The organism is Bradyrhizobium sp. AZCC 1693 (assembly GCF_036924745.1).
GTDB lineage: Bacteria > Pseudomonadota > Alphaproteobacteria > Rhizobiales > Xanthobacteraceae > Bradyrhizobium.
Map to the genome: position 1 here is coordinate 5873197 of NZ_JAZHSD010000001.1, position 57671 is coordinate 5930867.

Below are 57671 nucleotides of genomic sequence, written 5' to 3' on the forward strand. Positions count from 1 at the left end.
TGCTCTTCAAGCCCGGTCGCGATCGCAAAGATGTTCGGATCGAAGATGATGTCCTCAGGGGGAAATCCGACCTCGTTGACCAGGATGTCGTAGGCGCGCTTGCAGATCTCGGTCTTGCGCGCGAACGTATCGGCCTGGCCGACCTCGTCGAACGCCATCACCACGACCGCCGCCCCATGACGGCGCGCAATGCGGGCCTCGTGGATGAATTTCTCCACGCCTTCCTTCATCGAGATCGAGTTCACGACAGGCTTGCCCTGAACGCATTTCAGGCCGGCCTCGATCACGTGGAATTTCGAGGAGTCGACCATCACGGGGACGCGGGCGATATCGGGCTCGGCGGCGACGAGGTTGAGGAACGTCACCATCGCCGCTTCGGAATCGAGCAAGCCCTCGTCCATGTTGACGTCGATGATCTGGGCGCCGTTCTCGACCTGGTCGCGCGCCACCTGAAGCGCCGCGGTGTAATCGCCCGCGGTGATCAGCTTGCGGAATCTTGCCGAACCGGTGACGTTGGTACGCTCGCCGACGTTGACGAACGGGATCGCCGGCGTCAGCTCGAACGGCTCGAGGCCCGAGAGCCGCAGGCGCGGCTCGATCGTGGGAACCGCGCGCGGCTTGTGCGGGGCAACCGCGGCGGCAATCGCCGCGATATGGTCCGGCGTGGTGCCGCAGCAGCCGCCGACGATATTGACGAGGCCGGCCTCGGCAAATTCGCCGATCAGCCGCGCCATGTATTCCGGCGTCTCGTCATACTGGCCGAACTCGTTGGGCAAGCCGGCGTTCGGATACGCACAGACCAGCGTATCGGCGACGCGGCCGATATCGGCGATATGGGCGCGCAGGTCTTCGGCGCCGAGCGCGCAGTTGAATCCGATGGTGATCGGCCTGGCGTGGCGCACCGAATTCCAGAACGCTTCCGGCAATTGCCCCGACAGCAACCGGCCCGATTTGTCGGTGATGGTGCCCGAGATCATCACGGGCACGTCGATGCCGCGTTCTTCGGTGATTTCCGAAATCGCGTAGAGCGCGGCCTTGGCGTTCAGCGTGTCAAAGATAGTTTCGACAAGCAGCATGTCGGCGCCGCCGTCGAGCAGGCCGTTGATCTGTTCGCCATAGGCCTTGCGCAGATCGTCGAAGGTGACGGCGCGATAGCCGGGGTTGGAAACGTCGGGCGAGATCGAAGCGGTGCGATTGGTCGGCCCCAATGCGCCGGCGACGAAGCGCGGCTTGCCGTCCTCGGCGCTGACGCGCATCGCGGCGGCACGGGCGAGTTTTGCGCCGTCGCGGTTCAGTTCATAGGCGAGGTCCGACATGTCGTAGTCGGCCTGCGCGATCGAGGTCGAGGAGAACGTATTTGTCGCGACGATGTCGGCGCCCGCACGCAAGTAAGCCACGTGGATATCCTCGATCGCCTGCGGCTGCGTCAGGATCAAAAGATCGTTGTTGCCTCTGACATCGCGATGGAAGTCCGCAAATCGCTGCCCCCGAAACGCGGCCTCGTCATACTGCAGGCCCTGGATCATGGTGCCCATGGCGCCGTCGAGCACCAGGATGCGCTCGCGGGCGGCGGCGAGCAGGGCGGTACGCTTTGGCGAAATCTTGGGCGAAATCGAAACACTCATCGGATCAGGCGGCTTTCTGTGCGCCATTGGGGCGAATGCCCAGCAAATGGCTGATCGCAAACACGAGGTCCGCGCGGTTCATGGTGTAGAAGTGAAAGGTATCGACGCCGTGTTTTGCCAGTTTTTGCACCTGGCCGGCGGCGACGGTGGCGGCAACGAGCTTGCGCGTCTCGGCGTCGTCGTCGAGCCCTTCGAACTTGTCGGCGAGCCAGCCCGGCACCGTGGTGCCCGCCCGCGTCACGAAGCTGCGCGCCTGCTTGAAATTGTGCATCGGCATGATGCCGGGCACGACCGGAATGTCGATGCCGCGGGCGCGGACACGATCGAGGTAGCGGAAGTAGAGGTCGTTATCGAAGAACACCTGCGTGATGGCGCGCGCCGCGCCGGCATCGACCTTGGCTTTCAGCGTGTCGATGTCGGCATCGATGGTCGGGCTCTCCGGATGCTTTTCGGGATAGGCCGAAACCGAGATTTCGATATCGGGATAGCGCTTCTTGATGCCTTCGATCAGGTCGGGCGAGCTCTGGTAGCCCTCTGGATGCGCGCGATAGGCGGTGCCGATGCCGGTGGTCGGATCGCCGCGCAGCGCCACGATATGGCGCACGCCGATCTCGTGATAGCGCGCCACCACGTCGTCGATCTCGCCCTTCGGCGCGCCGACGCAGGTCAGATGCGCGGCCGGCGTCAGGCGGGTTTCTTTCAGGATACGGGCAATGGTCGAATGGGTACGCTCACGCGTGGATCCCCCGGCGCCATAGGTCACCGACACGAAATTCGGCGTCAGCGGCGCCAGCCGGTTGATGGTCTCCCACAGGCTCCGCTCCATCTCTTCCGTCTTGGGCGGAAAGAACTCGAAGGAAATCTTCGGCGAATGCAGCGCGCGATGGCCGGCAACGGCGGGGGGCGTAACTTCGGTCATGGCGCTTCACAAAGCTCCGAAAGAATGGACGGACATCAGGCCTGGCGGCAGTCAGCTAAAATAGGCCAAACGAGCCCAGCCAAACAGCCCATCGTGCATGGGAAGTGGCCCAATAATTGTAAAAATATGCGAAATATGGACTTTACGAGAATAGCGGTGGGCTGTAACGATTTGGATAATTGTAAAGTAAATCATATAGTTGGATATATTTCAGCCCCCAAGGAAGTGCTCTGAATTGTGGGCAGATAGTCATTTTTGCGCGCTTGTCACGTGCCGTCCCACTCCCTTGGTCCGCGTCCTCCCGCTGCTTTTCCCTACAAGCGCGGGCCTGATCTGCGCCGGCCGGGCCTTTGTAGCCCTCGCGTGCCGCACTAGTTTAGCGCCATGATCCCGCTTTCAGTCCTCGACCTCTCCGTCGTCACCACAGGCACCCGTCCGGCCCACGCGCTGCAGAACAGCATCGATCTGGCGCGCCATGTCGATGGGCTCGGCTATGTCCGCTACTGGCTTGCCGAGCACCACAATCTGGCTTCGGTGGCGAGCCCGGCGCCCGACTTGATGATCGGGCAGATCGCGGCGGTGACGAAGAATATCCGCGTCGGCTCCGGCGGCGTGATGCTGCCCAACCACGCGCCGCTGGTGGTGGCCGAACGCTTCAAGATGCTGGAGGCGCTGTTTCCCGGCCGCATCGATCTCGGCCTCGGCCGCGCGCCCGGCACCGATGGCGCCACCGCGCACGCGCTGCGCAGCCGGCTCGATCGCCGCGAGGGCGACGATTTTCTCGAACGCTTGAGTGAACTGGTGTTGTGGGAGACCCGCGGTTTTCCACCCGGCCATCCCTACAACAATGTGGTGGCGATGCCCGATGACACGCCGCTGCCGCCGATCTGGCTGCTCGGCTCTTCCGACTATAGTTCGGAGTTGGCGGCGCAGGTCGGCATGGGCTTCGCGTTCGCCCATCATTTTGCGTCCTATGACGCGATCGCGGCGATGACCAACTACCGCAGCCACTTCAAGCCGTCCGGCTGGCGGGAAGGCCCGCACGGCATTCTCGCCGTCGCTGCGGTAGCTGCCGAAACCGATGCGGAAGCCGAACAGCTCGCTTCCTCGATGGACCTCAACCGCCTGCGCCGCGACCGCGGGCAATACCTGCCGCTGCCGAGCGTCGAGGAAGCGCTGGCCTATGATTATACGGATGCCGAGCGCGCCTCGGTCATGCGCAACCGCTCGCGGCTGTTCGTCGGCAGTCCCGCGACGATCCTGTCGAAGCTTGAGCCGATGATCACCGCGAGTCAGCCGGCTGAACTGATGATCATCACCGCCGTCTACGACCACGACGCGCGCAAGAGGTCGTATAGTCTGCTGGCCAATGCATTCGGATTGGGGAAGAAGGCGGCCGCGTAACAAATGTCGTCCCTGCCTAGTGCGCAATTGCGCACGGGCGCAGGGACCCATACCGCGTGATCTATCGATAGCGCGGTTTGGCTGACGCCTTCCAAAGCAATTGCGTTCGGTGGCTATGGGTCCCTGCGTTCGCAGGGACGACAGATGGATTTACTCCGCCTTCTCGCTGAACGTCGCCCGAAACGGATGCCCGGGGTAGACGCCGACGATACGAAACTCCCGCGAGAAGAACTTCAACTCCTCCAGCGCAAAGGCCAGCCCGCGATCGTCAGGATGGCCGTCGACGTCGGCATAGAATTGCGTGGCGGAGAATTCGCCGTCGACCATGTAGCTTTCCAATTTCGTCATGTTGACGCCATTGGTGGCGAAACCGCCGAGCGCCTTGTAGAGCGCGGCCGGCAGGTTGCGTACCCGGAAAACAAAAGTGGTGACCAGCGGTCCCGAGCTCTGTTCGGCCCACTTCGCCTCGCGCGCCAGCACCACGAAGCGCGTGGTGTTGTGGGCCTCGTCCTCGACGTCCTCGGCCAGGATATCGAGGCCGTAGATTTTCGCGGCAAGGCGCGAGGCGATCGCGGCGACGGCCTTGTCACCGCGCTCGGAGACATCGCGCGCGCTGCCGGCGGTGTCGGCCGCGACGATCGGCTTGATGCCGAGCTTTCGGATGATGCGTCGGCACTGGCCCAGCGCATGGACATGGCTCTCCACCGTCTTGATGTCGGTGAGCTTTGTCCCGCGCACCGCCATCAACTGGTGGCGGATCGGCAAAAACCATTCACCGACGATGAACAGGCCGGAGGCCGGCAGCAGATGATGGATATCGGCGACGCGGCCGGCGACCGAATTCTCGATCGGGATCATGCCGAGATCGGCCTCTCCGGAGGAGATCGCCGACAGCGCGTCCTCGAAGGTCGCGCACGGCAACGGCTCGGCATCGGGATAGGCCTCGACGATGGCGATATGGGAATTGGCGCCAGGCTCGCCCTGGAATGCGATTTTGAGTTTCTTGGTCATGGCGGGCCTTTTAGCAGCCGGTCAGGCCTTGGCTAGTATGTCCTGGCTAGTATCTTGCGGGCGGTTTCGAGGTCGGCTGGGGTGTCGACGCCGCGGGGGACGCTGTCGACGATGGTGATGTCGATCCGCATCCCGGCCTCCAGCGCGCGCAACTGCTCGAGCTTCTCCTGCTGCTCCAGCGGAGACGGGGGTAGCGCCACGAACCTTTCCAGCGCGGCGCGGCGGTAGGCGTAGAGGCCGATGTGGTGGTAGCGCGGCCCGTCGCCATGGGGCGCCGTGGCGCGGGTGAAATAGAGCGCCCGAAGCCGGTTCGGGCCGACCGGCGAGCCGACCGCCTTTACCACGCTGGGGGCCTGATCTTCTTCCTCGGTATGGATCTGCGAGGCCAGCGTCGCAATGTCGACGGTGGGGTCGTCGAGCGGCGGCAGCGCGGCGCGGATCGTATCCGGCGCGATCGTAGGAAAGTCGCCCTGCAGGTTGACCACAATCTCGGCCCGGCCATCGGGATCGATCGTCCGCATGGCCTCATGGATCCGGTCGGAGCCGGAAGGATGATCGGCACGGGTCATCACCACCTCGCCGCCGGCGGCCTTCACCGCGGCTGCGATCTCCGGCGTGTCGGTGGCGACCGCCACCCGGCCGATTTTGGCCTCCTCGGCCCGCCGCAATACGTGGACGATCATCGGCACGCCGCCGATGTCGAGCAGCGGCTTGCCGGGCAGGCGGGTCGCCGCCATGCGGGCGGGAATCAGTACCAGAATGCGGGTTTCGGTCATCCGGAACGAGGTCAGTCGGCCAGCAAAACAGGCCGGAAATAATGGGGGACTGGCGGAAAGTCGGGGCGTTTATACGGGTTGCCAGAGCCCGGGCAAACCGATATCTCAACCCCTGCTGAGGGTGCGGCGCGAAAGGCTGATTCCTGATGCGCACCCGCGGCCGTTTTGCCGGCCTTCAGTCGACCTTTCCGGCCTGGAGCCTGATCCAACTATGGACTCCTTCGAACTCAACAAGATTCTCGGTGCCATCCTCGGCACCTGCCTCGTTGTCCTGGTGACGAGCTTTGCCGCGCATGCGATTTTCGCGCCCGTGAAGCCGGAAAAACCGGGCTTCGAGATCGCTGTCAAGGAAGACGCCTCCCACGGTGGCGCAAAGGAAGCCGCAGCTCCCTCCGAGCCGATCGAGAAGCTGCTGCAGACTGCTTCCGTTGAGAAGGGCGCCGCCGCCGCCAAGAAGTGCGCCGCCTGCCACACCTTCGAAAAGGGCGGCCCCAACCGCGTCGGCCCGAACCTCTACGGCGTCGTCAACGAGAAGAAAGGCGAGGGGCGCGGCGGTTTCAATTTCTCGGCTGCGATGAAGGGCAAGGGCGGCACTTGGACCTTTGACGATCTCAACAAATTCATAGCCAACCCGAAGGGCTTTGTTCCCGGCACCGCGATGGGCTTTGCCGGCATTCAGAAAGACAGCGAGCGCGCCGACGTGATTGCCTATCTGCGCACCCTTTCGGACAACCCGGCTCCGCTGCCGACCGCGGCGAAGTAAAGCTATCGACCGCCTTACAGGGTTTGATCGGATTGCGGCCAGGCATTGCCTGGCCGTTGTCTTATGGGTCCCTTGGCCTTATGTGTCCCTTGCCTGGCCGTTGCCATGATCGCGCCCTTGTTACCGGGACTTTTCGCCGCAGCGGCACTGTTCCCGGCCTGCTATCATGAGGAAAAAGCAACGTAATTCGTCGAACCCTTGCCTTATAATCGGTCCTCAATAGCTTGGGGCTTCACCGACGTTCAAGCCGCAACAGGAATTCTGCATTTGGCGATTACCCGACGATATCTTCTGCAAGGCAGCGCCGCAGCCGCCATGGCTCCGGCACTCGGGCTCACGGCGAACCTTCCCGCGATTGAAGCCGCCCACGCCCAGTCCGCCACAGATGGACTGCAGTGGCGGCACGCGCTCTCGCTGTTCGGCGACATCAAGTATCCGGCCGATTTCAAGCGCTTCGACTACGTCAATCCGGAGGCCCCGAAGGGCGGCACCGTACGCCAGATCCAGATCGGGACGTTTGATAACTTCAATCTTGTGGTTGCTGGCGTCAAAGGCTCGCTCGCAGGCGGCGTTCAGCTGATCTATGAATCTCTCATGACGCAGTCGCTGGATGAGGTTTCGACCGAATACGGCGAACTGGCCGAAGCCGTCAGCCATCCCGAGGATTTCTCCTGGGTCACCTACCGTCTCAGACGGGAAGCGAAATGGCATGACGGAAAGCCTGTGACGCCTGACGACGTGATCTTCTCACTCAACGCGTTCAAGCAAAATCATCCACAGTACTCGGCGTACTACCGGCATGTGGTGAAAGCTGAAAAAGTCGGTGATCGCGACATCAAGTTCAGCTTCGATGCGCCAGGCAATCGCGAGCTTCCGCAGATTGTAGGGCAACTCACGATACTGCCGAAGCATTGGTGGGAGGGCACTGACAGCGAGGGCCGCAAGCGCGACATCTCCGCGACGACGCTGGAGAAGCCGCTGGGCTCGGGTGCCTACCGCATCAAGGAGTTTGTCCCGGGAAGGACGCTGACGCTGGAGCGTGTGAAGGACCATTGGGGGCGCGATTCCAGCGCGAACGTCGGACGTAACAATTTCGACGAGTTGCGCCTGGAATATTTCCGGGACTCGACGGTCGCGCTCGAGGCGTTCAAGGGCGACCAGGTCGATTGGCGCACTGAAAACAGCGCCAAGAACTGGGCAACGGCCTACGACTTTCCGGCCGTCAATGACAAGCGCGTGCTGCTCGAGGAGTTTCCAAACCGCAGTTCCGGAATCATGCAAGCATTCGCGCTGAATATCCGGCGTGAGCAGTTCAAGGATCCGCGGGTGCGTCGGGCGCTGAACTTTGCGTTCGACTTCGAGGAAATGAACAAGCAGATATTCTTCGGTCAGTACAAGCGCATCAGCAGCTACTTCGATGGAACTGAACTGGCTTCCAGCGGCCTGCCGCAAGGCAGGGAGTTGGAAATACTCGAAGCCGTCCGCGCAGAAGTGCCTCCCGAGGTATTCACGAAGCCCTATACCAATCCGATCGGCGGTAGTCCCGAAGCGGTTCGCGAAAATCTGCGTGAGGCGCTGCGCTTGCTGAAGGAAGCCGGGTACGAGGTACGCGACCGCAAGCTGGTCGATAGCAAGACGGGGGCGCAATTTGCGCTCGAATTGCTGGGGGCAGACCCGACCTTCGAACGCGTCATGTTGTTCTTCAGACCCTCTCTCGAGCGACTCGGTATCGCCGTCAGCGTGCGCACAATCGATCCGACACAGTATGAAAACCGGCTTCGCAGTTGGGATTTCGATCTGGTCGTCTCGTCGTGGCCGGAATCGTTGTCACCCGGAAATGAGCAGCGCGAATATTGGGGCTCGCAAGCGGCCGATATGGCGGGTTCACGCAATATCATCGGCATCAAAAACCCGGCGATCGACAAATTGATCGAGCGCCTGATCTACGCCAAGGGCCGGGAAGACCTGGTTGCGGCGACCAAGGCGCTCGACCGGGTGCTGCTGTGGAATCACTACGTCGTTCCGCAGTGGAATTATCCCAAGGTCCGTACCGCGCGCTGGGATCGCTTTGGCCGTCCAACGGAACTGCCGAAATACGGGCAATCCGCTTTTCCCTCGCTATGGTGGTACGACGCCGAGAGGGCTGCCAGGATCGGAAAGCGCAGTTGAAGGGATCGCGCATGGCGCTACTCAATCGCCGGCACGTGCTGGGGCTCGGCGTCGGCGCGCTGAGCGCGGCGCGCTTCAGGCCCGCGGCTGCGTCCGAGGCCGGCCATGAAACGCACGGCCTGTCGGTGTTCGGCGATCTGAAATATCCCGCCGACTTCAAGCATTTCGACTACGTCAATCCGGCGGCGCCCAAGGGCGGATTGTTTTCCTCGATCCCGTCGACCCGCGCCTACAATCAGTCCTTCCAAACGTTCAATTCGTTCAACGTCTTCATCCTTAAGGGCGAGGGCGCGAAGGGCATGGAGCTAACCTTTGATTCGCTGATGGCGCGCGCCAACGACGAGCCCGACGCGATGTACGGCCTTGCGGCAAAATCGGTGTGGATTTCACGCGACAAGCTCACCTACCGCTTCACGATGCGGCCGGAGGCGCGTTTTCACGATGGCTCGAAGATGACGGCGCATGACGTCGCCTTCTCGCTGAACATTCTGAAGGAAAAGGGTCACCCGCTGATCCTGGTTCAGTTGCGCGACTTCGTGAAGGCGGAGGCGCCGGACGATGAGCAGGTGACCGTCACCTTTGCGCCGAATCGCGCGCGCGATGTCCCGCTCTATGTCGCGGGCCTGCCGATCTTCTCCAAGGCGTATTACGCGACGCGGCCGTTCGAGGAATCGACCACCGATATCCCGCTCGGTTCGGGGCCGTACAAGGTGGGCCGATACGAGATCAACCGCTACGTCGAGTATGACCGGGTCAAGGACTGGTGGGCGGCCGATCTTCCCGTCAATCGCGGCAGCTACAATTTCGACACCGTGCGCTACGAGTTCTATCGCGACCGCGACGTGGCGTTCGAAGGCTTTACCGGCAAGAGCTATCTCTACCGCGAAGAGTTCACTGCGCGGATCTGGGCTACGCGTTACGACTTCCCGGCGATCAAGGATGGCCGTGTCAAGCGCGAGACCCTGCCGGATGAATTGCCGTCAGGTGGGCAGGGCTGGTTCTTCAATACCCGTCGCGACAAGTTCAAAGACCCCAGGGTACGCGAAGCGATCATCAATGCGTTCGATTTCGAATGGACCAACAAGACCGTGATGTATGGCGCCTATGCGCGCACGGTTTCGCCGTTCCAGAATTCGGACATGGTGGCGACCGGGCTGCCCTCGCCGGAAGAGCTGAAGCTGCTCGAGCCGTTCCGTGGACAGGTGCCGGACGAGGTGTTCGGCGAGCCGTTCGTGCCGCCCGTGTCGGATGGCTCGGGCCAGGACCGAACGCTGCTGCGCAAGGCGCAGCAATTGCTTCAGGATGCGAAAATCCCCATCAAGGACGGCAAGCGGCTACTGCCGAATGGCGAGATTTTTACGATCGAGTTCCTGCTCGACGAGCCGTCGTTCCAGCCGCACCACGCGACCTTCATCAAGAATCTCGGCCAGCTCGGCATCGACGCCAGCATCCGGTTGATTGACGCTGTGCAGTATCGCGCCCGGGTGGAAGCCTTTGATTTCGACGTCACGACAATGCGCCTGAGCATGTCGCCGACGCCGGGTGACAGCCTGCGGCCGTATTTTACATCGCATGCGGCCGCCACCAAGGGATCGTACAATTTGGCTGGAGTAGCCAGCCCCGCGATCGACGCGCTGGTCGACAAGGCGATCGGCGCCGAAACGCGCGCTGACCTGACCAACGCCTGCCGCGCGCTCGACCGGGTATTTCGCGCCGGCCGCTATTGGGTGCCACAGTGGTTCCGCACCACCCATCCGATCGCGTATTGGGATCAGTTTGCGCATCCGCCCAAGCCTGCGCGCTACGCCCAGGGCACCGGTGCGCCGGAGAACTGGTGGTACGACGCTGCCAAGGCCGCAAAGCTCGAGCAGGCGAAATAATTCATGACCGCCTATATCGCCCGCCGCATTCTCCTGATGGTCCCGACGTTGCTCGGGATACTGTTCGTCTCCTTCGTGGTCGTGCAGTTTGCGCCCGGCGGCCCGGTCGAGCGCGTGATCGCACAGCTCTCCGGCGCCGATACCGGCGGAAGCTCCAGGGTGTCGGGTGGCAGCGGCGGTGACTTTGGTGCACGTCCCCAGGCCGGTGCGTCCGCGGACGCCGTTAGTTCGAAATACCGCGGCGCGCAGGGGCTGGATCCCGATTTCATCAAGAAGCTGGAAGCGCAGTTCGGCTTCGACAAGCCGGCGCCGGAGCGTTTTGCGCTGATGGTGTGGAATTTCTCCCGCTTCGATTTCGGCAAGAGCTATTTTCGCGACGTCAGCGTGATCCAGCTGATCAAGGAGAAGCTGCCGGTGTCGATGTCGCTCGGCATCTGGATGACGCTTCTGACGTACCTGATCTCGATTCCGCTCGGCATCCGCAAGGCCGTCGCCGACGGATCGAAGTTCGACACCTGGACGTCGGCGGTGATCATCGTGGGCTTTGCGATCCCGGGATTCCTGTTCGCGATCCTGTTGATCATCCTGCTCGCCGGCGGCTCGTTCCTTAACATCTTCCCGCTGCGTGGGCTGACTTCCGACGGCTGGGCGCAGTTCCCCTGGTACTGGAAGATCATCGATTATTTCTGGCACATCACGCTGCCGCTGGTGTCGATGGCGCTCGGCGCCTTCGCCACCATGTCGCTGCTGACCAAGAACTCGTTCCTCGACGAGATCCGCAAACAGTATGTGATGACCGCGCGCGCCAAGGGCTGCAGCGAGCGCCAGGTGCTGTACAACCACATCTTCCGCAACGCGATGCTGATCGTGATCGCGGGCTTTCCGAGCGCGTTCATTCACGCCTTCTTCTCCGGCTCGCTGTTGATCGAGACCATCTTCTCGCTCGATGGCCTCGGCCTGCTCGGTTTCGAGAGCGTCTTGAACCGCGATTACCCTGTTGTGTTCGGAACTTTGTTCATCTTTTCGCTGGTCGGTCTCGTGGTCAACCTGATCTCCGACCTCGCTTACATGTGGATCGATCCGCGGATCGATTTCGAGGCGCGTGAGGTCTGATGATGACGATCACCGCGCCCCAGCCGGTCGAGACCACGACGCAGTCGCCGCTCGGCGAAGTCGTGCCGCCGATCCGTCACGCGTTTGCGCCGTCGCCGCTCAATCGCCGCCGCTGGCAGAATTTCAAGGCCAACCGAAGGGGCTATTGGTCGTTCTGGATCTTCCTCATGCTTTTCACGGTCTCGCTGTTTGCCAATTTCATTGCCAACGACAAGCCGCTCGTCGTCAAATATGACGGCCGTCTCTATTGGCCGGTTATCTTCAACTATTCCGAGACCACCTTCGGCGGCGATTTCGAAACCACCGCCGACTATCGCGATCCCTATCTGCAGAAGCAGATTTCCGAAAAGGGCGGCACCGTGATCTGGCCGCCGATCCGGTACTCCTACGACACCCACAATCTTGACCTGCCGACGCCGGCGCCGTCGAAGCCGACCTGGATGCTGACGGAAGAGCAGTGCAAGGAGGTGGTGCAAAAGAGGGGCCTCAAGGGCTGCCGCGATCTCGAATACAACTGGCTCGGAACCGACGATCAGGGCCGCGACGTGGTCGCGCGCCTGATCTACGGTTTCCGCATTTCGGTGCTGTTCGGGCTGACGCTCACCATCCTGTCCTCGATTATCGGCATCGCCGCCGGCGGCGTGCAGGGCTATTTCGGCGGCTGGATCGATCTCACCTTCCAGCGGCTGATCGAAGTCTGGACCGCGATCCCCTCGCTCTACCTGCTCTTGATCATATCGGCGGTGCTGCCGCCGGGCTTTTTCATCCTGCTCGGCATTCTCCTGCTGTTCTCCTGGGTGTCGCTGGTGGGGCTGGTGCGCGCCGAATTCCTGCGCGGCCGAAATTTTGAATATATCCAGGCGGCGAGGGCGCTCGGCGTCTCCAACGCCGTCATCATGTTCCGTCATTTGCTGCCGAATGCGATGGTGGCGACCATGACGTTCCTGCCGTTCATCGTGTCGTCCTCTGTGATGACGCTGACGGCGCTGGACTTCCTTGGCTTCGGCCTGCCGCCCGGCTCGCCGTCGCTCGGCGAATTGCTGTCGCAGGGCAAGGCCAATGTGCAGGCGCCGTGGCTCGGTTTCACCGGCTTCTTCTCGGTCGCAATCATGCTGTCGCTTTTGATCTTCATCGGCGAAGCCGCGCGCGACGCCTTCGATCCGCGCAAGACGTTCAGGTAGGGGCTGCGCATGGACGCCATCAATCAGCCCCTGCTCGATGTCCGCGACCTCTCGGTGGCGTTTGGCAATACGCTCGCGGTCGACCGGGTCTCGTTTTCCGTCAAGCGCGGTGAATGCGTGGCGCTGGTCGGCGAGTCCGGCTCCGGAAAATCCGTCAGCGCCTTGTCGATCCTGAAGCTGTTGCCGTATCCCAGCGCCTCGCATCCCTCCGGCCACATCCGCTTCCGCGGCCGCGAGCTGCTGACGGCGGCGGAAAGCGAGATGCGCGAGATCCGCGGCAATGACATCTCGATCATCTTCCAGGAGCCGATGACCTCGCTCAATCCGCTGCACACGATCGAGGCGCAGATCGCCGAGATCCTTTCCCTGCACAGCGGTATCAGCGGGCAGACGGCGCGGGCGCGCACGCTGGAACTCCTGACGCAGGTCGGCATTCCCGATCCCGAAACCCGGCTGAAGAGCTATCCGCATCAATTGTCGGGCGGCCAGCGCCAGCGCGTCATGATCGCGATGGCGCTCGCCAACGAGCCGGACCTCCTGATCGCGGACGAGCCGACCACCGCGCTCGATGTCACCGTGCAGGCCCAGATCCTGGCGCTGCTAGCCGAAATCAGGTCGCGGCTCGGCATGAGCATGCTGTTCATCACCCATGACCTCGGCATCGTCCGCCGCATCGCCGACGTCGTCTGCGTGATGAATTCCGGCAAGATCGTCGAGCAGGGACCGGTCGAAGAAGTATTCACCGCGCCGAAGCATGCTTACACGCGCGCGCTGCTGGCGGCCGAGCCCAAGCCCGACCCGGCGCCGCCGCGGCCCAACGAGCCGGTGGTGATGTCGGCTGACAATCTCAAGGTCTGGTTTCCGATCAAGCGGGGCCTGCTGCGCTCGACCGTCGGCCATATCAAGGCGGTGGATGGCGTCAGCATCGCGGTCCGCAAGGGCGAGACGCTCGGCGTCGTCGGCGAATCCGGCTCCGGCAAGACCACGCTGGGGCTGGCGCTGCTCCGGCTGATTTCCTCCGATGGCCCGATCGTGTTCCTCGGTAGCAACATCCAGGGCCTGCGTTTCAAGGCCATGCTGCCGTTCCGCCGCGACATGCAGATCGTGTTTCAGGATCCGTTCGGCGCGCTGAGCCCGCGCATGTCGGTCGGCGATATCGTCGCCGAGGGCCTGACCGTGCATCAGAAGTCGCTGTCGTATGAGGAGCGCGAGACGCGCGTCGTCAAGGCGCTGCGGGATGTCGGCCTCGATCCGGAAACGCGCTTCCGCTATCCGCACGAATTCTCCGGCGGCCAGCGCCAGCGCATCTCGATCGCGCGCGCGGTGGTGCTGGAGCCGAATTTCGTCGTGCTGGACGAGCCGACCAGCGCGCTCGACATGCTGTTCCAGGCGCAGATGGTCGACCTGTTGCGCGAACTGCAGCGCAAGCGCGACCTGACCTACATGTTCATCTCGCACGATCTGCGCGTGGTGGCCTCGCTCGCCAGCCATCTGATCGTGATGCGCCACGGCAAAGTGGTGGAGGAGGGGCCCGCCGAGGGGCTCTTCAAGAACCCAAAGAGCGACTACACCCGCGCGCTGTTCGCGGCCGCTTTCCGGATCGAGGCGGTGCCGGAGCCATAGTACGGACTGTCATACCCGCGAAGGCGAGTATCCAGTACGCCGCGGCCCCTCGATTACTCACATTCGTCTCAGAGTACTGGATCACCCGCCTTCTGTTTAGCCCGGACAGATCACTGACGGGTGTTCGGAGACATAGCTGACACATCAAAATTGGCTGGATTGGTCGATTCGGGAGCCGTCCATGCCGTGGAGCGAGGTGTCAGTAATGGATCAGCGACGCGAGTTCGTGCGACTTGCCTTGCAGGAAGGAGCGAACCGCCGGGAGCTCTGCCGGCGGTTCGGGATCAGTCCTGATGTGGGCTACAAATGGCTGAGGCGATGGCAGGCCGGCGATCGGGAGCTTTCGGATCAGTCCCGTCGTCCGAAGCGGATGCCCAAGCGCAGCGCCGCTGCCGTGGAGGCGCGGGTCGTAACTGTGCGCGACAAGCATCCTGCTTGGGGAGCACGCAAGATCGCCCATTGCCTGAAGCGCAATGGGCAGGCTGTGCCAGTGCCGTCCACCGTGCATCGGATCCTGTGTCGGAACGACCGGATCAAGCCGAGCGAGAATGCGCCGCCCAATCCAGGCCATCGCTTCGAGAAGGAAGCTCCCAATCAGTTGTGGCAGATGGACTTCAAGGGCCACATGCCACTCGCCAACGGGACGCGATGCCATCCGCTGACGGTGATCGACGATCATTCGCGCTATGTCCCGTGCCTGAAGGCGTGTGAGAACGAGCTGCAGGAGCATCTGACGGCCACGTTCCGCCGCTATGGCCTGCCGGAGGCCTTCTATATCGATAACGGCTCACCTTGGGGTGATACGTCCGGCGGTCGCTGGACCGGGCTGAAGGTGTGGCTGCTCAAGCTCGGCATCAGGGTGGTGCATGCCAGACCGTGCCACCCGCAGGGCCGCGGCAAGAACGAGCGCTTCCATCGCACCCTCAACGCCGAAGTGTTTGCCATGCGCCCCTTCCGCACCCTGCCGGAGGTCCAGCGCGCCCTCGACGCCTGGCGCATGGTCTACAATCTGGAGCGGCCTCACCAAGGCCTCGATATGAGCGTCCCCGCCGACCGCTTTCGGCCGAGTTCACGTGCGATGCCGGCCCGTATTCCGGAGGTGCAATACGACCTCGGCGAGACGGTTCGGACCGTCTCGCCGACCCGAAGCTACATCTCTTTCAAGGGACAGTTCTGGAAAGTTCCGAAAGCCTTCGTCGGCGAGCGCCTTGCCATCCGCCCGCTCGATCGCGACGGCCACTACGGTATCTTCTTTGCCAGTTGGCAGGTCGCATCGATCGACTTGACCAATGACCAACCTGTCAGTGATGTGTCCGAACAGGTGTCAGCCATGTCTCCGGACTAAACACTTCGCGGGTGATGACGGTTGAGGGTGTGGCTATAGCCGCTTGATCGCCGTCACTTCGCTTCCCGCCGCCTTGATCCGCGCAATGGCCTCGCGCGTGTTCTCCACCACCGTCGCCATGTGATGCGCATTGGCGTGCACGATGGTGTCGGCGTCGCGGACGATCGCGACGTGGCCTTTCCAGAAGATCAGGTCGCCGCGTTGTAATCGCTTCGCCTCGGCTGCGTCGAGCGCCCGGCCGAGCCCATCCTGCTGCATGTCGCTGTCGCGCGGGCAGCCGGTGCCGGCGGCGTTCAGCGCCACCTGGACGAGGCCGGAGCAATCGATGCCGAGCGAGCTCTTGCCGCCCCAGAGATAGGGCGTGCCGACAAAGCGTTCGGCGACCGCGACGAAATCCCTTTCCACCGCGTCGAGGTCACCGACATGTTGTCGCGGCAGATACCGGCCTTCGTCCGTCACGGCGAATGCGCCGTCTTCACGGGCAATCGTTACGCGCGCGCCCATTGACAGTGTCTCGACCGGCGGCAGCTTGATCGACGGACCCGGAAACGCAAAGGTCCGCAACGCCGTGATCTTGTGCGTCGGTGCGACCGCGGGCTTTGTCAGCGCTGCATCGGGAATCCAGCCAACATAGCCATCGCCGTTCAATTTGCCCCAGGCAAAGCCTTCACCATTGCGGTCGTAGATGGTGACGCGCTCGCCCTTCAGCGCCTGCGTCACCAGCAAGGTGTCCGCAGCAGGTCCCTCGCGCACCGGCGCGACGGCCTCACGCACGCTAAATTCCTCGCCGTCGACAAAACGCGCGGCCTTCACCTTGCCTTCCAGATATTTCGCGGCAACCTCAGGCCGTGCCGGCGTCAGACGCGGATCATGCATGGCGTTCGCTCAGCAGTTTGTAGATCGCGCGCGCGGCCTGGCATTCGCCGCCTTCGGGGCGCGCGGGTTTTGCGGATGGCGTCCAGCCGTAGATATCGACATGCAGCCAGCTTTTTGCATCGGTGACGAAGCGCTGCAGGAACAGCGCGCAGGTGATCGAGCCGGCAAAGCCGCCGGACGGCGCATTGTTGATGTCGGCTGTCTTCGAATCCAGCCAGGAATCATAGGGCGGCCACAGCGGCATTCGCCACAATGGATCGTTCTCCCGTTTCGCATGGACTGCGACGCTTTCGGCCAGCGTCTCATCATGGGTGTAAAAGGGCGGTAAATCCGGTCCCAGCGCCACCCGCGCCGCCCCCGTCAGGGTGCCGAGGTCAACCAGCAGATCCGGCTTCTCCTCGTCCGCCAGCGCCAGCGCATCCGCCAGCACCAGCCGCCCCTCGGCGTCGGTGTTGCCGATCTCGACCGTCGGTCCCTTGCGCGACTTGAAGATGTCGAGCGGGCGGAAGGCGTTGCCGGCCACCGCGTTCTCGACCGCGGGGATCAGGACGCGCAGCCGCACTTTCAGCTTCGCATCCATCACCATCTGCGCCAGCGCCAGCACGTTGGCGGCGCCGCCCATGTCCTTTTTCATGATCAGCATGCCGCTGGACGGTTTTAAGTCGAGGCCGCCGGTGTCGAAGCAGACGCCCTTGCCGACCAGCGTCACTTTGGGATGGGCGGGATCGCCCCAGCTCAGGTCGATCAGGCGCGGGACGCGCGTCGAGGCCATGCCGACGGCGTGGATCAGCGGAAAGTTCTGCTTCACCAGCTCGTCGCCGACGATGCAGTTGAACTGGGCGCCGAAGCGCGTCGCCAATTGCTGCGCAGCTTCTGCCAGTTCCGCCGGGCCCATGTCGTTCGACGGCGTATTGATCAGGTCGCGCGCCAGCGCGGCCGCCTCCGACATCCGCGCGATATCGGCGACATCGACGCCGTCGGGCGGCGTCAGCCGGACGTTGGGCCGGTCCGCCTTGCGATAACGGCCGAAGCGATAGCTCCCAAGGGCAAAGGCCAGCGTCGCGAGCCGCGCATCATGCGGCGCATTGGAAAAGCGATAGACGCCCGGCGGCAGCAGGCCGGGCAGGGCGCCGGGCCTGAACAGGTCGCGGGATTTGCTGCTCTCGTCCTCGATGCCGAAAACGACCTGCGCGATCTTTCCGTCGGGCGCGGGCAGCGTCAGGCATTTGCCGGGCTTGGCGGTGAAGTCGTTGGCCGCCGCAAACTGCCGGGCTTGCTCGGGAAGCTCCCTGGCGATCCCGGGCCATGTGGTCTTGGTAGCGAAAATGATCGGAATGGCAGCGGCGTCGGGCGCGGTCTCGAACGGGGATTGCATGCGGGTCTCGCGGAAGGGGACGGGCGGGGTGGTGCCGATGGCATAGCACGGCCAATTAACCGGCCGTTAGGGTTAACAGTCTATTGCTGGCGCGTTCGGCTCCCTTCGCCAGCCATTCCCGTGAGTTGAAGTGCCATGCGTCGACAGTCCTGCCATTCCCGGTCTCTTGCCCGGTTCCTCTCCTCCGCGGCCGTGACGGCGGTTCTCGCTGCCGGCCTTGGCGGCTGCCAGACCATGTCCGACATAACGGGGTCGCTGACCTCATCGTCTCCCAAAGCACAGGCCGTTCCCGACGATCCGCGCCGCGCGGTCGAGGTTTACGGCGAGCGATATCGCGCCAACCCCAAGGATGCCGAGGCGGCAATGGGATACGGCCAGGCGCTGCGCGCCACCGGCCAGCGGGCGCAGGCCGCCGCCGTGCTCGAACAGGCCACCATCGCCCATCCCGGCAACAAGACGCTGCTTGCCGCTTACGGCCGCGCGCTCGCCGACAACGGCAATTCGCAGGCGGCCTTCGATGTGCTCAGCCGCGCCCATTCGCCCGCCAATCCCGACTGGCGTATTCTTTCGGTGCAGGGCACCACGCTCGACAAGATGGGCAAGCACGAGGAGGCCCGCGGCTATTACGCGAGCGCGCTGAAGATCGTGCCGGAAGAGCCGTCGGTGCTGTCCAATCTCGGTCTCTCCTACATGCTGACGCGGGAGTTGCCGCAAGCCGAGGAAACGCTGCGACGCGCCCATTCCAATCCCCGCGCCGACGGGAGGGTACGGCAAAACCTGGCGCTCGTGGTCGGCCTGCAGGGCCGCTTCGCGGAAGCCGAGACCATCGCCAAGGGCGATCTGCCCGCCGACGAAGCGGCCGCCAATGTGGCCTACTTGCGGGAAATGCTGAGCCGCAAGGACAGCCCGCGCAATGGCGGCAAGACCGTGCCGGTCGCAGCCCTCAACCGGCCCGACTGAGCATCGCAGCCGTCGTCGCCCGCACGCAGCCGTCATCACCCGCCACAGGTCGCGCGAACGCGCCCGACTTGCTCCAGGCTCCGGCGGGTGACTTGTCCGCCGTAGCTCGGAGGGCGAAGGCGAATCCAATATTCCAACGCTGTTCGCAAGCAGGGCCGGGTGTAGCGTCGTACCGCCTCGCCCGGTTCCGGCTGTGCAAGACCTCTGCTCCAAGACCTCTGCTCCAAGACTTCTGCTCAGAGACCTCTGCTCAGAGACTTCGCTCGGGCTTTCCCGGTGCGGGCTTGTCGAAGTTTTGGCCAGACGGCCAAGCCGCGCCGATTGCCTTAGTGCATCATCTGGACCTTGATGTAGGTCGGTCCGAGAATGACGATGAACAGGCACGGCAGGAAGAACAGGATCATCGGCACGGTCAGCTTCGGCGGCAGCGCTGCCGCCTTCTTCTCGGCCTCGGTCATCCGCATGTCGCGGTTTTCCTGCGCCATCACGCGCAGGCTCTGGCCGAGCGGGGTGCCGTAGCGTTCCGACTGCATCAGCGCCAGGCAGACCGATTTCACGCCCTCGAGGCCGGTGCGCTTGGCGAGGTTCTCGTAGGCCACCTTGCGATCCTGCAGGTAGGACAATTCGGCCGTGGTCAGCGCGAATTCCTCCGACAGCGCGATCGATTGCCCGGCGATCTCGGTTGCGACCTTGCGGAAGGCGACTTCGACCGACATGCCGGACTCGATGCAGATCAGAAGCAGGTCGAGCGCGTCGGGAAAGGCGCGCTTGATCTGGAGCTGGCGCTTGGTGATGGCGTTCTTCAGGAACAGCATCGGCGCCTGCAGGCCGAGATAGGCGGCGGCGATACAAATGCCGAGCTTGACCGTCAATGACTTGTCAAACTGCGTGATCACGAACACGTAGAGCGCCGCGCCGAGAAACAGCGCGATCGGCGTCATCGCGCGGGCAAACAGGAAAGTGACGTAGGGCGCGTGGCCGCGATAGCCGGCCATGATCAGCTTGTCGCGTGCGGCTTCCTGCGCCAGCCATCTGGTCAGGTTGAAATCTTCCACCACCTTGGAAACAAGTTGCGTCGGCGCTTGCCGCAGCGACACTTTTTCCGACTTGTTGAGGCGGTCGCGCTCGCGCTGGCGGAGCCGTTCGCGCTCGCTGGCGACCGCTTTCATGCGCTTGGCGAGGCCTTCGCCGGCAAACAGCGGCATGATCAGCGTATAGGCGGTCGCACTTGCCGCGATCGCGGCAAGCAGCATGGTCATGAACCGCGCGTCGTGCATCTTGGAGATCAGCAAATCAATCATGGCAGCACCGTCAGAAGTCGAAATTGATCATTTTCTTCATCACCAGGATGCCGATCGTCATCCAGACGACGCAGCACACCAGCATGAACTGACCGATTTGATGGGTCCAAAGCATCGCGATGTAGTCGGGCGTCGACATCCAGACCAGCAGCATCACGATCGGCGGCAGCGCGCCGATGATGCTTGCGGAGGCCTTGGCTTCCGTCGACATCGCCTGAATCTTCTCGGCCATCTTCTTGCGGTCGCGCAGCACCTTGGAGAGGTTGCCGAGCGCTTCCGACAGGTTACCGCCGGACTTCTGCTGGATCGCGACCACGATGCCGAAGAAGTTCGCCTCCGGCAGCGGCATCCGCTCATACAGGCGCGCGCAGGCTTCGCCGAGCGGCATGCCGATGGTCTGGGTTTCGATGATGGCTCTGAACTCGCTCTTGAGCGGCTCGGGCGAATCGGTTGCCACCACCTTGATCGATTCGAACAGCGGCAGACCGGCCTTGATGCCGCGCACGATGACGTCGACGGCGTCGGGCAGCGCCTTCAGAAACGCCTTCTCGCGTCGCCTCTTGAGAAAGCCGAGGACCCAGCGCGGCAGGCCGAGGCCCGTGGCGAAAGCCATCACAGCGGCGCCCAGCGGGTGGCGGCCGATCATGAAGGCGAGCACGAATCCGACCACGCCGGAAACGCCTGACACGATCCAGAATTTCTGGGGCGTCCAGGATCCCAAGCCGGCCTGGGCGAGGCGGCCGGTGAGCGAGACGGCATTGTCCTTCTTGTGTCGGGCTTCGAGCTCCTTCAGCGAACCCTCGACCTGCTCACGGCGCGAGCGCTGGGTTTTCTCGACCTGACGCGCCGGAGCGTCGGTACGTGCGATCGAGGCGCGGCGCGATTCGGCCTTCCTCTCGCCTGACAGCGATGGATAGATGAATACCCAGGCCAGGCCGCCAATGGCGGTGGCGGCGAGAAACGCCAGTGCGAGCGCCTGTATGCTCATGGACCCCTCACGTCTTCTCGGTGACTTCGGCGGCGTCGAGCGCGGCTGCAAGCCGCTTCTCTTCGCCGTAATATCGCGCCCGTTCCCAGAACCGCGGACGTCCGATGCCGGTCGAGCGGTGCCGCCCGATGATCTTGCCGTTCGCGTCTTCGCCGACCATGTCGTACAGGAACACATCCTGGGTGATGATGGTGTCGCCTTCCATGCCCATCACCTCGGTGATGTGGGTGATGCGGCGCGAGCCATCGCGAAGGCGCGCGGCCTGCACGATGACATCGATCGAGGCGCAGATCATCTCGCGGATGGTGCGCGAGGGCAGCGAGAAGCCGCCCATCGTGATCATCGATTCGCAGCGTGACAGGGCTTCGCGCGGGTTGTTGGCGTGCAGCGTTCCCATCGAGCCGTCGTGGCCGGTATTCATGGCCTGCAGCAGGTCGAACGCTTCGGGTCCGCGGACTTCGCCGACGATGATGCGTTCGGGGCGCATGCGCAGGCAGTTGCGGACCAGTTCGCGCATCGTGACCTGGCCTTCGCCTTCGATGTTGGGCGGCCGAGTTTCCAGCCGCACCACGTGAGGCTGCTGCAGCTGAAGTTCGGCTGCGTCTTCGCAGGTGATGACGCGCTCGTCCTCCTCGATGAACTGGGTCAGGCAGTTCAGCAGCGTGGTCTTGCCCGAACCGGTGCCGCCCGAGATCAGCACGTTGCAGCGGACACGGCCGATGATCTGCAAGATCTGCGCGCCTTCCGGCGAGATCGCGCCGAACTTGACCAGCTGGTCGAGCGTCAGCTTGTCCTTCTTGAACTTACGAATGGTGAGGGCGGGCCCGTCGATCGCCAGCGGCGGAACGATGGCGTTGACGCGGGAGCCGTCGGCCAAGCGGGCGTCGCAGATCGGCGAGGATTCGTCGACGCGCCGGCCGACCTGGCTGACGATGCGCTGGCAGATGTTGAGCAGCTGCTGGTTGTCGCGGAAGCGGATGCCGGTCTTCTGGATCTTGCCGGCGACTTCGATGAACACCGTGCCGGCGCCGTTGACCATGATGTCGGCGATATCATCGCGCGACAATAGCGGCTCCAGCGGGCCGTAGCCGAGCACGTCGTTGCAGATGTCGTCGAGCAGTTCTTCCTGCTCGGCGATCGACATCACGATGTTCTTGATCGCGATGATCTCGTTGACGATGTCGCGGATTTCCTCGCGCGCGGACTCGCCGTCGAGCTTGGCGAGCTGGGCGAGGTCGATCGCCTCGATCAGGGCGCCGAAGATGGTCGCCTTGACCTGGTAGTAATTGTCGGATCGCCTCGCCTCCATGGCAGGGGCGGGCGGCGGCGCCTTCATGGGCGCGATCGGAGGCGACGCGACGGCCGGCGCGGCCACCTCGCGCGAAACGGCCGGCGCTGAAGCCGGCTCCGGCGCCTGAATGGCGGGCTTCAGTACCCGCGTATCGATATCATTTCCACTACGCTTACCGAACACGATGGCACTCCACGCAGGCTGTCTACTTCTTGGCCCGCAACTTCTCGATCAAAGGCGACAGCAACGAACTCTTCGGCTTCTTGGTCTCGCCGCGGCCGGTGAGCCGCTGCGCAATCTGCAGGAACATCTCGGTGGTGCGATGGGTTGCGGCGATTTCCGCGATCATCTGGCCGTTGTTGGCGGCCGAACCGAAGATTTGCGGCTCGAACGGTATCGTGGCGATCGGGTGATTTTCGATCGCCTTGGCGAATTCGGCGGCGGGGATCTCCGGACGCTTCGGGATGCCGACCTGATTGAGGCAATAGAGCGGGGCGCGATCGTTCGGCCGCGATGTCTTCAAGAGGTCGTAGATGTTCTTGGTGTTGCGCAAATTGGCGAGATCGGGCGCCGCCACGATCAGGATGTCGTCGGCCGCGATCAGCGCGCGCTTGGTCCATCCCGACCATTGATGGGGGATGGAGTCACGTTTGAAGTGCAACGATTGATTTGAGTGCGGAGAATGCCTCGGCGGGCGTCTTGAAGTCCAGGCATTTGCGTGGGGTATCGTTGAGGCGCTGAACGTGCCGCTTGAGGTCGGCTGCCGTGATGAGTTTGAGGTCAGTTTTGCGGGGCAGCAGGCGTCGTAAGCGCCCGATGGATGTTTTCCACGCCGCCTTTTTGCCAGGGACTATGGGGATCGCAGAAGAAGGTCTGGACGCCGAGGGTTTGGTGAAGCCTGTGATGCTCGGCGAATTCGTTCCCGTTGTCGAAGCTGACGGTTTTGCGCATTGCTTGGGGAAGTTTGCCGAGTTGACGGCCGATGGTCCGAGCGGTGCGGACAGCTTTTCGATCGAGTGGTCGGTGAACCATGTTGAAGCGGGTTTGCCGTTCGTGGAGAACAAGCAACCCTTGGCCACATCGGGCGAACAGCATGAAGTCGGCTTCCCAATGGCCCGGTGTCCCGCGGCCTTCGACCTCGGCGGGGCGTTCGGTGATCGAGCGCCGTTGTTTGATGAGGCTGGCGGGGCTGCGTCCTGGACGGTGCCCTCGTCTTCGTTTGCGGCGCGGCAGCAGGCGGTGCCAGCAATCCTTCTGAGCGGCACGATGATAGATGAAACGATAGATTGACTCATGGCTGATGATGACGCGACCATGTTCCAGCGCCAGCCGGCCAGCGATCTGCTCTGGGGAATGTCCCATCGCAAGGCGTTTGCCCACGCGGTTTCGCAGGTCCGGCTGGCGCGCCAGCTTGAAGCGGCCATCCCACCGTCGCCGACGCTCGGCCAATTGCTGAGCCCGGACAGGCTCGTAGCCCCCGGCCCAGACCTTGGTAGGCCGGGAATTGCGCCGCAGCTCCCGGCTGATCGTCGATGGCGCCCGGTCGAGCGCAGACGCAATTTCGTTTTGAGATTTACCGCCTGCATGCAGGCGGTAAATCTCAACGCGCTCTTCAAGGCTGAGCTGGCCATAACATTGTCCCATCGCCACAACACCCTAGCAGGTGTTGCACTTGTGTCGTGAGCCCAAGGGGTACGTCGAGCACGATGCAGGGCATCGTGGTGCGAAGCGTATCGAAGATCGAATCGAACGCCTCCGCGCCGAAATCGTAGACCCGGTCGAGGGTCGCCGGCGCCGCCAGCAGGCTGAGATGGTCGGTGCATTTCGACAGCAGGCGGTCGAGGAACGCGGTATCGACCCGGTCGGGCGAGAACACCGCATCCGCGATACCCTGCGGCGGGTCCTGATTGTAGTCGAGGCCGGCGGTGCCGAAAGCGAGATCGAGATCGGCGACCACGGAATCCAGCGCCAGATCGCGCGCGATCGCCCAGGCGACGTTGTGGGCGACAGTGGATGCGCCAACGCCGCCCTTGGCGCCGACGACGGCAACGATGCGGCCGACAGCCTTGGCTTCCGGCGACGAGAACAGGTTGCAGACCGAGCGTACGACGTCGATGGCGCTGACCGGGGCGATGACGTAATCGCTGACGCCACGGCGCACCAGTTCGCGATAGAGCATGACGTCGTTGATGCGCCCGATCACGATCACACGGGTTCCGGCGTCGCAGACGGTGGCGAGCTGGTCGAGGCCGAGGAGGATGTCGTTGCGGCCTTCGGTCTCCAGGATGATGACGTTCGGGGTCGGGGCCGAGCGGTAGGCCTCGACGGCAGCGGCCATGCCGCCCATCTGGATCTTGAGGTGAGCCTTGCCGAGGCGACGGTCTTCGCCTGCCGACTGCACGGCGGCCGCGGTTTCCACCGTCTCGCAGAAAGCCTGCACCGACACCCGCGGCGCCGGCGCGATGTGATCCTCGGTAGACGGAGCCGCGATTTCCGGCTGCTGTTCTGGGTTCTGGCGCGAGTAAGTGATCATTTGCCGGTATCGCTGAGTTTGGCCTTGTCGGCCTCGGGATAGGTGGTCGCGGTGGGCGTGCCCTTGCGATATTTTTCGAAGGCTATGCCACGGCGCGGCGCGAAGGCTGGGGTTTCGGGACGCGGCTGCACGAGATCGGACGGATTGTCGACCATCGCCGCCAGATTGCGCTGATTGGAGCAGCCGAAATTGTAGTACTGCTTGTTGTCGAAATAGCTCTTGTTGTGGATCGACGGTCCGAGATCCTCCGGCCACAGCCCGCATGGGCCGGCCACCGCCGAAATCTTCGGATAGTTGAGGCGGATCGCAGCCATGTGCCTGGGATCTTCGGGGCGATACTGGCGGACATTGGTTGCGCGCGGTGGCACGCCGGCGGCGGCAAGTGTTGCCTGGATTTCGCGCAATGAATCTTCGGCCGCTCGCGCGTTCGGCGTACTGACGGGCACGTCGATGGTGATGATGCCGGTGCCTTCCCGCATCCAGGTCTGGCCCAGATACATCACGTCGGCGCGCTGGGAGGCGGAAAGGCCGCCGCGTCCGCGGCCGACGAAAACCACGATCGAGCGGTCGGCTTCCTGAACCGCAATCGGATGGCGCAGGCGATAGTCGTCGGGCGCGCCCGCCGTCGTCACCACATCGGTGGTGTGCTTGCAGGCGCCAAGCGCCACGGAAAGACCGATCAGCGCTCCCGCCATGCAGAGGGCGCGCCTTGGATCGGCGGGCTTCCTTGATTTCATCCTCGGTGTCATCGTCCCGCCTCAGTCCGTAATAAAGCCGTAGGTGCCGCGATAATTCCGGGCCTTTTCGACACGGCCCGGAACGCCGTAGATGCGATTGATGCTGCCGAGCAGGTCGGCCTGCGGGTCCGAGGCGGCGGCAAAGCCGTCGTCGGGCCGCGACAAATCCTTCTGCGCCACCGCGCGCACCACATAGGGCGTGACCAGAACCATCAGTTCGGTCTGATTGTTGACGTAGTCGCGGCTGCGGAACAGCGTGCCGAGGACCGGCAATTGCGACAGACCGGGGAGGCCGTTGATGGCCTGCTTGGTCTGGTCCGCGATCAGGCCCGCCATCGCCATGGAGCCGCCGGAGGGGATCTCCAGGGTGGTTTCCGCGCGGCGGGTCTTGACCGAGGGAATGGTCAGCGAGTTCGTCGAGTTGTTGCTGAGAGACTGCGTCAGCGTGATCGAGTTGTCGTTCGACAGTTCCGAGACTTCCGTCATGACGCGGAGGCTGATTCGTCCTTCGCTCATCACCACCGGCGTGAAGTTGAGCGAAATGCCGAATTTCTTGAATGAGATCTGGGTGGTGCAGACGCGCGTGAGCGGATCGCAGGAATAGCCTGCGGGAACGGGAAATTCGCCGCCGGCAATGAAGGTCGCGGCTTCGCCCGAGATCGCGGTCAGATTGGGCTCGGCCAGCGTGCGTATGACGCCGGCGCTCTCCATCGCGCGGAGCGTAGCCGTCACCGACGGAGTGTTTCCGAACGCCGTCTGCAGCGCGTTGGTCGCGACCGCGGGACGGCCGAGGGCGGTAAACGGGTTGGAGTTGTCGAATTTCACGACCGCAGTGCCGTAGTTCATGTTGGCCGTGATATCGATACCCAACTGCTTGATGATGCTGCGGGCGACTTCAGCGACCGTGACTTTCAGCATCACCTGGTCGCGGCCGCGGACGGCGATCGAATTGACAACCTTGTCCGCGCCGCCCACGAGGCGGGCGGCGATATCGACGGCCTGCTGCGCCTCGATCGGGCTCGCTGCCGAGCCGCTCAATACCACGCCGTCGCCGACGCCCTCGATCAGGACGTCCGAATTCGGCAGCGACTGCTTCAGCGCGGCGCGCACGCCGTTGAGGTCGCGCTTGACCGCGATGTCGTAGGCCGCGATCTGCGCGCCCGTGGAGTCGAAGAAGACGATATTGGTCTGGCCGACCGCGGCGCCGATGATATAGGCGCGCTGGGTCGAGCGGACGACGGCGTTGGCGACCTTCGGATCGGCGACCAGTACGTCCTTGATCTCCCGCGGCAGGTCGATCACGATCGATTTGCCGATCCCGAGCGAAACGAACCGCGCGTTCATCTGTCCGTCGGTGCTGACCGGAGCGGAGGTGCGATAGTCGCTCGCCACTACCGGCGTCAGTGCCGGATTGAGCGTGAGAGCAGCCACGGCCGAAAACGACAGGGCGCGGACGATGAACGTTCGCATCATCGGCTGAATTTCCCTGCACTTCATATCGTGCGTCCTTTCGGTCACTTCTGCACCGTCTGCTGGCTGGCAACGCCATATCGAATGACGTTGAGGTTTTCGCCGCGCCTGTTGGATTGCTGGTCGTCCGGCTTCTCGACCGCGTTGACGTCGGCAATGCTGCGCAGCGCCAGCGTCAGCGTGCCGCTCTGGCGCGATCGCGCCAGCGTCTCGGCCTGCTCGGGCTTCAGTTCGAGGGTGACCGTCCTGCCGACCAGCGAGCTCGAGCCCTCTTTTTCCTTCGGCGCCTGGTCGATCGCGAGAACACGAATGTTGCTGAGGATGACCTCCGCATTGGGGAGGTCCGGACCGGCGGCACCCTTGTCGCGCTTGGTAAGAATTACGTCGACACGATCATTCGGCAGGATGAAGCCGCCGGCGCCGGTTTCCGGCGAAATTTCCGTGGAAATGGCCCGGTAGCCGGCGGGCAGGATCGCCGCCATGAAGCCGGAGCCGTCGGCCCTCACCAGCTTCTGTTCGCGAATCGGTTCGCCCGCGATGAACGGCGCGCGCGCGATCGAGCCGGTGACTTCCTTGATGGCGTCGGCCTTGCTGGCGCGGCTGATGAAGCTGCTGCTGGCGGTCGCGGCCGGCCAGGTCTGCCATTGCAGATCGTCCGGCTTGACCGATTGGCCAAGGCCGATATCCGATTTGGCCACGAGAATATCGATGGTCTGGAGCTGCGCGACCGGCTGGGCCGGCGCAGGCTTGTCGTCAGACCCGCTGGCGAGATACGCGGCAACGCCGCCGGCGCCGATGGCGATGGCCAGGACCACAATGCGTGCGGTATTCATTACGCTTCACTTTCCACATTACGCTGCGACGCTTCCGCCGCCGTGATGGGAGTTGACCAGCTATTCGTCAAAGCATGGTTAATGAGGCGTGTGTAAATTGCCTTAACGGAAAGTTAGCGACGCCGGATCAGCGCATGGCGATATGAGCGAGGTCGATCGCCTTGATCCAGTCGGTCTGCGGATAGATGATCAGCGCGCCCATGGCGAGCGCGATGCCATAGGGAATCCCGCTCTGTTTGTCGTGCAGCCGGTTCAGCCAGGCTTGTCCCGTAAGCAGGGAAGGCAGCGGCCATTGCCGAAACTGGATCAGCAGGACCGTCAACGCCCCGCCGAGCAGCGAGGCATAGAGCAGAAAATCGAGGAGATGGTCGAAACCGAACCAGAGCGCAACGCTGGCCGCGACCTTGGCGTCGCCGCCGCCGACCCATCCCATCGCGAAGCAGGCGAAGGCCACCACCAGAACGGCCGCGCCGGCCCCGAAATGCAGGAGGATGTCGTGCAGGCCCATGCCGCCCAGCAGCGCGAGCGCCACAAAGCCGGCGATCAGCGCCAGCGACACCCGGTTCGAAATCGTCATCGTGAACAGATCGCTCGCGGCTGCGAACGCCATCAGGGCCGGAAACAGCAGGAGGCGGGCGGTATCGAGGATCATGAGTTCACGCGAGGCTGTGGTTGGCCCGGGAGGCCAAGCCTTGACCGAGCCTAGCCACGAGAAGTGAACAATCGGGAAATGCCGGAAATCGCACGTTCGAACATCCGGCGGCGGCTTGTTGGTTTCGGCGCGCGCTTTGCAACGACGCCTTGCAAAACGATAAAGGCCCCGGCAAGCCGGGGCCTTGACGCCTGCTCGTAGCCGTCGCTTACTTGAGTGAGCTCGAGATGCTGCTGAACTTCGTCGACAGCGTGGAGCCGAGACCGTTGACGACGCTGATGATCGCGATCGAGATGCCGGCGGCAATCAGGCCGTATTCGATGGCGGTGGCGCCGGACTCATCCTTCACGAAACGCGAAACGAGATTCTTCATAGATGATAACTCCTGTGTACACACGTGGCTGGTCGAACTTAAGTTTGGTCTTGCCGGCGTTCTCAGCACCGTGACCATGGCGTGACCCTAGGGTGCGACAATTTCGACGCAGTTAATTCGACCGTGCAAAAATGCTTGGAACTTGCTGTTCTTGAGCACAGTAAACACCGCATTAAGGCATCCGGGTAAATGCAAGCCGACTGCGGAGGCCGTTCGTCGTGCCCGCGCGCTGTGTCGATCGACCCCTTTGATTCACGGCTCCTTAAGCGCGAGCAGATACTCCTGACGCCTCCGATTGAACGAGGCCGCCATGTCCACTCTGCCAATGGAAGTCATCGAGGTAATAGGCCAGACGATGGCGAAGGTCGTTCCGATCACGATCGTGCTCGGCCTTGTGTTCGCGGTACTCTCGCATTTCTGGGCCTGCAATCCGGGCAAGCCTTGGTGGCGCAAGCGCGAACTCATCACCGACATCTGCTACTGGTTCTTCGTGCCGGTATTTGCGCGCATCTTGCGCATTGGGCTTTTGGTGCTCGGCGCTGCCATCGTCTTCAACATTCACGATCCCGACGAACTGATCGCATTCTACGACAATGGTCATGGGCCGATGTCGCAGCTTCCGCTCTGGGTTCAGGCGATCTTGTTCCTCGTTGCGTCCGACTTCATGCTGTACTGGCTGCACCGCATGTTTCACGGTGGCGGCTTCTGGAAATATCACGCCATCCATCACTCCTCGGAAGATCTCGAGTGGATCTCCGCGGCGCGGTTTCATCCCGTCAACCTGTTCGTCGGAACGATTTTGGTCGACGTCATCCTGCTGATGGCGGGCATTTCTCCCAACATCATGCTGTGGGTCGGGCCGTTCACGACCTTCCACTCCGCTTTCGTTCACGCCAACCTGAGCTGGACGTTGGGGCCGTTCAAATACGTGCTCGCCACGCCGGTCTTCCACCGCTGGCATCACACCTCGCTCGAAGAGGGCGGCAATACCAATTTCGCGGGCACCTTTCCGCTCTGGGACATCCTGTTCGGCACGTTCCGCATGCCGGAGAACCGGCTGCCTGACGATTACGGTGTGGACGATCAGGAGATCCCGACCGAGATCGGTGGGCAGTTGGCCTATCCATTCCGTCAATAGTCGGACCGGCAGTTTCGCATGAGCACTGAAGCCGGAGCGATCCAGCGGGAGAAAGCCTTCAGCCTTGCCGACGTTCCGTCATGGCTCTGGCTTGGAATTGGCGTCTATGCACTGGTGCTGGTCGGCGGACAGGCGCTTCTGAACGATTCCGACACCTACTGGCAGATTGCGGTGGGCCAGTGGATCCTCGATCACAACGCGTTGCCGCGCGTCGATACCTATTCCTTCACCAAGGCGGGAGAGCCGTGGACGTCGTCGTCCTGGCTGGCGCAGGTGCTTTATGCGACGAGCTACAATCTGGCGGGCTGGGCCGGGCCGGTGGTTCTCGCTGCGGGCAGCATCGCCGCGACATTCGCACTGTTCACTCACATTCTAGGCCGCCGCATCCCGGCGGCCTATGCGGTCGCCGTCGCGATGGTGGTGATGTCGCTTTCGATGGGACATTTTCTGGCGCGCCCGCATGTGCTGGTGCTGCCGATCATGCTGGCGTGGGCGAACGGGCTGATGTTGGCGAGCGAGCGCGGCCAGGCGCCGTCGCCGTGGCTGCTGCCGTTGATCGCGTTGTGGGCGAACCTGCACGGCGGATTCGTGTTCGGCCTGGTGCTGGTCGGCGCGTTCGCAATCGACGCGCTGTGGAATGCGGATCACGCACAGCGAAGGTCGGTCGTGCTGCGCTGGGCGGCGTTCGGCATCGGCGCGCTGATAGCCTGCTGCGCCACGCCTTACGGGTGGGGATCGATTCTCGCCGCACGCAAGATCCTCGGTCTCGGAGAGCTCCTGCGTCTGATCTATGAATGGATGCCGGCGGACTTCGGCAAGTTCAGCGGGTTCGAGATTGTTATCCTCACGCTGATCGCCGGCACGCTCTACAGCGGCGTCAAGCTCACGCCGCCGCGGATCGCGCTGGCGCTGGGCCTGCTGCACATGGCGCTGTCGCATGTCAGAAATCTCGAGATCTTCGCGCTGCTGCTGCCGCTCGTGGTGCTGGCGCCGGTGGCGTCGCAGTTTGCGCTGCGGCCGGCCTGGCTCGCCCGAACTGGCGCCTCGATGCCTGTGATGGCGGTGGTCCTGGTCCTGCTCGGCGGCTGGACATGGCTGCTGGCGGCCAGAACCAATTTTGCACCGCCCGAAAGTCAGTCGCCGGCGGCGGCCGTCGATGCGCTGAAGGCGCATAATTCCAAACGGGTTCTCAACGATCTCCCGTTCGGCGGCTATCTGATCTGGCGGCAGATCCCCGTATTCGTCGACGGGCGCGCCGAGCTCTACGGCGAAGCGTTCGACATGGCCTTTTACCGCGCCATGCAGCTCAAGGACGTCAACGGGTTCCTCGACCTCCTCAATAAATGGGACATCGACGCCGTGCTGCTGACGCCGTCTACGCCTGCGGTCGGCATGCTCGATCATATCGGCGGCTGGCGGCGCGCCTACGCTGACGGCAACGCCGTGCTGCACGTGCGCACGGCCCGCTGATCCGGCCGTTCTTCGGATCGCGAACTGGCGTGCGGGCCGGGACTCTGGTACGCGGGCCGCATGAACCTGCCGACCGAAGTCGTCGAAATGCTCGGCCAGACCTTGGCCAAGGTGGTGCCGGTCACGATCGCGCTGGCGCTCGTGTTCTCGGTGCTGGCGCATTTCTGGGCCTGCAACCCCGGCAGGCCCTGGTGGCGCAAGCGCGAGCTCGTCACCGACGTCTGCTACTGGTTTATGGTGCCGCTGTTCGCGCGCGTGTTCCGCATCGGGTTATTGGTGCTGGGCGCCGCCCTCTTGTTTGGAATTCGCGACGCCGACGAACTGATCGCGTTCTACGACACCGGCCATGGCCCGCTGTCGAGCCTGCCATTGTGGCTGCAGGCGATCCTGTTCCTGGTCGCAGCCGATTTCATGATGTACTGGCTGCACCGCATGTTCCATGGCGGCGGCTTCTGGAAATACCACGCCATCCATCATTCGTCGCAGGATGTGGACTGGATCTCGGCGGCGCGCTTTCACCCCGTCAACCTGCTGTTGGGCACCATCGGGGTCGACGTCGCGCTGCTGATGGCCGGGATTTCGCCGGGCGCGATGCTCTGGCTCGGCCCGTTCAACATCTTCCATTCGGCGTTCGTTCACGCCAACCTCAACTGGACGCTGGGTCCGTTCAAATACGTCCTGGCGACGCCGGTGTTTCACCGCTGGCACCACACCTCCCGCGCGGAAGGCGGCGACACCAATTTTGCGGGCACCTTTCCGCTCTGGGACATCCTGTTTGGGACCTTCCGGATGCCGGGAGGCGCACTGCCGGACCAGTATGGCCTGGACGATCAGCCTTCGTTTCCCCGCGAAATCATCGGACAGCTGGCCTATCCGTTCCGCAAATAGCGCATGAAAATCTGGCTGCCGTTTTCCCCCGCGACAAACCCGCGGTCGCACGGAGATTCATGGGTAATTAAACATGCTGGCGGCGGATTTCTTGCCGCCATTTCGAGGTCCATTTGCCCTTTGTTCATGAATTGTCGTCAGATTCACCGTGTCGGGCGCCGGTTCCGCTGCGTATCGCCATTGCCGGCTTGTTGATGCCCCGGGGTAAAGTATGTCGTTCAAGTTCCAGCGTATTCGCGCAGGCGCGCGTTTTGGATTGCGTTTCCTCGTTGCCGGAATCCTGCTGTGGCCGGCGGTCTGCCTGGCCGCGTCCGATCCCGACCGTATCGCCGTCTATGTCGATCAGGCAAAGCTCGTGAAGCTCCCTGCCAAGGTCTCCACCATCGTGGTTGGAAACCCGCTGATTGCGGACGTGACCTTGCAGAGCGGCGGCATCATCGTCGTCACCGGCAAGGGCTACGGCGCGACCAATTTCATCGCCATGGACCGCAACGGCGAGGTGCTGGTGGACCGCCAGATTCAGGTCGAAGGCCCGACCGATCAGCTCGTCACCGTCTACCGCGGCGTCGAGCGCGAGTCCTATAGCTGCATGCCGATCTGCCAGCGCCGCGTCACCCTTGGCGACGGGGAGGCCTACTTCAGATCGGTGATGGACCAGGCCGGTTCTCTCAGCGGTCAAGCCAGCAGCGCCGGAAATAAATCGGCAAACTGACCGCTTTCGGTTCTGATCGAATCAGAACCGAAGCTCCGGTTTTTGTTCCGACGTGTTCTCCACGCGAACCGTTTTCCGCCTTGCTCAAAACACCCAGCCGGTTCTTCGCCGACGGCTCGGCGGAAGCTTGTCGGCGCGTCCAGCACCTTATCCTGTCCGCGAATCTCGGCCTGCATGAAGCCCTCTGAAGACAGTTAATGCCCGGTTAGCGGGCCGGGCCGCTCTGCTTCGGTTCGACGAAACACTTCCACAATCACTTTCAGGTAGTTCTTGCAGGCGGATAACCGCTGCCGTCTGGGGATTTTCGATGTCGTCACCCGCTGTTGCAACAGTCTCTGTTCGAAAGGCGCTGAACCGATTTCGCCGCAACCGCCGGGGTTCGGCCGCCGTCGAGTTCGCGCTGATTGCGCCGTTGTTCTTCGTCACGCTGTTTGCGATTCTCGAGACGGCCATTGTGTTTTTCGCAGGCCAGCTTCTGGAGCAGGGAACGCAGGACAGCGCGCGGCTGATGCTCACGCATCAGGCTCAGGACAGCGGCATGACCGAAACTGCGTTCAAAACCGATCTCTGCAATCGCATCAAGGTGCTGTTCAACTGCAACGGCGCTCTGGCGAACATTACTGTGGATGTGAAGGTCTTTACCCCAGGCACTGCGATCACGATTACCGATCCGATCGTCAGTGGAAGCCTGACCGGACCTTTCGCATATTCTCTGCCGCCATCCGGCTCTCCCAATACCGTCGTGGTTCGCGCCTTCTATGAATGGCCGCTGTTCGTGACCCAACTCGGCTACAACATTTCAAATCTCAACGGCGGCAAGCGGCTGCTCGCTGCGACCGCCGCTTTTCATGTAGAGCCGTGATGCGATGATGGTATCCCCGATGCAGAAGATGTCACTTCGTGTACGCGATCTGTTGAATGATCGCAGCGGTCTCGCAGCGGTCGAGTTTGCCTTCGTCTTTCCGATGATGGTGGTGATGTACTTCGGCGTGGTCGAGTTATCGTCGGCTATTTCCGTGGATCGCAAGGCCACCCAGGTGGCGCGGACGCTTTCCGATCTGACATCCCAGTCGGTGAGTGTGGTTGATGCCGATCTCATCAATTTTGGTCAAGCGGCAAAGGCGATCATGACACCCTATCCGCCATCGCCGTTGATATTCTCGATCACGGAGGTTTACGTCGATAAAACGACGGCTGTCGCTCGGGTTCAGTGGAGCAAGGGGTTGACGATCGATACATCAGGCAATGTCGCAATCGCGGCGGCGGCGCCTCATAATATGGGTGATGTTGTCGTGCTGCCGCCAGGTCTTGTCGTGGCCAAGGCCAAGGGGACATACGTGATCTGGAGCGAGGTCAGTTACAAGTATACGCCGACAGTCGGCTATGTGCTGGCGAGCACTGGCATTACCTTTAGGGATGCCGCCTTCACACGTCCGCGCCTGGCGCTCTGTGTTCTATATCAGACGAGTAGCTGTCCGGAGTCGTAACGGGCGCAGTCCCAGACAAACCTTCGCTCACCACGGCCTTCTCCTGGAGGAGGATCGACGCTGCATTTGCGGTGTCGCACTGGTTCGGGCTTCGGGTAAGGGCGGCTGATCCGCTGCATTGGAACGCGGCCTGAACAGCAGCATTACATTTTTGCGGGATGCGTTCAAACTCTCCACCAATGACACAAGGCACCTCGCCCCAGCACCATCGTGGGACTTTGGCTGCTGGAGCATGATCCGGATCCGCAGGGCCGCGTTAGCGCAAAAGCGGGAACCGGTTTTCGCTCGGGACAAACGCGAAGCGTTCGTCGGGAGATCATCCACAAAGATATTAGATCATGATCCGATTCAATCCAATCGGATCATGATCTATTGCGCGCGAGCTACCCGGAATTCCTCGATTTAGCGCCAGCTTGTGCCGGCTGCAGAACGGACAAACCGATCTCATCGTGGTCCTTCTGCACACCTGCCGCCTTAAGACAGAGCGCGAAGAAGAAACGCCGGCCTCGCGGGCCATCCGTAGTTCTGGGCGAATTTTAATCAACGCTTGGCGTCTCCGCGGTTCGTCCGGTGGTCTTGCCGGTCCACGCCGTCGGGCCGCGCGCAATCACGCTATTACCCTTGTGCGCCGGTCAATAAAAAGCCCCGGATCGCTCCGGGGCTTCTGAGGCTCGGTGTTTGCGTCAAGGCGGCGTCCGCGCCGCCTTCCAGGTCAGTTCGTAATATGCGCGGTCTGCAGCGCGTGGTTGAACATGGCGTTCAGCGCCGCGGCGATATCGGCGGGCGTGTTCGCGGTGTAGAAGAAGCCGGGCGACGCGCATTTCTGCAGGCTGGCCGGAATATACGGAATGTTGTTGTTGGCATAGGTGTCTTCGTCGCCGGCAAAGGTCGTAACCACGGGTGAGACCGGTTGATAGGGAATATAGAGCACGGAAACGATGACGCCGCGGCCCTTGAGAGTTTCGCATTGGGGAACGGTCGCCAGGGTGTTCTGTTTATCAATCGTGGTAGCGTGGTTGCTGCCCGACCAGGAACCGTTGGGAACGCCTTTCACCTGGGGGACTTGTGCGCCGTCGGTGACAAGGAAGACGTAAGGCTGCGGGGTGGTCGGCGTGCTGCCGTCGCCGACGGCGCCGCTGCCGCCGGAGATGAGGCCGTTGACCGAAGTAAGCGCGGTATCGATATGCGTGCCGCCGGAGCCAAGGTCTGTACTCATATTTGTGTCAAGCAACGTGGCAAGGTTCGCGGCGGCATAGTTGATGGTGCCGGAGGTGGTGGTAGAGTTGTTGATGCTGCTGGTCAGAGGAAAATAGGAGTAGAGGTACCGAATGAACGGGTAGAGCCCGATCCTAAACTGATTGGAAACCTTCATGGAGGCGTTCGCGGTAACGAACAACTGGTTCACGGCGTAGCCGACCGCGTCGAGGCGCAACTGGATGCAGTCGTCGGTGCCATCGGTCGGGCAGGATGAAACCGCCGTCAGGCTGTCCGGCCGGCTTTTGGAGTTTCCCTTAATCAGCGAATTCGGCGTGCCGGGAGTAACCGAGTTATTCAGGTCGGGAAGCATTGTGGTCGGCAAGCCGGGCTTCTGCTTCAGTGCGCCCGTGACCGAGTTCGCATTGATGAGGTTATTTAGCGCGGTCTGGCCGAGGCGCGAATAGATATAGCCCATGCAATAACCATTCGTATTGTATTGCTGGGTATACGAACTGGTAGTGGTAGGGGGATTGGCAGGCGGAGCGGTAGGGGAAGTGACGGGCGGATCGACGCACGCGCTGTTTTTCGGCGAAAAATGGCAGGCCAGGGTGCAGCTGACGCCGGAGGCGGTGCGGTATTGGACCCAGTTATCCGGGTTGATCTTGCCCAACCGCGTCTGCTCGGCGGGGGTCGACGGCAGGCCCATCGACCCCGAGACGTCCAGCGTCAGATAAAAATCAAGATACGGCGGCAACGTGGCGGCCGAACTTGAAGTGCCCGTTACCGTCAGTTTCTGATACCCGATCACTTTCAGGAAGGTTGTCGATACGTCGGCCGTGTACGTGACGCTTGCAGCGAGCTTGATTCCGGTCTTCGTAACGGTGCTGCTGCGAACCAGATTTTGATAGCCGGTGATCCCGTTCATGTTGGCGTCAAAAACATTAATGGCATCGTTAACACCGTCGGTGACCGTGCCGTTGCCTGTCATGACCGAGGCCGCGACAAAGCCGGGCGACTTCTGCGAAAGCGCGGCAATGCTCGCTGCGTCGGCCGCGGTTTGCATTTTGGTCTTCATTCTGGTCGCGAGCGAGTAATCCACCGCGCAACCAATGGCGGATATCAAGGGGATCGCCGCGATCGTAAAAATGATCGCGACGTTGCCGCGTCGATCGCGGCAGAAACCGGAAACATACTGCTGAAGATGAAATGGCACGCGCGCCCCCTGGCTATCCAAAAGCGCGCGATCGTAGCCCGGCCTCCCCTAAGTGCCCCTTAATCCGATCATCGAAAAACAGGCTGATTCCGGATGCGACCGATTTCAGGACCCAGATTTCAGGACCATGGGTTACGATCTGTTTACTACGAGGGCTCAGTGAAGCCGTGACGCTTGCGAGTTCTTCGGCCGAGAGCCAATCGCTCGCATCGCCAACTGAAAAAAAGGCCGCGCCATGGGAGCGGCCTTTTGGTTATTCAGTGGCGGTTCTCCGGGACGCTGTCGCGGCGTCCCGAAAAATCGCTTATCCGGCGGCGCGCAGATTGTCGGCCGAAGATTTGCCAGAGCGGCGATCTGCCACGATTTCGTAGGAGATCTTCTGGCCTTCACGCAACGTTCCGAGGCCGGCACGCTCGACAGCGCTGATGTGCACGAACACGTCATTGCCGCCGTCATCCGGCTGGATGAAGCCATAGCCCTTGGTTGCGTTAAACCACTTCACGGTTCCCATGCTCACGGGGGTAGTCCCTTCTCAGATATACAAGTCGTAGCCCACCCTTCGATGGGCTGGTGAGATCGAATTTTTGGAAGGGTCGTCAGCGTCTAAACCGGCTGTACCGGTGGATAGCTAATGTCGTCCGGCCGAAAATCGATGGCTAATATTATTCGATAGTAGTGTTCAAAACAATCCTGACGTGCACGATTTTTTGATTCGGCCGGCCAGCCGGCCGCGACCGCGCACGACATGGGCGTATCGGGCGCGGTTCGGCAGGTGTTAACGGCGCGTTTACCGGCGGCGGAACTGGCCGCCGCGCGGCGGCCCGCTACGCGGGGCTCCTGTACTGGGACGCTCGTCCTTGTGACGGAAGATCAGGCGACCCTTCTCCAGATCGTAGGGCGACATTTCGATCGTTACCCGATCGCCTGCCAGCGTCTTGATCCGGTTCTTCTTCATCTTTCCGGCGGTGTAGGCAACAATTTCGTGTCCGGCGTCGAGCTGCACGCGGTAGCGCGCGTCGGGGAGGATTTCGGTCACCAGTCCTTCGAACTGGATCAGCTCTTCTTTAGCCATGGTGGTCTCCAGGTCGATCGAGGCTTAGCGCTGCGGTCGGTGGGTACGGTTGGGTTGAGTATTCGGACGGCTCTCGCGATGCAAGAAGGCGACGCCCTGAATGCCCTCACTTTTCCCGCCTCGGCTCTTGCCGGCCTGCTGCGCCGGACGCGGCTGTTCGTGCCGGTTCGGCTGCGGCGCGGCATTATTACCACCACCGCGGCGGGGTCGGCGAGGGCCTTTTGATCCCGGTGCCGATTCATGTCCCCGGGTTTCATGCCCACGGGATTCATGACCTCTGGAGTCATGTCCTCTGGAGTCATGTCCTCTGGAGTCATGTCCTCTGGAGTCCTGGGACCGGGCGGTGTGGGCACGCGGGGCGGACCGTCCACCCCTGTGCTGCTGTGCAGGGCGTTGCGCGGGGGCCGGCGCGGCGTCGCGGCTGCCGGGCGTGCGACGGTCTTCCCGCGGCAGCGTGATGCGGATCAGCCGCTCGATGTCGCGCAGATAACCCATCTCCTCGGCGCCCGCGATCAGCGAGATCGCAACGCCTTCGGCGCCGGCGCGCGCGGTGCGGCCGATGCGGTGGACATAGGTTTCCGGGATGTTGGGCAGATCGAAATTCACCACATGGCTGATGCCGTCGACGTCGATGCCGCGGGCGGCAATGTCTGTCGCCACCAGGGTGCGGATCTCGCCGGTGCGGAACGCCGCCAGCACACGCTCGCGGTGGTTTTGCGACTTGTTGCCGTGAATGGCGTTGGCGTCGATGCCGGCCTTGGCCAGCGTCTTCACGACCTTGTCGGCGCCGTGCTTGGTGCGGGTAAACACCAGCGCGCGGTCAACCGTTTCCTGCTTGAGGATCTGCGCCAGCACGCCCGATTTGGCCGAGAAATCGACCTGGATGATGCGCTGGGTGATGCGCTCCACCGTCGAGGCCACCGGCGTCACCGCCACGCGGGCGGGGTCGCGCAGCATGGCTTCGGCGAGTTCCGCGATATCCTTCGGCATGGTGGCCGAGAAGAACAGCGTCTGGCGCTTGATCGGCAGCTTGGCGACGACTTTGCGGATGTCGTTGATGAAGCCCATGTCGAGCATGCGGTCGGCTTCGTCGAGCACGAGGAACTCGACCTGGTTAAGCTTCAGCCCGTTGCTCTGCACGAGATCGAGCAGGCGGCCGGGGGTCGCCACCATGACCTCGACGCCCTGCATCACCGAACGGACCTGACGGCCCATCGGCACGCCGCCGATCGCCAGCGCTGAGCTCAGGCGGATGTGGCGGCCATAGGCGTTGAAGCTGTCGAGGATCTGGCCGGACAATTCGCGGGTCGGCGAGAGCACCAGCACGCGGCAGGTCTTGGGCTGCGGCCGGATGCGGTTTTCCAGAATGCGGTGCAGGATCGGCAGCGCGAAGGCTGCGGTCTTGCCGGTGCCGGTCTGGGCGATGCCGACGACGTCACGGCCGGTCATTGCGAGGGGGATGGTCTGGGCCTGGATGGGCGTGGGCGTGTGGTAATTTTCTTCCTTGAGTGCACGCGAGATGGGATCGGCGAGGCCGAAATCCTGAAAGGAGGTCAAACGAGGGTTCTTTCCATTAAAAAAGGCAGGCGCCCGGCTTCGATGGCCAGGTGCGCGCGAGGGTGTCTGAGACACCCGCGTGTTTGGGGCGTCGGTTGTGCTAGCTGAAAAGGGGCAAGCCAGAAACCGTTGAACGGGCTCAGAACACGCGGCTCGCAAGGACCTGATGATTCTCTAGGTCACGCAGATCATATGGAGCACAAGCGCGGCGCTTTCAAGGTGAATTCCGCGCATGTCCTCCGTGCGGTTAAGGAAACCGGTCAGCCAGGCCCCGGTGGTAGCGCCCGTTAGAAATCCAAACGACCAAAATTCGTGCAAGAAATTAGCCAAATTGCGGCATTTGCACAAAAAATAGATAGTTTGCCGCCAAAGCATACATTTCCGCAGTCTAAAAAATAAGCAAATTTGCCGCCGCTGGTTTCCGCGCGCTTGGGATTCCAAAGCGATTATATGGGCTTATCCCGTTTTCGGCCAATGGCATGGTTCTTGCGATTCCGTTAACGCAGGCGGCCGTGGGGCCGTTCGCAGCGCGTTTAACGTCTGCGTCAGGGAGATGACACCTCATGCTTACTCAATTGACTCACGATATAACGACGATGAGCCGCCGTCGCTGGCTGGCGGCCACCGCCGGCCTGGTTTTGGGCCTGGCTGCATTTTCAAACGCCAAGGCTGCTGACGACACCATTAAGGTCGGCGTCCTGCATTCGCTGTCCGGCACCATGGCCATCAGCGAAACCACGCTGAAGGATACCGTTCTCTTCCTGATCGACGAGCAGAACAAGAAGGGCGGCGTGCTCGGCAAGAAGCTCGAGGCCGTCGTGGTCGACCCCGCCTCGAACTGGCCGCTGTTCGCCGAAAAGGCGCGCGAGCTGATCACCAAGGACAAGGTCTCGGTCGTGTTCGGCTGCTGGACCTCGGTGTCGCGCAAGTCCGTGCTGCCGGTATTCAAGGAGCTGAACTCGATCCTGTTCTACCCCGTGCAGTACGAGGCGTGAGGAGAGCGAGCGCAACGTGTTCTACACCGGTGCGGCGCCGAACCAGCAGGCGATCCCCGCGGTCGACTACCTGATGAAGGACGAGAAGGTGAAGCGCTGGGTGCTGGCCGGCACCGACTACGTCTATCCGCGCACCACCAACAAGATCCTCGAAGCCTACTTGAAGTCGAAGGGCGTCAAGCAGGAAGACATCATGATCAACTACACGCCGTTTGGTCATAGTGACTGGCAGACGATCGTGGCCGACATCAAGAAGTTCGGCTCGGCCGGCAAGAAGACGGCTGTTGTCTCCACCATCAACGGCGACGCCAACGTTCCCTTCTACAAGGAGCTCGGCAACCAGGGCATCAAGGCGACCGACATTCCGGTTGTCGCGTTCTCGGTCGGTGAAGAAGAACTCGCCGGCATCGACACCAAGCCGCTGCTCGGCCATCTCGCCGCCTGGAACTACTTCCAGTCGATCAAGGATCCGGGCAACGAGAAGTTCATCAAGGCCTGGCAGGCCTACACCAAGAATCCGAAGCGCGTGACCAACGATCCGATGGAAGCCCACGTCATCGGCTTCGAAATGTGGGTCAAGGCGGTCGAGAAGGTGAAGTCGACCGACGCCGACAAGGTGATCGACGCGCTGCCCGGCATCGAAGCCAAGAACCTGACCGGCGGCACCTCCAAGATGCTGCCGAACCATCACATCACCAAGCCGGTGTTCATTGGCGAAATCAAAGCCAACGGCCAGTTCGACGTGGTGTGGAAGACCCCGGGCCTGGTGGCTGGCGATGCGTGGTCGAAGGAGCTCGAAGGCTCCAAGGACCTGATCGGCGACTGGGTCGGCAAGAAGTGCGGCAACTACAACACCAAGACCAACAAGTGCGGCGGTCAGGGCTCCTGATCTCGATCTGATCCGACAGGATCTGATCGACCTGACGTAAAACAAGAAACTTCCAAGAGAACTTGAACTACAAGATAGGAGAAGGCGGCGGTGCCGCCGCCTTCTCCCCACTCCTGCCGGGGTCGTATTGTGTCTGCCAGTTTCCTCGACCGTATTCGCGCGGTTCTGCTCGCAATCCTCCTGACCGCAGCTTTCGCCGTGCCGGCGCTGGCGGGTCCGTTCGAGCATGCGGTCGCCAAATTCGCCAATGACGATTTCTCCGATACCGACGAGGCGATCGGCGCGGTCGCTGTCTCGGGCAATCCGCTGGCCTTTCCCATCATCAGCGCGCTGCAGGACGGACGGCTGTCGGCCGATCCCGATACCAAGAAGGTTTTCGTGACCGGGAGCGACGGCAAGATCATCGATGCCGCAACCGGCGCCGCCATCGACAAGCTGCCCGACAATGCCGCCGCCGTCCGCCTCAACAACCGCCTTCGCCGCGCCGTAGAGGCAGCGCTCGGTGGCCTGACGCTGCTTTCGCCCGATCCCGCCAAGCGGATCGCGGCCGCGCAGTCGGTCTTCAAGAGCCACGACGAGAACGCGCTTGCCGTGATCGATGGCGCGCTCGCCAAGGAGACCAACAAGGGCGCCAAGGCAGCCTTCACCGAGGCCCGCGCCGCCATCCTGCTCTACAAGGCCGATGCGACCGAGGTGGAAAAGTTAGAGGCCGTCGCCATCGTCAAGGCGAAGGGCGACCAGGAAGCGATGGCGCTGTTGACCGGCCTGGGCAGCGACGTGCCGCCCAATGTCGCGCGTGCCGCGGCAAGCGCGATCGCCTCAATCCAGAGCAATCTCGCCATGTGGTCGATGGTGCAGAACGCCTGGTACGGCCTGTCGCTTGGCTCGGTGCTCCTGCTGGCCGCGATTGGCCTTGCCATCACCTTCGGCGTCATGGGGGTCATCAACATGGCCCATGGCGAGATGGTGATGATCGGCGCCTACACCACTTTCGTGGTGCAGGAAGTCATTCGCACCCGCTATCCCGGCCTGTTCGACTATTCGCTGTTGATTGCGGTCCCTCTGGCCTTTCTGGTGGCCGGGGCGATCGGCGTCCTGATCGAACGCGGCATCATCCGCTTCCTCTATGGCCGCCCGCTGGAAACCCTGCTCGCGACCTGGGGCCTCTCGCTGGTGCTGCAACAGGCCGTGCGCACCATGTTCGGTCCGACCAACCGCGAGGTCGGCAATCCGTCCTGGATGAGCGGCGCGTTCGAGCTCGGGCAGATCACCATCACCTATAACCGTCTCTGGATCCTCTGCTTCACGCTGGCCGTCTTCGTCATCCTGCTCGCCATGCTGCGCTACACGGCGCTCGGGCTCGAGATGCGCGCGGTCACTCAAAATCGCCGCATGGCGGCCTCGATGGGCATCGCCACTTCGCGCGTCGATGCGCTCACCTTCGGCCTCGGCTCCGGCATCGCCGGGATTGCCGGCGTGGCGCTGTCGCAGATCGATAATGTCAGCCCCAACCTCGGCCAGAGCTACATCATCGACAGCTTCATGGTCGTCGTGTTCGGCGGCGTCGGCAATCTCTGGGGCACGCTGGTCGGCGCGTTTACGCTCGGCATCGCCAACAAGTTCCTGGAGCCGGTGGCCGGCGCCGTGCTCGGCAAGATCGCCATTCTGGTGCTGATCATCCTGTTCATCCAGAAGCGGCCGCGCGGCCTGTTCGCGCTCAAGGGCCGGGCGGTGGAAGCATGACGCCGCATGTGTTGACGCGCTCGCTCGATCGCAGCGCTTCCATCTTCATTCTGGTGGTCGCAGGCCTCGGCGTGCTGATCCCGCTGTCCAACCTGCTGCTGCCGGCCGGTTCGGCGCTACAGGTGCCGACCTATCTGGTCGCGCTGTTCGGGAAATACGCCTGCTACGCCATTCTCGCGCTCTCGATCGATTTGATCTGGGGCTATTGCGGCATTCTCTCGCTCGGCCACGGCGCGTTCTTCGCGCTCGGCGGCTACGCGATGGGCATGTACCTGATGCGCCAGATCGGCAGCCGCGGCGTCTACGGCAATCCGATCCTGCCCGATTTCATGGTGTTCCTGAACTATCCAAGCCTGCCATGGTATTGGTACGGCTTCGACATGTTCTGGTTCGCGGCGCTGATGGTTCTTGTGGTGCCGGGCCTGCTGGCGTTCTGCTTCGGCTGGCTGGCGTTTCGATCGCGCGTCACCGGCGTCTATCTGTCGATCATCACGCAGGCGATGACCTACGCGTTGCTGCTGGCGTTCTTCCGCAACGATTTCGGGTTCGGCGGCAACAACGGCCTGACCGACTTCAAGGACATCCTTGGCTTCAACGTGCAGGCCGACGGCACCCGCGCGGCGTTGTTCGCGCTGAGTTGTCTGGCGCTGATCCTGGCCTTCCTGATCTGCCGGGCGGTGGTGACCTCGAAACTCGGCAAGGTCTTGATCGCGATCCGCGACGCCGAATCCCGCACGCGCTTCCTCGGCTACCGCGTCGAATCCTACAAGCTGTTCGTGTTCACGCTGTCCGCCTGCATGGCCGGCGTCGCCGGCGCGCTCTATGTCCCGCAGGTCGGCATCATCAACCCATCCGAATTCGCGCCGGGCAATTCCATCGAAGCGGTGATCTGGGTCGCCGTCGGCGGCCGCGGCACGCTGGTGGGAGCCGCGCTCGGCGCCGTCGTCGTCAACTACGCCAAAACATACTTTACCTCGGGCCCGCTGGCGCCGTACTGGCTGTTCATGCTGGGCGCGCTGTTCATCCTGGTGACGCTGCTGCTGCCGAAGGGCATCGTCGGCACCTTCACGGCGTGGCGCGAGTCTCGCAAGGAAACCGAAAAGGCCAACGCCGAAAGCGCCGATCTCGAAGACGGTGTCGGCGAACCGAAACCGGCGGAGTGAGCGCATGAGTGTCATGGAGGGAAGGACCACTTCCGCGCTGCTCTATCTCGACGGCGTGCACGTCTCGTTCGACGGCTTTCACGCCATCAACAACCTGTCGCTGACGCTCGAGCCCGGCGAGATGCGCGCCATCATCGGCCCGAATGGTGCCGGCAAGACCACGATGATGGACATCATCACCGGCAAGACCCGGCCGGACGAGGGCACGGTGCTGTTCGACGGCATCACCGACCTGACGCGGCTCGACGAGACCCGCATCGCCGAACTCGGCATCGGCCGAAAGTTCCAGAAGCCGACGGTGTTCGAGAGCCAGACCATCGAGGACAATCTGCTGCTGGCGCTCAATGTCGACCACAGCGTCAAGGGCACGCTGTTCTGGCGCGGCAGCCGGGACGAATCCGAGCGGATCGAGCGCGTGCTGGAAACCATCCGCCTGACCGACGCGCGCAATAGATTGGCCGGAAGCCTGTCGCACGGCCAGAAGCAGTGGCTCGAAATTGGCATGCTGCTGGCGCAGGATCCAAAGCTGCTCCTGGTCGACGAGCCGGTCGCCGGAATGACCGACGTCGAGACGCATCAGACCGCGGAGCTGCTCAAGGAAATCAACAAGGAAAAGACGGTCATGGTGGTCGAGCACGACATGACCTTCGTGCGCGAACTTGGTGTCAAGGTCACCTGCCTGCATGAAGGCACGGTGCTGGCGGAAGGGACCATCGATCAGGTCTCGTCGAACGAGCGGGTGATTGAAGTGTATCTGGGGCGCTGATCCATGCTGAAGGTCGACAATATCAGCCTCTACTATGGCGCAGCGCAGGCGCTGCGCGGCGTCTCGCTGTCCGCCGAGCCCGGCAAGGTGACATGCGTGCTCGGCCGCAACGGCGTCGGCAAGACCTCGCTGCTCCGCGCGATGGTCGGCCAATACCCGATCGCGGGCGGGTCGATCACGCTCGATGGTAACGACATCACCGGTCTCAAACCTTACGAGCGCGCCCGGCGCGGCATCGGCTTCGTGCCGCAGGGCCGCGAGATCTTTCCGCTGCTGACGGTGGAGGAAAATCTCAAGACCGGTTTTGGCCCGCTCAAGCGTGAAGACCGCCACATCCCGGACGACGTGTTCTCGCTGTTTCCGGTGCTCAATTCGATGCTGGGACGGCGCGGCGGCGACCTCTCCGGCGGGCAGCAACAACAATTGGCGATCGGCCGCGCGCTGGTGATGCGGCCGAAATTGTTGCTGCTTGATGAGCCGACCGAAGGCATCCAGCCCTCGATCATCAAGGACATCGGCCGCGCCATCACCTATCTGCGCAGCCTCGGCAACATGGCGATCGTGCTGGTCGAACAATATCTCGACTTTGCCTGCGAGCTCGGCGACAATTTTGCGGTCATGGACCGCGGCGCGGTGAAATATGCCTGCGACCGCGCCAACCTCGATCCCGCCGAGATCAGCCGCCAGATGGCGCTGTAAGGCCGTATCGGGCGTTGCGTTTGGGGGTGGGATGCGGACCGATAGCACGCGCGCGAGTTCAGCGACGTTCGCGGCCAACCGCGCCCAGGGCGCGGTCAGGTTCGGCGTGCATCTGCAGGATGGCGTCACCCGCCGCGGCGACTTGCATGAATCCGGCTCGCTGCGCGTGCGTTTTCCTTCCCCTGAGCAAGAGGGGCTGTCGGGTGTGTTCGTCAACACGGCTGGCGGCATTGCCGGAGGCGACCGTTTCGATATCGATATCGCGGCAGGCGAAGGGACGCGGCTGACGCTGACGACGGCGGCTGCCGAGAAGGTCTATCGCGCGCCGGGTGCAGCTGCCCAGCTCAGCATCGCCCTGAAGGCAAAGAGCGGCGCACACCTCGCCTGGTTGCCGCAGGAGACTATCCTGTTCGACCGCGCGCGAATTGTCAGGCGCATCGATATCGACCTTGCCGAAGACGCTTCACTCCTGCTCTGCGAAATTGTGGTGTTCGGCCGCGCGGCAATGGGCGAAAAGATGCTGCACGGCGAGTTCATCGACCGCTGGCGCCTGCGCCGCGGCGGAAAGCTCGTGTTCGCGGAAACCGTCCGGCTCGACGGCGACATCGGCGAAAAGCTGGCGCGGCCGGCGATTGCCAACGGCGGCGTCGCCATCGGCACCGCGCTGATCGTGCCCGGCGATGAGGCGCTGGTGCAGCGGATCCGCGAAGCGTGCGGGACGTTCGGCGGCGAGGTCGGCATCTCCTCATGGAATGGATTTGCAATGGCCCGTTTCTGTGCCCAAGATGCGGCCCGGCTCCGCGCCGATATGATGGCTGTGCTCGGCCGCGCCAGCGGCGTGGCGCTACCCCGGCTATGGCTCAACTAGTCTTCAACCACCCGAGTGCCCGCATGAATCTCTCTCCCCGCGAAAAGGACAAGCTCTTGATCTCGATGGCGGCCATGGTGGCGCGCCGCAGGCTCGAGCGCGGCGTCAAGCTCAACCACCCCGAGGCGATCGCCATCATCTCCGACTTCATCGTCGAGGGCGCGCGCGACGGCCGCACGGTGGCCGAGTTGATGCAATCAGGCGCGCAGGTCATCACCCGCGCGCAGTGCATGGACGGCATCCCGGAGATGATCCATGACATCCAGGTCGAGGCGACGTTTCCGGATGGCACAAAACTCGTCACCGTCCATGAGCCGATCCGATGAGACGCGCGAAGCTCTCTAGTTCTTCGTCATGCCCGGGCTTGACCCGGGCATCCACGCCCTTCGTGCCCGGTGCCAAGACGTGGATGGCCGGGACAAGCCCGGCCATGACGCCGTGGTGTATTGCGAGGTAACAAAAATGATCCCCGGCGAACGCTTCATCAAGGACGGCGACATCGAACTCAATGCCGGCCGCAAGACAGTGACACTCACCGTCGCCAACACCGGCGACCGCCCGATCCAGGTCGGCTCGCACTACCATTTCTTCGAAACCAATCCCGCGCTGAAATTCGACCGCAAGAAATCCCGCGGCATGCGGCTCGACATCGCCGCCGGCACCGCCGTGCGCTTCGAGCCCGGCCAGACCCGCGACGTGCAACTCGTGGCGCTGGCCGGCAAGCGCGTCATCTACGGTTTTCGCGGCGAGGTGCAGGGGAAACTATGAGCGTAAAAATCAAACGTTCCGTCTATGCCGACATGTTCGGGCCGACCACCGGCGACAAGGTGCGGCTCGCCGACACCGACCTCATCATCGAGGTTGAAAAAGATTTCACCACCTATGGCGAGGAGGTGAAGTTCGGCGGCGGCAAGGTGATCCGCGACGGCATGGGGCAGTCGCAGGTGACGAACAGGCAGGGCGCGGCCGATACCGTCATCACCAATGCGCTGATCGTCGATCACTGGGGCATCGTGAAGGCCGACGTCGCGATCAAGGAAGGCATGATCGCGGCGATCGGCAAGGCCGGCAATCCCGATATCCAGCCGGGTGTGACCATCATCATCGGCCCCGGGACCGACGTGATAGCGGGCGAAGGCAAGATCCTCACCGCCGGCGGTTTCGACAGCCACATCCATTTCATCTGCCCGCAGCAAATCGAGCACGCGCTGATGTCTGGCGTCACCTCGATGCTCGGCGGCGGCACCGGCCCCTCGCACGGCACCTTTGCGACCACCTGCACGCCCGGCCCCTGGCATATGGGAAGGATGATCCAATCGTTCGACGCCTTCCCGGTCAATCTCGGCATATCAGGCAAGGGCAACGCGTCGCGCCCCGCCGCGCTGGTCGAGATGATCAAGGGCGGCGCCTGCGCGCTGAAGCTGCACGAGGATTGGGGCACCACGCCATCGGCCATCGACAATTGTCTCAGCGTCGCCGACGATTACGACATCCAGGTGATGCTGCATTCCGACACATTGAACGAATCCGGCTTCGTCGAGGATACCGTAAAGGCCTTCAAAGGCCGCACCATCCACGCCTTCCACACCGAAGGCGCCGGCGGCGGCCACGCGCCCGATATCATTAAAATTGCCGGCCTGAAGAACGTGCTGCCGTCCTCGACCAACCCGACGCGTCCCTTCACGCGCAACACCATCGACGAGCATCTGGACATGCTGATGGTGTGCCACCACCTCGATCCCTCGATTGCCGAAGACCTGGCGTTTGCCGAAAGCCGTATCCGGAAAGAAACCATCGCGGCCGAAGACATTTTGCATGATCTCGGCGCGCTCTCGATGATGTCGTCGGACTCGCAGGCGATGGGCCGGCTCGGCGAAGTCATCATCCGTACCTGGCAGACCGCAGACAAGATGAAAAAACAAAGAGGCTCGCTTCCCGAGGATAAGGGCAACGACAACGATAATTTCCGCGTCAAGCGCTACATCTCGAAATACACCATCAACCCATCGATCGCGCATGGCGTGTCGAAGCTGATAGGGTCAGTAGAGAAAGGCAAGCTCGCCGACCTCGTGCTGTGGTCGCCGGCCTTCTTCGGCGTGAAGCCGGATTGCATCATTAAGGGCGGCTCGATCGTGGCGGCCCCCATGGGCGACCCGAACGCCTCGATCCCGACGCCGCAGCCGGTGCATTACCGGCCGATGTTCGCCGCCTACGGCAAATCGCTGACAGCGTCTTCGGTGGTGTTCACCTCGAAGGCTGCGATTACCGGCGGGTTGGCGCGCAAGCTCGGCATCGAAAAGAAGCTTTACCCAGTGAAAAACACCCGCGGCGGCATCTCCAAGAAGAGCATGATCCATAACGGCGCCACGCCGAAAATCGAGGTGGACGCCGAGACCTATGAGGTGCGCGCAGACGGCGAGCTTCTGACATGCGCGCCGGCCGAGGTCCTGCCCATGGCGCAGAGGTATTTCCTGTTCTAAGGTCGTTTCCGGAACTCAAGCCAAACAAAAGTCCGGGAGGATCTAGTGATTTACGTCGTTGCCACGCTGACCGTGAAGCCTGAAACGCGCGCCGAATTCATTGCGGCGGCCACTGCCTGCATCAAGGAAACCCGGAAAGAGCCGGGCAACATCGCCTATGATCTGCATGAAAGCGTCACCGATCCCTCCAAGATGGTGTTCGTCGAGCAGTGGGAAAATGCCGAAGCGCTGGTGCCGCATCGTGGCGCCGAACACATGAAGACGTTCGGCCGGGTCGCCGTGAAATGCATGTCGGCGCCGCCGAAGATCGAAGTGATCACGCCCGAAAAGGTCGACGTCCGCTAATCAAGAAAAACAAGGGATAAAACTCATGATCTACGTCATCGCCACCACGCCGATGAAGCCGGAAAACAAGGATGACTTCATCAAGGGGCACAAGGCCTGTACCGCCGAAACGCTCAAGGAGAAGGGCTGCATCTCCTATGACGGCCATGTCAGCGTGAATGATCCCAACCTGTATGTGGTGGTGGAGCGCTGGGAGACCCGCGACGACCTCAACGCGCATGGCCGCGCGCCCCATATGAAGGTGTGGCGGGAATATTCCTCGCAGATGAAGACGGCGCCGACAGTGATCGAGATCATCAGCGACGGCAAGGTGGAGAAGTTCTGAACAAAGCGTTTTCAAGCGAAGTGGGAACCGGTTCGCGTGAAGAAAACGCGTCAAAATATAGGGCTCTTATGATCCGCGCGACGCAAGTCCTCGGCCAGCACCGCTGGACGCAATCGGCAGCCGATACCGTCGTGCTCGATTTCGATGATCGTCATCGGCGGCGGATGGCGATGACGGGCACGCGTGGGCTGGAATTCCTGCTCGATCTGGAGAACGCCGTTGCGCTGCGCGGTGGCGACGCGCTGGTGCTGGAAGACGGAAGGCTGATCGAGGTGGTCGCGGCCGCCGAGCCGCTGGTCGAGATCAGGGGCGCCGATCCGCTGCATCTGGTCCGGGTCGCTTGGCATCTCGGCAACCGCCATCTGCCGACCCAGATCATGCCGAAAGGCCTGCGTATCCGCAGGGATCACGTCATCGAGGCGATGGTGAAAGGTCTGGGCGCGCGCATCATCGAGATCGAGGCGCCGTTCGATCCTGAGGGCGGGGCGTACGCGCAGGCGGCGCATGATCATGCCGCGCATGATCATGGCCATCATCATCACGGCGGTCACGATCATCACAGTGATCACGATCACCACGGTGATGACCATCATCATGACCACCACCACCATCACCACGACGAACATTGCGACCACGATCATCACCACCACGATCACTCCCATGCTCATGACCACAAGTGAGCCCGCGCCGAGCGAGGCGGGCAGCGGAATGAATGCGGATGAGGCGGCGGCGCTGTACCGGATGATGACCTGGCTGTCGCCATCCTTTCCGGTCGGCGCCTTCTCCTATTCCAGCGGCATCGAATGGGCGGTGGAGGCGGGCGACATCACGGGTGCCGCGTCGCTGCGCGACTGGCTGGCCGCGATGCTCGGCGATGGCTCGGGCTTCTGCGACGCTGTGTTCCTGGCGCAGGCGCATCGCGCCGCATCGGCGCGGGACGAGATCGCCTTGTGCGAGATTGCCGAACTCGCGGCCGCGTTCGTGCCCTCGCGCGAGCGCCAGCTCGAGACCTCGACGCAGGGCCGCGCCTTCATCGAGATCGCACGCTCGGCCTGGGCCTGCGACGGGCTCGACGGCATGATCGCCGCTTGCGGCGGGGCTATGGTTTATCCCGTCGCGGTCGGAATCGTCAGCGCGGCGCACGCCGTTCCGCTGGCGCCGGCGATGCACGCTTTCCTGCATGCCGTGGTGTCGAACTGGATTTCCGCCGGCGCCCGGCTGGTGCCGCTCGGGCAAACCGACAGCCAGCGCATTCTCGCAAGCCTCGAAGCCGAAGTCGCCGCCACCGCCAGCCGCGCGCTCACGGCTTCGCTCGACGATCTCGGAAGCGTCACCTTCCGCGCCGATCTCGCCAGCCTGCGCCACGAAACGCAGTATACGCGGCTGTTCCGGTCATGATGGGACACGCCCTCACGTCGTCCCTGCGAACGCAGGGACCCATAACCACCGGCTTCGGTTGTTACAAACGGCGTCGACAGTTCTGCCTTATTGATAGATCACGGTATGGGTCCCTGCGCCCGTGCGCAATTGCGCACTAGGCAGGGACGACGAAAACAGAGAGAGCTGCGCAAATGTCTAATTCTCACGGCCCGCTCCGGATCGGCATCGGCGGTCCCGTCGGCTCCGGCAAGACCGCGCTGATGGACTTGCTCTGCAAGTCGATGCGCGAGCGCTACGACATCGCCGCGATCACCAACGACATCTACACCAAATGGGATGCGGAGTTTCTGGTGCGCTCGGGCTCGCTGACGCCCGATCGCATCGCCGGCGTCGAGACCGGCGGCTGCCCGCACACCGCGATCCGCGAGGACGCCTCGATGAATCTCGCCGCCGTTGCCGACATGCGCGCGAAATTTCCCGATCTCGACCTGGTGCTGATCGAATCCGGCGGCGACAATCTCGCCGCGACGTTTTCGCCTGAACTCGCCGATCTCACGATTTACGTGATCGACGTCGCCGCCGGCGACAAGATCCCCTCCAAGGGCGGGCCGGGCATCACCCGCTCGGACCTGCTCGTGATCAACAAGATCGACCTCGCGCCGCATGTCGGGGCGTCGCTCGAGAAGATGGAGACCGACGCCAAGCGGATGCGGGGTGAGCGGCCGTTCGTGATGACCAACCTGAAGAAGAGCGAGGGGCTCGATCGCATCATCGGCTTCATCGAAACCAAGGGCGGCCTGCGCCCGGCCGCCAAGGCCAAGGCCGGGTAGGCCAGGATAAAGGCAAACGGCCGAGCCAGGCGGATAAGCGGCCGGACAAGCCGTCAGGCGAGCGGTCGGGCTGGGCGGTGCGTTAACATTAATATTCGCTCGGCCCCGTAGCCCTCGGATTTGCTCGCCCTCGCTGGAACCAAATCGGCACTGTCAGATTATCAACCTCTGGCCCCGCCAAATCAGCGTTAACGGCGGCCGTGTTGTTTACCTCGCTGCCAACCTGTCAGTTGCGTGCTGATGAACGCTCCGTCATATTCGCTGCGGTTGGCCTTCGCGCTATTGCCATGTGTCTCTGCCCCGGCAGACCCAAAGATGCTTCCGATACGTCTTCGCCAACACGTCATTCCCGAGTAAACGAGTGGTTCGGCTGGGCTTCATTATCGGCTTCATCGCACTGATCGGAATTCTGCTCTCCGGTCTCGCGGCCTATCGCGTCCACGACCAGGAACTGGCGATCGACGGCATCGCGCTTTCGCGCGCGATCGATGTCCATGCCAGCCTGGTGCAGGACCGGTTGACCGAGCGCGAGTTGCTCGCACGCGTTGCATCCGGATTGTTTCGCGCGCCGTCGGCGGTGAAGGCCAATATGCTGCAGCCGCTACGGTCGGCGATCTATGCCTTCAAGACCGATTTCGTGATCGCGAATTGGATCGCGCGACTCAAGCCCGGCGATCTGGTCGTGGCGCAGGCGGAGCTGAAGAGCGCCGGCTTCACCAATCCGACGATCCGCGATTTTGACGACAAGCCGCTCGACATCAAGGCGATCGACAAGCCGCTCGACGTCCTGATGGACCTCGAACCGCGCAGCGCGGATACGCTGGGCTTTCCGGGCCGCGCCTACGACCGGCATTCGGTGATCGGGCCGATGCTGGCGAAGGCGGCGGAGACCGGCAAGCCGGTGGCGTCGGACCCTATACCGCTGCTGCGGAAGAACGGGCCGATCGGCATCGTGCTGGCCTCCGCCATTCTGAAGGAAGGCAGCGCGGAGCCGGCCGGCTTCGTTACCTTTTCCTACGAACTGGCGCCGCTGATGCTGACCAACGACGACCGCTCGCTGTTTTCGGTGGTGCTGAAGGACCCCGATGACGCCAGCGACGAATATGTCGCCAACGACCAGGGCGTCATCACCTTGCGGGAGGTGAGGCAGGGCGATCCGTTGCCGTCGGTGGTCCGGACGGTGACGTTCGGCGGCCGCGACTGGTCGCTCGGCTACTACGCCAAGAACAACGCCGTACAGCGCGCGCAGCAGACGGCGATCATCGTGGCGGCCATCGGCTTCGCGCTCACCGGCATCGTCTGCGGCCTGTTCGGCTATGTCGCCTACAATAATCTGCGGCTCAGCCGCGAGATCCAGGTCCGCATCGGTTTCGAGCGGCGGTTGACCGCCGTCATCGACGAGCTCAACCACCGGGTCAAGAACATCCTCGCCGTGATCCAGTCGATCGTGACGCGCACGCTGCGCCACGGCTCCGACATGGATGTGTCGCGCGAGCTTCTGATCGGCCGCATCCATGCGATGTCGAACGTGGTGACGCTGCTCAGCGAAAGCCAGTGGCAGGGCGTCAAGCTCCGCGGGTTGTTCGAGTCGCGCGCGATCCCCCATGCCGACCGCATCGTGGTCAACGGTCCGGATATCGCCGTCAGCGCGCGCGCCGCGCAATCGCTCTCGCTGTTGTTCTTCGAACTGGCGTCGCATTCCGACGAGGGTCTGTCGCTGGTCGGCAAGCACCCGCACATCGTCGCCAACTGGGAAATCTCGGGCGAGGAGCCGGACACGGTCTTTCATTTCCGCTGGGAAGAGTTCAACACCAGCGCGGCGACCCGGCGCGAAGATTCGGATTTCGGCCTCATCCTGCTCGACCGCGTCGCGCCCGAAGCGCTCGGCGGCACCGCGAAGCGCTACTTCACCGACGTCAGCTACGTCTACGAACTCACCGCGCCGATGGTCACCGTCGTCGACATGACCGAGCGCGACCGCACCGAGCAGATTTCCGCACCGGTGCGGCCGGTGAGGTAGCACACACTCTTTCCACAACACATAAATCGTGGGGCGGGCAAACGGCGACGAAACAAAAAAGGCGGCCACGCGGGCCGCCTTTTCGTGTCATTGCGATAGCGTCATCAGCCGCCGTTGCCGCCGATCACGGCGCGCACGGTCTCGTCCGGTCCGAAATCCTCGGCGCCATCGACATAGAGCAGCGCGGAGAGTTTCGAGCGGGCGCGGTTGACGCGGCTCTTGATAGTGCCGACCGCGCAGCCGCAGATGGCGGCGGCGTCCTCATAGGAGAAGCCGGAGGCGCCGACCAGGATCAACGCTTCGCGCTGGTCCTGCGGCAGCTTGTCGAGCGCGGTGCGAAACTCCTCGAATTCCAGATGCGCGTTCTGCGCCGGCTGGGTCTTCAGGGTTTTCGCGTAATTGCCCTCGGCGTCCTCCACCTCGCGCCGCCGCTTCCGGTAGTCCGAGCGGAAAAGGTTGCGCAAGATGGTGAACAGCCAAGCCGGCAGGTTCGAGCCGGGCTGGAACGAGTCAATGTTGGCAATGGCGCGTAGCAACGTCTCCTGAACCAGGTCGTCCGCACGATCACCATTGCCTGAGAGCGAGATCGCGAACGCGCGCAGGCTGGGTACCGACGCCAAAATGTCGTCGCGAAGAGAGTCTGTGAGAGGCATTAGTCCCTCCCGTCATTTTTTGCTGTTTCGTCGATCTGGGCCGCCGCCGCTTCCGGCCCATCGAGCTTCCGGATCAGCTCTGCAAAGCGATCCGGCACACCTTGTCGGACCACGTCGTCATACATGGCGCGGAGCTGGTGCCCGATCCTGGATTGAATCTCGGCGTTAAGCCCGCCCTGCTTCTTTACTTCCTTCATGGTCTGATCCACGCTTCCCCGAGAGTTAAGTCTCTGTGGTTTCAAGAGGTTACCTCGAAATTGGGCCTAGCCGCCGCGTTAAAGGACAAGGGCTAATGCGAATATGTGCGGAAGGTTCCGAAATCCTGGAACTTTTTCTGGAACTTTTTTGTCCCCTGCGAGTAGTCGGGGGGTGACAGGGGAACCGGGTTCCCCCCGCCGAACCTAAATTTGACGTCCGAGGCGGCGCCTCTGGTTACGTCCGCCCGGCTGAGACCCTAAATAGTACGGCCAAGGATACGGCCCAAGATAAGGATGGAATGGGGATGTCCCGATCACAGCTTGTTGCTGAACATCTGCCGCTGTTGCGGCGCTATGCCCGTGCGCTGACCGGAAACCAGGCCTCGGGCGATGCCTATGTGGCCGCCATGCTGGAGGCCCTGTTGCAGGACGGCTCGCTGCTGGACGAACGGCATGGCCCGCGCGCCGGGCTGTTCAAGCTGTTCACCCAGATCTGGAACTCGGTCTCGCTCAACGACAACCCTGATGTCGCGACGCTGGCGCTGCCGCCGGAGCGCAGGCTGTCGAACATCACGCCGCTGCCGCGGCAGGCGTTCCTGCTGCTCTCCCTCGAAGGCTTCTCCGAGGAGGAGGTGGCGTTCATTCTCAACACCGACATCGCCGAGACCCGGCAGTTGACGGATACCGCCGGCCGCGAGATGGCGGCGGAAATCGCCACCGATGTGCTGATCATCGAGGACGAGACCTTCATCGCGATGGACCTCGAGAGCCTCGTGAAGAACCTCGGCCACAACGTGATCGGCGTCGCCCGCACCCATGCCGATGCGGTGGCTCTTGCCAAGAACAAGAAGCCCGGCCTGATCCTCGCCGACATCCAGCTCGCCGACGGCTCGTCGGGCCTGGATGCGGTCAACGAGTTGCTGCGCGTGTTCGAGGTGCCGGTGGTGTTCATCACCGCTTACCCCGAACGCTTCCTGACCGGCGAGCGCCCCGAGCCGGCGTTCCTGATCTCGAAGCCGTTCCAGCCCGCGATGGTCTCCGCGGTCGCGAGCCAGGCGCTGTTCTTCCAGCGCAACTCGCGCAACCGCTCCCCGCGGGCCGCCACCGGCTAGCTAAAGGCGTCGTAGCGTAAAGTTGCAATGATCCGGCGCGCCCCACTGCGCGCCGGATTTTTCTTGTCGTGTCGCAGGCGGCAGGCGGCAGGGAACCAGTAAATGACGTGGGGTAGGAACGGATGAGTCCTCCGTTCCTTGAAGGGCCGCCCGTTTGCCAATACGCTGCCCATGCCCGGTTCCGCCACGGCAACAGCCGGGCTCATAAACCTTCGTATAGTCGGTTCATCCGTTTCGATGTCGGCCATTTACCTCGGTACAATTGAGCATGGCGCCCAGAGATCCTAACGTCGGCACGTCGAGGCAGGATGTCCGTTCTCGCATTGCCTGCGCATCGTCGATCTTTCCTCCCGGTCGTCGGCGCCGCCTGCCTCGTCACCTCGGTCAATTTCGGCGCCCATCGGCCTGCGGGCAAAGCCTGTGTGGATGCTCGGCCCCGCGTATTTTGAATGAGAGGTCATTGTGATGTCACCATCTGCCAGAACGGCTCTCTTCATCGATGGCGCCAATTTGTACGCGACCGCCAGAGCGCTCGGTTTCGACATCGACTACAGGCGCCTGCTCAGGGAATTCCAGGACCGCGGCACGCTATTGCGGGCCTTCTATTACACCGCGATTGTCGAGGATCAGGAATATACATCCATCCGTCCCCTGGTCGATTGGCTCGACTATAACGGCTACACCGTCGTCACCAAGCCCACCAAGGAATTCGTCGACGCCGGCGGCCGCCGCAAGGTGAAGGGCAGCATGAGCATCGAGCTTGCCGTCAATGCGATGGAGCTCGCCGATCGTATCGACGCAATGGTTCTGTTCTCGGGTGATGGAGATTTTCGCCCGCTGCTGAAGGCAATGCAGCGCCGCGGCGTGCACGTTACCGTGGTCTCCACATTGGCCACCCAGCCGGCGATGGTGGCTGACGAATTGCGGCGTCAGGCCGACGTTTTCCTTGATCTTGCGGAATTGAAGCCGAAGCTCGGGCGCGATCCGGCCGAGCGGCCGGCACAACGCGAGATTCGCCAGCAACCGTTGCAATTTTCGTCGCGCGCAACGGTCAATGGAAATGAGCTCGCGAAGCAGAATTCCTGACGGCGTGCGCGCGCCATGTGAACCAGATCACCTCCGGCTTGCGACGCCGGCGGTATCATCTCTCCTGATTCGACCGCCGATCCCGAAGACTTCGCAACTCCGGGACTGGCGATTGCGAACGACACCCTGTTCGCGGCCAGGTCCTCCCCCTGGCTCGGGCCACCAGCTCGGTTTGAAAGCTGGTCGGA

The 57671-nt window shown here is 62.7% G+C and carries 52 protein-coding genes and 5 pseudogenes (1 of these 57 running past the window's edge); 32 read left to right on the forward strand and 25 right to left on the reverse strand.

Annotated elements, in window-relative coordinates:
• Together metH and metF are read right to left on the reverse strand one after the other, a co-directional pair.
• Positions 1 to 1625, reverse strand: a pseudogene (gene metH, locus V1293_RS27790) (methionine synthase); it reaches 2240 nt to the left of the window's first position.
• Positions 1626 to 1629: 4 nt separating this feature from the next.
• Complete coding sequence (gene metF / locus V1293_RS27795; protein ID WP_334513923.1) at positions 1630 to 2544, reverse strand: methylenetetrahydrofolate reductase [NAD(P)H]; 915 nt, start codon at positions 2542 to 2544, stop codon at positions 1630 to 1632.
• Positions 2545 to 2928: 384 nt separating this feature from the next.
• Between metF and V1293_RS27800 the strand changes: the two genes are divergently transcribed.
• Positions 2929 to 3948, forward strand: coding sequence for an LLM class flavin-dependent oxidoreductase (locus tag V1293_RS27800; protein ID WP_334513925.1), 1020 nt, complete (start codon positions 2929 to 2931; stop codon positions 3946 to 3948).
• A 150-nt stretch (positions 3949 to 4098) separates the two neighbouring features.
• On the opposite strand, the gene V1293_RS27805 is transcribed toward V1293_RS27800, so the two are convergent.
• Positions 4099 to 4959 (reverse strand): prephenate dehydratase, encoded by an 861-nt coding sequence (locus V1293_RS27805; protein ID WP_334513927.1) that lies wholly within the window; start codon positions 4957 to 4959, stop codon positions 4099 to 4101.
• A 32-nt stretch (positions 4960 to 4991) separates the two neighbouring features.
• Positions 4992 to 5735, reverse strand: coding sequence for a 3-deoxy-manno-octulosonate cytidylyltransferase (locus V1293_RS27810; RefSeq protein ID WP_334513929.1), 744 nt, complete (start codon positions 5733 to 5735; stop codon positions 4992 to 4994).
• 211 nt (positions 5736 to 5946) lie between these two features.
• Between V1293_RS27810 and V1293_RS27815 the strand changes: the two genes are divergently transcribed.
• From V1293_RS27815 to V1293_RS27845, 7 genes are all read left to right on the forward strand, one after another.
• The gene (locus V1293_RS27815) at positions 5947 to 6498 is read left to right on the forward strand and encodes a c-type cytochrome (protein ID WP_334513930.1); all 552 of its coding nucleotides are present in this window, start codon (positions 5947 to 5949) and stop codon (positions 6496 to 6498) included.
• Between the two features lie 267 nt (positions 6499 to 6765).
• Positions 6766 to 8667 (forward strand): extracellular solute-binding protein, encoded by a 1902-nt coding sequence (locus tag V1293_RS27820; RefSeq protein WP_334513931.1) that lies wholly within the window; start codon positions 6766 to 6768, stop codon positions 8665 to 8667.
• A gap of 11 nt (positions 8668 to 8678) precedes the next feature.
• On the forward strand, positions 8679 to 10547 hold the full coding sequence (locus V1293_RS27825) for an extracellular solute-binding protein (protein WP_334513932.1): 1869 nt from the start codon (positions 8679 to 8681) through the stop codon (positions 10545 to 10547).
• Positions 10548 to 10550: 3 nt separating this feature from the next.
• Entirely contained in the window at positions 10551 to 11660 is a 1110-nt protein-coding gene (locus tag V1293_RS27830; protein ID WP_334513934.1) for a microcin C ABC transporter permease YejB, read from the forward strand.
• A 2-nt stretch (positions 11661 to 11662) separates the two neighbouring features.
• On the forward strand, positions 11663 to 12841 hold the full coding sequence (locus V1293_RS27835; protein ID WP_334516937.1) for an ABC transporter permease: 1179 nt from the start codon (positions 11663 to 11665) through the stop codon (positions 12839 to 12841).
• A 9-nt stretch (positions 12842 to 12850) separates the two neighbouring features.
• Positions 12851 to 14464: an ABC transporter ATP-binding protein gene (locus V1293_RS27840; protein WP_334513936.1), complete on the forward strand. Its 1614-nt coding sequence runs from the start codon at positions 12851 to 12853 to the stop codon at positions 14462 to 14464.
• A 181-nt stretch (positions 14465 to 14645) separates the two neighbouring features.
• Entirely contained in the window at positions 14646 to 15809 is a 1164-nt protein-coding gene (locus V1293_RS27845; protein ID WP_334513938.1) for an IS481 family transposase, read from the forward strand.
• A gap of 33 nt (positions 15810 to 15842) precedes the next feature.
• Here V1293_RS27845 and V1293_RS27850 read toward each other — a convergent pair whose 3' ends face one another.
• Complete coding sequence (locus V1293_RS27850) at positions 15843 to 16685, reverse strand: C40 family peptidase (RefSeq protein ID WP_334513940.1); 843 nt, start codon at positions 16683 to 16685, stop codon at positions 15843 to 15845.
• The gene (locus V1293_RS27855) at positions 16678 to 18060 is read right to left on the reverse strand and encodes a leucyl aminopeptidase family protein (protein ID WP_334513942.1); all 1383 of its coding nucleotides are present in this window, start codon (positions 18058 to 18060) and stop codon (positions 16678 to 16680) included. Before V1293_RS27855 ends, V1293_RS27850 begins: the two co-directional genes overlap by 8 nt.
• A gap of 135 nt (positions 18061 to 18195) precedes the next feature.
• On the opposite strand from V1293_RS27855, the gene V1293_RS27860 reads away from it, so the two are divergent.
• Positions 18196 to 19020 (forward strand): tetratricopeptide repeat protein, encoded by an 825-nt coding sequence (locus V1293_RS27860; RefSeq protein ID WP_334513943.1) that lies wholly within the window; start codon positions 18196 to 18198, stop codon positions 19018 to 19020.
• A gap of 326 nt (positions 19021 to 19346) precedes the next feature.
• Here V1293_RS27860 and V1293_RS27865 read toward each other — a convergent pair whose 3' ends face one another.
• The 11 genes and pseudogenes from V1293_RS27865 to V1293_RS27915 form a co-directional block, all read right to left on the reverse strand.
• Complete coding sequence (locus tag V1293_RS27865) at positions 19347 to 20321, reverse strand: type II secretion system F family protein (protein WP_334513945.1); 975 nt, start codon at positions 20319 to 20321, stop codon at positions 19347 to 19349.
• A gap of 10 nt (positions 20322 to 20331) precedes the next feature.
• A complete protein-coding gene (locus V1293_RS27870; RefSeq protein WP_334513947.1) occupies positions 20332 to 21309 on the reverse strand; it encodes a type II secretion system F family protein in 978 nt (325 codons plus the stop codon).
• 7 nt (positions 21310 to 21316) lie between these two features.
• The gene (locus V1293_RS27875; protein ID WP_334513948.1) at positions 21317 to 22783 is read right to left on the reverse strand and encodes a CpaF family protein; all 1467 of its coding nucleotides are present in this window, start codon (positions 22781 to 22783) and stop codon (positions 21317 to 21319) included.
• 22 nt (positions 22784 to 22805) lie between these two features.
• A pseudogene (locus V1293_RS27880) lies at positions 22806 to 23240 on the reverse strand (AAA family ATPase); the annotation flags it as partial.
• 4 nt (positions 23241 to 23244) lie between these two features.
• A pseudogene (locus tag V1293_RS36245) lies at positions 23245 to 24244 on the reverse strand (IS30 family transposase).
• Positions 24245 to 24290: 46 nt separating this feature from the next.
• Positions 24291 to 25133, reverse strand: a pseudogene (locus V1293_RS27890) (AAA family ATPase); the annotation flags it as partial.
• Positions 25130 to 25870 (reverse strand): CpaD family pilus assembly protein, encoded by a 741-nt coding sequence (locus V1293_RS27895; protein WP_334513951.1) that lies wholly within the window; start codon positions 25868 to 25870, stop codon positions 25130 to 25132. The pseudogene V1293_RS27890 and the gene V1293_RS27895, both read right to left, overlap by 4 nt.
• 21 nt (positions 25871 to 25891) lie before the next feature.
• Positions 25892 to 27367 (reverse strand): type II and III secretion system protein family protein, encoded by a 1476-nt coding sequence (locus V1293_RS27900; RefSeq protein WP_334513953.1) that lies wholly within the window; start codon positions 27365 to 27367, stop codon positions 25892 to 25894.
• 17 nt (positions 27368 to 27384) lie between these two features.
• A complete protein-coding gene (gene cpaB, locus V1293_RS27905; RefSeq protein WP_334513955.1) occupies positions 27385 to 28173 on the reverse strand; it encodes a Flp pilus assembly protein CpaB in 789 nt (262 codons plus the stop codon).
• Positions 28174 to 28300: 127 nt separating this feature from the next.
• Positions 28301 to 28825 carry an A24 family peptidase gene (locus tag V1293_RS27910; protein ID WP_334513956.1) on the reverse strand — a complete coding sequence of 175 codons (525 nt, stop codon included), beginning with the start codon at positions 28823 to 28825 and terminating at the stop codon, positions 28301 to 28303.
• A 208-nt stretch (positions 28826 to 29033) separates the two neighbouring features.
• Positions 29034 to 29198 carry a Flp family type IVb pilin gene (locus tag V1293_RS27915; protein WP_334513958.1) on the reverse strand — a complete coding sequence of 55 codons (165 nt, stop codon included), beginning with the start codon at positions 29196 to 29198 and terminating at the stop codon, positions 29034 to 29036.
• A gap of 310 nt (positions 29199 to 29508) precedes the next feature.
• On the opposite strand from V1293_RS27915, the gene V1293_RS27920 reads away from it, so the two are divergent.
• The 4 genes from V1293_RS27920 (at position 29509) to V1293_RS27935 (ending at position 33406) form a co-directional block, all read left to right on the forward strand.
• Positions 29509 to 30336 carry a sterol desaturase family protein gene (locus tag V1293_RS27920; protein WP_334513960.1) on the forward strand — a complete coding sequence of 276 codons (828 nt, stop codon included), beginning with the start codon at positions 29509 to 29511 and terminating at the stop codon, positions 30334 to 30336.
• An 18-nt stretch (positions 30337 to 30354) separates the two neighbouring features.
• On the forward strand, positions 30355 to 31806 hold the full coding sequence (locus V1293_RS27925) for a hypothetical protein (RefSeq protein WP_334513962.1): 1452 nt from the start codon (positions 30355 to 30357) through the stop codon (positions 31804 to 31806).
• 60 nt (positions 31807 to 31866) lie between these two features.
• Complete coding sequence (locus V1293_RS27930; protein ID WP_334513964.1) at positions 31867 to 32694, forward strand: sterol desaturase family protein; 828 nt, start codon at positions 31867 to 31869, stop codon at positions 32692 to 32694.
• A 211-nt stretch (positions 32695 to 32905) separates the two neighbouring features.
• A complete protein-coding gene (locus tag V1293_RS27935; RefSeq protein WP_334513966.1) occupies positions 32906 to 33406 on the forward strand; it encodes a pilus assembly protein N-terminal domain-containing protein in 501 nt (166 codons plus the stop codon).
• Here the strand turns inward: V1293_RS27935 and V1293_RS27940 are convergent.
• On the reverse strand, positions 33370 to 33582 hold the full coding sequence (locus tag V1293_RS27940; protein ID WP_334513968.1) for a hypothetical protein: 213 nt from the start codon (positions 33580 to 33582) through the stop codon (positions 33370 to 33372). The two genes, V1293_RS27935 and V1293_RS27940, sit on opposite strands and share 37 nt — an antisense overlap.
• A gap of 131 nt (positions 33583 to 33713) precedes the next feature.
• Between V1293_RS27940 and V1293_RS27945 the strand changes: the two genes are divergently transcribed.
• Together V1293_RS27945 and V1293_RS27950 are read left to right on the forward strand one after the other, a co-directional pair.
• Complete coding sequence (locus V1293_RS27945) at positions 33714 to 34268, forward strand: TadE/TadG family type IV pilus assembly protein (protein WP_334513970.1); 555 nt, start codon at positions 33714 to 33716, stop codon at positions 34266 to 34268.
• A gap of 19 nt (positions 34269 to 34287) precedes the next feature.
• Entirely contained in the window at positions 34288 to 34893 is a 606-nt protein-coding gene (locus tag V1293_RS27950) for a TadE/TadG family type IV pilus assembly protein (protein ID WP_334513973.1), read from the forward strand.
• 712 nt (positions 34894 to 35605) lie between these two features.
• Here the strand turns inward: V1293_RS27950 and V1293_RS27955 are convergent.
• From V1293_RS27955 to V1293_RS27970, 4 genes are all read right to left on the reverse strand, one after another.
• Positions 35606 to 37303, reverse strand: coding sequence for a TadE/TadG family type IV pilus assembly protein (locus tag V1293_RS27955; protein WP_334513975.1), 1698 nt, complete (start codon positions 37301 to 37303; stop codon positions 35606 to 35608).
• Between the two features lie 304 nt (positions 37304 to 37607).
• Positions 37608 to 37820: a cold-shock protein gene (locus tag V1293_RS27960; protein WP_002714433.1), complete on the reverse strand. Its 213-nt coding sequence runs from the start codon at positions 37818 to 37820 to the stop codon at positions 37608 to 37610.
• 270 nt (positions 37821 to 38090) lie between these two features.
• Complete coding sequence (infA, locus tag V1293_RS27965) at positions 38091 to 38375, reverse strand: translation initiation factor IF-1 (RefSeq protein ID WP_057853167.1); 285 nt, start codon at positions 38373 to 38375, stop codon at positions 38091 to 38093.
• 24 nt (positions 38376 to 38399) lie between these two features.
• Positions 38400 to 39932 (reverse strand): DEAD/DEAH box helicase, encoded by a 1533-nt coding sequence (locus tag V1293_RS27970; protein ID WP_334513976.1) that lies wholly within the window; start codon positions 39930 to 39932, stop codon positions 38400 to 38402.
• Between the two features lie 563 nt (positions 39933 to 40495).
• Between V1293_RS27970 and urtA the strand changes: the two are divergent.
• The 15 genes and pseudogenes from urtA to V1293_RS28045 all read left to right on the forward strand — a co-directional run bounded on the left by urtA (position 40496) and on the right by V1293_RS28045 (position 54435).
• A pseudogene (gene urtA, locus V1293_RS27975) lies at positions 40496 to 41816 on the forward strand (urea ABC transporter substrate-binding protein).
• Positions 41817 to 41969: 153 nt separating this feature from the next.
• Entirely contained in the window at positions 41970 to 43559 is a 1590-nt protein-coding gene (gene urtB / locus V1293_RS27980) for an urea ABC transporter permease subunit UrtB (protein WP_442894376.1), read from the forward strand.
• On the forward strand, positions 43556 to 44722 hold the full coding sequence (gene urtC / locus V1293_RS27985) for an urea ABC transporter permease subunit UrtC (protein WP_334513980.1): 1167 nt from the start codon (positions 43556 to 43558) through the stop codon (positions 44720 to 44722). The genes urtB and urtC overlap by 4 nt, the downstream gene beginning before the upstream one ends.
• Before the next feature lie 4 nt (positions 44723 to 44726).
• Positions 44727 to 45488, forward strand: coding sequence for an urea ABC transporter ATP-binding protein UrtD (urtD, locus tag V1293_RS27990; protein WP_334513982.1), 762 nt, complete (start codon positions 44727 to 44729; stop codon positions 45486 to 45488).
• A gap of 3 nt (positions 45489 to 45491) precedes the next feature.
• The gene (gene urtE / locus V1293_RS27995; protein WP_334513984.1) at positions 45492 to 46187 is read left to right on the forward strand and encodes an urea ABC transporter ATP-binding subunit UrtE; all 696 of its coding nucleotides are present in this window, start codon (positions 45492 to 45494) and stop codon (positions 46185 to 46187) included.
• Between the two features lie 31 nt (positions 46188 to 46218).
• Positions 46219 to 47055, forward strand: coding sequence for an urease accessory protein UreD (locus V1293_RS28000; protein ID WP_334513986.1), 837 nt, complete (start codon positions 46219 to 46221; stop codon positions 47053 to 47055).
• Positions 47056 to 47078: 23 nt separating this feature from the next.
• Complete coding sequence (locus tag V1293_RS28005; RefSeq protein ID WP_025588283.1) at positions 47079 to 47381, forward strand: urease subunit gamma; 303 nt, start codon at positions 47079 to 47081, stop codon at positions 47379 to 47381.
• A 136-nt stretch (positions 47382 to 47517) separates the two neighbouring features.
• Entirely contained in the window at positions 47518 to 47823 is a 306-nt protein-coding gene (locus V1293_RS28010) for an urease subunit beta (protein WP_334516939.1), read from the forward strand.
• Positions 47820 to 49535 carry an urease subunit alpha gene (ureC, locus tag V1293_RS28015; RefSeq protein WP_334513988.1) on the forward strand — a complete coding sequence of 572 codons (1716 nt, stop codon included), beginning with the start codon at positions 47820 to 47822 and terminating at the stop codon, positions 49533 to 49535. The genes V1293_RS28010 and ureC overlap by 4 nt, the downstream gene beginning before the upstream one ends.
• Positions 49536 to 49580: 45 nt before the next feature.
• On the forward strand, positions 49581 to 49880 hold the full coding sequence (locus tag V1293_RS28020; protein WP_247519404.1) for a putative quinol monooxygenase: 300 nt from the start codon (positions 49581 to 49583) through the stop codon (positions 49878 to 49880).
• Positions 49881 to 49905: 25 nt separating this feature from the next.
• Entirely contained in the window at positions 49906 to 50205 is a 300-nt protein-coding gene (locus V1293_RS28025) for a putative quinol monooxygenase (RefSeq protein WP_212419428.1), read from the forward strand.
• 68 nt (positions 50206 to 50273) lie between these two features.
• Positions 50274 to 50885 carry an urease accessory protein UreE gene (locus V1293_RS28030; protein WP_334516941.1) on the forward strand — a complete coding sequence of 204 codons (612 nt, stop codon included), beginning with the start codon at positions 50274 to 50276 and terminating at the stop codon, positions 50883 to 50885.
• On the forward strand, positions 50866 to 51603 hold the full coding sequence (locus tag V1293_RS28035) for an urease accessory protein UreF (RefSeq protein ID WP_334516943.1): 738 nt from the start codon (positions 50866 to 50868) through the stop codon (positions 51601 to 51603). The genes V1293_RS28030 and V1293_RS28035 overlap by 20 nt, the downstream gene beginning before the upstream one ends.
• Before the next feature lie 173 nt (positions 51604 to 51776).
• The gene (ureG, locus tag V1293_RS28040; protein WP_334513992.1) at positions 51777 to 52415 is read left to right on the forward strand and encodes an urease accessory protein UreG; all 639 of its coding nucleotides are present in this window, start codon (positions 51777 to 51779) and stop codon (positions 52413 to 52415) included.
• 361 nt (positions 52416 to 52776) lie between these two features.
• Entirely contained in the window at positions 52777 to 54435 is a 1659-nt protein-coding gene (locus V1293_RS28045) for a CHASE domain-containing protein (RefSeq protein WP_334513994.1), read from the forward strand.
• 104 nt (positions 54436 to 54539) lie between these two features.
• Here V1293_RS28045 and V1293_RS28050 read toward each other — a convergent pair whose 3' ends face one another.
• Together V1293_RS28050 and V1293_RS28055 are read right to left on the reverse strand one after the other, a co-directional pair.
• A complete protein-coding gene (locus tag V1293_RS28050; RefSeq protein WP_108514290.1) occupies positions 54540 to 55088 on the reverse strand; it encodes a sigma-70 family RNA polymerase sigma factor in 549 nt (182 codons plus the stop codon).
• Entirely contained in the window at positions 55088 to 55285 is a 198-nt protein-coding gene (locus tag V1293_RS28055) for a NepR family anti-sigma factor (RefSeq protein WP_057838541.1), read from the reverse strand. The genes V1293_RS28050 and V1293_RS28055 overlap by 1 nt, the downstream gene beginning before the upstream one ends.
• 305 nt (positions 55286 to 55590) lie before the next feature.
• Between V1293_RS28055 and V1293_RS28060 the strand changes: the two genes are divergently transcribed.
• Entirely contained in the window at positions 55591 to 56397 is an 807-nt protein-coding gene (locus tag V1293_RS28060) for a response regulator (protein ID WP_334513996.1), read from the forward strand.
• On the opposite strand, the gene V1293_RS28065 is transcribed toward V1293_RS28060, so the two are convergent.
• Complete coding sequence (locus V1293_RS28065) at positions 56394 to 56645, reverse strand: hypothetical protein (RefSeq protein WP_334513998.1); 252 nt, start codon at positions 56643 to 56645, stop codon at positions 56394 to 56396. The two genes, V1293_RS28060 and V1293_RS28065, sit on opposite strands and share 4 nt — an antisense overlap.
• A gap of 217 nt (positions 56646 to 56862) precedes the next feature.
• Between V1293_RS28065 and V1293_RS28070 the strand changes: the two genes are divergently transcribed.
• Positions 56863 to 57483: a LabA-like NYN domain-containing protein gene (locus V1293_RS28070; protein WP_334516945.1), complete on the forward strand. Its 621-nt coding sequence runs from the start codon at positions 56863 to 56865 to the stop codon at positions 57481 to 57483.
• The last annotated feature ends 188 nt before the right edge of the window (positions 57484 to 57671 follow it).

Coding starts and splice junctions, on each gene's coding strand:
- V1293_RS27910 (WP_334513956.1), bottom strand. CDS start 28,825: ATGATCCTCGATACCGCCCGCCTCCTGCTGTTTCCGGCCCTGATGGCG.
- urtD (WP_334513982.1), top strand. CDS start 44,727: ATGAGTGTCATGGAGGGAAGGACCACTTCCGCGCTGCTCTATCTCGAC.
- V1293_RS27800 (WP_334513925.1), top strand. CDS start 2,929: ATGATCCCGCTTTCAGTCCTCGACCTCTCCGTCGTCACCACAGGCACC.
- V1293_RS28025 (WP_212419428.1), top strand. CDS start 49,906: ATGATCTACGTCATCGCCACCACGCCGATGAAGCCGGAAAACAAGGAT.
- V1293_RS27940 (WP_334513968.1), bottom strand. CDS start 33,582: ATGCAGGCCGAGATTCGCGGACAGGATAAGGTGCTGGACGCGCCGACA.
- V1293_RS27835 (WP_334516937.1), top strand. CDS start 11,663: ATGACGATCACCGCGCCCCAGCCGGTCGAGACCACGACGCAGTCGCCG.
- V1293_RS28010 (WP_334516939.1), top strand. CDS start 47,518: ATGATCCCCGGCGAACGCTTCATCAAGGACGGCGACATCGAACTCAAT.
- V1293_RS28065 (WP_334513998.1), bottom strand. CDS start 56,645: ATGGCCGACATCGAAACGGATGAACCGACTATACGAAGGTTTATGAGC.
- V1293_RS28035 (WP_334516943.1), top strand. CDS start 50,866: ATGCTCATGACCACAAGTGAGCCCGCGCCGAGCGAGGCGGGCAGCGGA.
- ureC (WP_334513988.1), top strand. CDS start 47,820: ATGAGCGTAAAAATCAAACGTTCCGTCTATGCCGACATGTTCGGGCCG.
- V1293_RS27815 (WP_334513930.1), top strand. CDS start 5,947: ATGGACTCCTTCGAACTCAACAAGATTCTCGGTGCCATCCTCGGCACC.
- cpaB (WP_334513955.1), bottom strand. CDS start 28,173: ATGAATACCGCACGCATTGTGGTCCTGGCCATCGCCATCGGCGCCGGC.
- urtE (WP_334513984.1), top strand. CDS start 45,492: ATGCTGAAGGTCGACAATATCAGCCTCTACTATGGCGCAGCGCAGGCG.
- V1293_RS27900 (WP_334513953.1), bottom strand. CDS start 27,367: ATGAAGTGCAGGGAAATTCAGCCGATGATGCGAACGTTCATCGTCCGC.
- V1293_RS27840 (WP_334513936.1), top strand. CDS start 12,851: ATGGACGCCATCAATCAGCCCCTGCTCGATGTCCGCGACCTCTCGGTG.
- V1293_RS27825 (WP_334513932.1), top strand. CDS start 8,679: ATGGCGCTACTCAATCGCCGGCACGTGCTGGGGCTCGGCGTCGGCGCG.
- V1293_RS27830 (WP_334513934.1), top strand. CDS start 10,551: ATGACCGCCTATATCGCCCGCCGCATTCTCCTGATGGTCCCGACGTTG.
- ureG (WP_334513992.1), top strand. CDS start 51,777: ATGTCTAATTCTCACGGCCCGCTCCGGATCGGCATCGGCGGTCCCGTC.
- V1293_RS28030 (WP_334516941.1), top strand. CDS start 50,274: ATGATCCGCGCGACGCAAGTCCTCGGCCAGCACCGCTGGACGCAATCG.
- V1293_RS27845 (WP_334513938.1), top strand. CDS start 14,646: ATGCCGTGGAGCGAGGTGTCAGTAATGGATCAGCGACGCGAGTTCGTG.
- infA (WP_057853167.1), bottom strand. CDS start 38,375: ATGGCTAAAGAAGAGCTGATCCAGTTCGAAGGACTGGTGACCGAAATC.
- V1293_RS27930 (WP_334513964.1), top strand. CDS start 31,867: ATGAACCTGCCGACCGAAGTCGTCGAAATGCTCGGCCAGACCTTGGCC.
- V1293_RS28060 (WP_334513996.1), top strand. CDS start 55,591: ATGTCCCGATCACAGCTTGTTGCTGAACATCTGCCGCTGTTGCGGCGC.
- V1293_RS28000 (WP_334513986.1), top strand. CDS start 46,219: ATGCGGACCGATAGCACGCGCGCGAGTTCAGCGACGTTCGCGGCCAAC.
- V1293_RS27805 (WP_334513927.1), bottom strand. CDS start 4,959: ATGACCAAGAAACTCAAAATCGCATTCCAGGGCGAGCCTGGCGCCAAT.
- V1293_RS28055 (WP_057838541.1), bottom strand. CDS start 55,285: ATGAAGGAAGTAAAGAAGCAGGGCGGGCTTAACGCCGAGATTCAATCC.
- V1293_RS27945 (WP_334513970.1), top strand. CDS start 33,714: ATGTCGTCACCCGCTGTTGCAACAGTCTCTGTTCGAAAGGCGCTGAAC.
- V1293_RS27925 (WP_334513962.1), top strand. CDS start 30,355: ATGAGCACTGAAGCCGGAGCGATCCAGCGGGAGAAAGCCTTCAGCCTT.
- V1293_RS27855 (WP_334513942.1), bottom strand. CDS start 18,060: ATGCAATCCCCGTTCGAGACCGCGCCCGACGCCGCTGCCATTCCGATC.
- V1293_RS27920 (WP_334513960.1), top strand. CDS start 29,509: ATGTCCACTCTGCCAATGGAAGTCATCGAGGTAATAGGCCAGACGATG.
- V1293_RS27865 (WP_334513945.1), bottom strand. CDS start 20,321: ATGATTGATTTGCTGATCTCCAAGATGCACGACGCGCGGTTCATGACC.
- urtC (WP_334513980.1), top strand. CDS start 43,556: ATGACGCCGCATGTGTTGACGCGCTCGCTCGATCGCAGCGCTTCCATC.
- V1293_RS28050 (WP_108514290.1), bottom strand. CDS start 55,088: ATGCCTCTCACAGACTCTCTTCGCGACGACATTTTGGCGTCGGTACCC.
- V1293_RS28070 (WP_334516945.1), top strand. CDS start 56,863: ATGTCACCATCTGCCAGAACGGCTCTCTTCATCGATGGCGCCAATTTG.
- V1293_RS27935 (WP_334513966.1), top strand. CDS start 32,906: ATGTCGTTCAAGTTCCAGCGTATTCGCGCAGGCGCGCGTTTTGGATTG.
- V1293_RS27860 (WP_334513943.1), top strand. CDS start 18,196: ATGCGTCGACAGTCCTGCCATTCCCGGTCTCTTGCCCGGTTCCTCTCC.
- V1293_RS27895 (WP_334513951.1), bottom strand. CDS start 25,870: ATGAAATCAAGGAAGCCCGCCGATCCAAGGCGCGCCCTCTGCATGGCG.
- V1293_RS27810 (WP_334513929.1), bottom strand. CDS start 5,735: ATGACCGAAACCCGCATTCTGGTACTGATTCCCGCCCGCATGGCGGCG.
- V1293_RS27950 (WP_334513973.1), top strand. CDS start 34,288: ATGCAGAAGATGTCACTTCGTGTACGCGATCTGTTGAATGATCGCAGC.
- V1293_RS27870 (WP_334513947.1), bottom strand. CDS start 21,309: ATGAGCATACAGGCGCTCGCACTGGCGTTTCTCGCCGCCACCGCCATT.
- metF (WP_334513923.1), bottom strand. CDS start 2,544: ATGACCGAAGTTACGCCCCCCGCCGTTGCCGGCCATCGCGCGCTGCAT.
- V1293_RS27850 (WP_334513940.1), bottom strand. CDS start 16,685: ATGCATGATCCGCGTCTGACGCCGGCACGGCCTGAGGTTGCCGCGAAA.
- V1293_RS28005 (WP_025588283.1), top strand. CDS start 47,079: ATGAATCTCTCTCCCCGCGAAAAGGACAAGCTCTTGATCTCGATGGCG.
- V1293_RS27915 (WP_334513958.1), bottom strand. CDS start 29,198: ATGAAGAATCTCGTTTCGCGTTTCGTGAAGGATGAGTCCGGCGCCACC.